The sequence below is a fragment of the Pseudomonas sp. NPDC087346 genome (assembly GCF_044744235.1).
GTDB lineage: Bacteria > Pseudomonadota > Gammaproteobacteria > Pseudomonadales > Pseudomonadaceae > Aquipseudomonas.
Window position 1 is genome coordinate 1 of the sequence record NZ_JBIUXX010000011.1, and the last position, 57671, is coordinate 57671.

The following is a 57671-nucleotide window of genomic DNA, read 5'->3' on the forward strand; positions in this document are numbered from 1 at the left end:
CTGAGGCGACCTGTGGCACTGAGGCTTTCTGTGACACTGAGATTCCCTGTGGTGAGGGGATTTATCCCCGTTGGGTTGCGAAGCAGCCCCAGAACCTGCGACCCGAATATTCCTGATACACCGCGTGCGCTGGGGTTACGACTGCTGCGCAGCCGAACGGGGATAAATCCCCTCGCCACAAGGAGACTGTTTGTCAGAGAGTCCATGAAGTCGCCCTCGCCAATTGAGTGCAATTTCCTGTGGCCCCGAGGTTTTCTGTGGCCCTGAGGCTACCTGTGGCACTGTAGTTTTCTGTGACACTGAGATTTCCTGTGGCACAGAGGCTTTCTGCGACACTGAGATTTCCTGTGGTGAGGGGATTTATCCCCGTTGGGTTGCGAAGCAGCCCCAAAACCTGCGACCCGAATATTCCTGATACACCGCGTGCGCTGGGGTTACGACTGCTGCGCAGCCGAACGGGGATAAATCCCCTCGCCACAGGGAAACTTTCGACCACAGGGGTGTATTTCATAGCGGCGAGCCTGGCTGGATCGGTACGGCTTTGATGGTGGCTCGCGGCCCTGATGCTGGCACGCCCTGCGCCGCATTGGGCAACTGCGGTGCCTGCATGTCCGGCATCGCCCAGCTGCGCTCCGGTTGCAAACCACCCTGGGCGCGGCGCATGAAGTCGTAGCGGTTGAGGGTGATGCTGCGCCCCGCTTCGCTGTCGCGAATGATGTATGGGCGCAGGAACACCATCAGATTGGTCTTGGTGATCGCCCGACGCTCATTACGAAACATTGCGCCGATCCCCGGAAGACTTCCCAGCCACGGCACCGCGTCATTGCTCTGGCTATAGCCATCCTGCAGCAACCCGCCAAGTACCATGATCTGCCCGTCGTCCAACAAAATACTGGTGTCGATTGCACGTTTGTTGGTGACGATGCCTGCAGCCGTCGCACTGTTCGATGCGCGCTCGTCGATGCTGCTGACTTCCTGATAGATGTCGAGCTTGACCGTACCGCCCTCGGAAATCTGCGGGCGGACATTGAGCTTCAAACCCACCTCTTCACGGGTCACAGTCTGGAACGGGTTATTGCTGGTGCCTCCACCGCCAGTGACGTAACTGCCGCTGACAAACGGAATGGTCTGGCCGACAAAAATACTCGCCGCCTCGTTATCAAGGGTCAGCAGATTTGGCGTCGACAACACGTTGGTGCCGCCCTTGCTTTTCAAGGCCCGCGCCAGCACTTTCAAGTCGAGAATCTTGCCGATGCCAGGGATATCGACGGTGCCGTTGACGTAACCGAGGTTCAACCCCTGCGGCAGCACATCGAGGCTGGTTTTGCCGTTGAGATTAAGCCCCGAACCACCCAGATTCGCGCCGCCGATCACGCCTTTGCCGCCAAGATTACCGGTCTGCCACTGCACACCAAACTCGCTGGCATCGTCCTCGCCGACTTCGACGATCAAACTCTCAATCACCACTTGAGCACGGCGCTGATCAAGCAGATCAATCACTTCACGCAGGTTGCGATACAACGGGTCCGGTGCGGAAATCAGCAAGGTGTTGGTGGTCGCATCAGCCTGAATCGTCACCCCGCCCGCGCTGAACGCCACGTTCTGCTCGCTGGCCTGACTGCCGGCGCTGCTGGTCGAAGTGCTGCCCTGCGCGTAGCTTCCGCCCGTGCTGCCATTGCTCGAAGTGGTCGATGTGTTGCCGCTGGTTTGCGTGCCGCTCTGGTTACTCGAACCGCCATTATTGCCGCTGCTGCCCATCGCACTAAGCACCGAGCGCGCACTGTCGCTGGTGCCGCTGTCGCTTTCACCAGTCAGTAATCCACGCAGCGCCTGGGCCAGTTTTGCCGCTTGCGCGTTGCGCAGATACACCACGTGCAGGTTGCTTGGATTGCTCTGCGCGTTGTCGAGCTTGTAGATCAGATTGCGCGCCAGCTCTGTACGTTCGGGGCTGCCGGCACGGATGATGATGCTGTTGGAGCGCGGATCACCGATCACTGCGATTTTCTGCGTCGGATCATTGCCCGGTGCATCAAGCAACTCCGCAACCATCGGCGCGATGTCGGCGGCAATGCCGTTCTGGATCTGCACCACGTCAGTATCGATAGCGCTCGGTGTGTCGATGCCCTGAATCAGTTGCGCAATGCGGGTCAGGTTTTCCGCGTAATCGGTGATGACGATGGTGTTGTTGCCGGGGTAGGCATTGATCGGGTTGTTCGGCGAAACAATCGGGCGCAACACCGGGATCAGGTTGACCGCGTTCTCGTATTGCAGGCGAAAGGTGCGGGTGAGCATGCCGTTACCGGCCGGTTTGTCGGCGCTGTAAATCGGCCCGCCGAGCAGTTTTGCATCAGCCTCCGGCACCACCTGCGCAACACCGCCGACATCAACCACGCTGAAACCCTGCATGCGCAACGCCGCCAACAACATGTCGTAAGCCTGACGCGCCGGCACCTGACCTTCGGAAACCAGCGTCAGATTGCCTTTGACCCGTGGATCGACCAGAAACTGTTGCCCGGTGGAACGCGACAGCGCGCGCACCACCGCTTGAATGTCAGCCTCGACGAAATTCAGCGTCACCGGTTGCTCGCCCAGCGGATTACTCGGCAACGTCGTCCCGCGTGCGGTGCCGCCGCTGCGTCCACGCTCGCTGATGTTGTGCAGTTGCTTTGGCGCAGGTCGCGCCTGGGCCTGCGCCCGCTCGCGGTCGAGCACCGCGTCGCCGCTGCGCTGGGTGCTGGCCAACGGTCGGCCGAGTTCGCTGTCGACCAGCAACGGCGGCTGGTTCTGCGGTGTGCTGTTGTTGCTACACGCGCTCAACGCCATCAGCAGCATCGGCAGTGCCATGCGTGCCGGTTTGGATCGTGACCCCTTCATGAAGCTTCCTTAGCGCCCAGCGCCTGATCCATGCGAACGGTGCCCGACAGAGTGCCGGCGGTGACATCGGTGTTGCCCTCGTCTACGCGTTGCAAACGGGCTTCAATCACTTGCAGTGAAAATTGCCCCGGACTGCTGAGCAGCCAGTCGAGCACCGCGTCGGCAGGCGCCGCGTCGACACTCAACTGCCATGCACCAGCGTCTGCGGCCTGTAACTGGTAATGCCCGGCCAGACCGCTGGCCTGCAAGGTTTGCTCAAGCGACTGCTGAACACTTTGGCCATTCGGGCGCACGCTGACCTCGCGCAACAGCACTTCGAGGGCTTCGGCCTGAGCCCGCAGCTTTGGCGTCTCGACCTGCCACAAGGCGATTTTTTTCAGCGGTGGTTGGATCAACGCCACCCAAACCAGCACGCCACCCAGCAGCAACGCCATGCCGCCGACCATGCGTTTTTCCCGTAGCGCCAGTGCCTGCCAACGTGCCTGCAACTGGCCGCTGGTGCGTTGCCAGCGGGCACGGTAAATCGCCAGCGATGCCTTATTCATCCTCTGCCTCGCTGTTGTCTTCGCTTTCGTTGGCGCTGACTTCGCCGGCCGGACGCAACGTCCAGCCTTCGTCATCGGCGGTGACACTGATGCCGGCCTGATTCAGGCTGTTTTGCCAATCCTTGTCCTTGTCATTACTGCCGCGTCGAGCCTCGGCCAGCAGACTCAACTGCAACGTGCCGTCGGCAAACACCAGACGCTGCACGCTGCCGGCCATGAACGGCATGCCGCTGCCGGCCTGCAACACCATGCGGTTGAAGCGTTGACCGGGATCATCCGCCGCACCTTGCTGGCGCGCCGCCAACTGCTGGCGAGCCTGTTGCAACGGATTGAGCACCACCGGCAATTCAGGAAACGCCTGTTTTACGCGCTGATTCATTTGCGCCTTGAGTTGCTGGCCCTGACTCGCTTCGCGGGCGGCGTACAGGTTCAGACCAAGCACCCACACCGCCAGCGCCAATGCGCAGCAACCCAGCGCCCTGCCCCAACCGCGATGCTCGCTGCCCGGCTGCTGAACCGCACCGTGCAACCCCCACCCCGGCAGCGGACCGGTCCAACGTTGCTCGGCGCTCATCGGCAATTCCGCATCCGGCGGAGGCGTAGCGCCGATCCAGTGCAGCACCGTCCCGGGCTCCATTTGCCAATCACCCACGCCATCGTCATACAGCGGCTGCACCCGCGCCGCTTGCAGACTTTCACGCAGCAACAGGTGACCGTCATGCAAACAGGCAACCGTCCCGGGCAGCACCGGCAAGCTATACGGCGCCGGGTACAGACCACGCAGCGTCAGGCCACTCTGGCGCAACGACTGACCGAGATCCTGCAAGCGCTCGCGAGACACCCAGGCAATCTGCACCCGCCCCGCCTCGTCACGCGGGCTATGAGCGATGTGCATGTCAGCGCTGTCGCCGAGCATCAACGCCTGCGCCGCGCATTGCACTGCCGCTGCGATTTTGTTCGCCGGCAATGGCGGCAAATCGATGCTCGCCAACAGACTGTCGAGCGGATGCAAAAAGCAGATCAGCGCTGGCGGCTTTGGCATCTGCCCCAACTGCACCAACGTCAGATTCTGCTCACGGCTGACCGGTCCCTGACGATCCAGCCAGGCACAGCTCACTTCGCTGTCGAGGCTCAATTGCGCCAGCGGCGGCAGACTCACGCGCAACTGGCTCATACGCCCACCCGCGACCAGATCACTTGCGGCAAACGGTCCTCGCTGCGATGCAACAACGCATCGAGATTGACCCGCCGCTGCTCGCGCCGAGCCTCGCCACGCAGACGAAACCAGTCACTGGTGATGCCGACTTTGATGCTGGCCATCTCCAGTTGCGGCAGCCGCAAGCGGTTGACGAAGTCACCACGATTGATAAACCAGCGCCCGGCATCGCGTTCGGCGATCAGCGCCGTGGCGCGCTCCAGCGACAAGCCCGGCACATAAGCCGCCAGCACCGGAGCGCTGGCGGTGTTGCCGTTGAGCCAGGTGGTTGCCGGAATCACCGTCAGGTACGGCGCCATTTTTGCGATCAGCGCATCACTGACGCCATCGACGCTGCGCAAATCATCGAGGCTGCGCAGCATCGGCAAGCTCGGCTTCTGCGGCTTTCGCTCAGCATCTGGCGAGGTGGAACGGCCACTGTCGAACGAGTTTTTGTGCGACGTCTTGTCCGCAATTTGCGGATTCAACAGGTACGGATACGAAGCAATGACCCGCTGACTGATGCGCTGACTCAACCCGCCGCTGACCCCGATCAACTCGCACAAACGCCGAAACGCCTGCACCTGCGCCTCATCAATACGCTCGTTGGCCACCAGATTGCGCAGGTTGAACTTGCCCTGTTCATCCTCCAGCCGCCCATCAAAACCCTGCGCATTCAAGCGCTGCGCCCAAGGCTGATCGAGCCGGGTCAACGGATCACGCTGACGCCCGTCCCACAGCAACTGACGACTGAGTTCCAGACCGCCGTGCAACACCCAGCGGCCCTGCACCCGCAACTGCTCGGCCTCAAGACTTCGAGTCGAAATGCTCTGGCGAGTCAGCATGCCGGCAGCGATCACCGCCACCACCGCAGCAATCAGCAAGGCACTGATGATCGCCATCCCCTGTTGGTTCGCCGGCATGGGCGAATGGCTGTTCATGGCGACCTTACAGTTGCCACGAACCGATATCGGCATTCACACCGTCGCCATCAGGCTGACCGTCGGCACCGAGGGAAAAGATGTCCACTTCGCCGTTGGCGCCGGGGTTCAGGTATTGATAAGGACGACCCCACGGATCATTCGGCAGACGCTCCAGATACGAACGCCAGTTGCTGTTCTTCGCATCCGCCGGGCGCTCGACCAGCACTTTCAAACCCTGCGTCATGCTCGGATATGTGCCGTGATCGAGGCGATACAGCTTCAAGGCCTGCATCAAACCACCGATGTCCTGTTTGGCCGCCGTGGCCCGCGCCTGATCCGGCCGGTCGAGCACTTTCGGCACCACCATCGCCGCAAGAATCCCCAGAATCACCACCACCACCATGATCTCGATCAGGGTAAAACCCTGCTGCCCACGGGGCACACGCGGCGGGTGATTGAGCTGTTTGCACGGTGCGATATCCATCTAGACATTCCCTTGGCTTGATTCGATTCGACGCGCAGTGTTGCAAGAAGATATGTCAGGGATGTTGAAAATCCTCGGGTGTTTCAGTCGTCAAGCGGTCAAGCGCGGGCGTTAGCGTCGAAGGCTTTCCGATCCCCCGAGAACCTGATGCGAACGCCCGCCCGTGAAGCCGGATTCACCCTGATTGAAGTGCTGGTGGCGTTGACGATCATCGCCGTAGCGATGTCGGCGGCCGTGCGCGCGTCGGGGCTGATGACGCAGAGCAGCGGAGTTTTGCGGGATCGCTCGATTGCGTTGTTGGCGGCGCAAAGTCGTATGGCCGAGTTGCGGCTGGAGGGGAAATTGCCGATGGGCATGAAAGCGCAGGAATGTGATCAGGGGCGGTTGTTGTTGCGCTGCGAGCAAGTCATTGCCAACGGCCCAAGTGGACTGCTCAAGATTGGCATCCAAGTATTCGACCGCAACCAGGACGCCCCGCCACTGGCCAGACTAGAAACCCTACTAAGCCGCCAACTGTAGGAGCTGTTGAAGGCTGCGATCTTTTGACCTTGACCTTTAGCATCGCTGCCAACCCACCCCCCACAAGTTTCAGCGCCCGACACAATATCTGTGAACAACCTGAAACCTGTGGGAGCGGGCTTGCCCGCGAATACGTCAGAACGGACACCCAATCAATCACCAGGTGATCCCGACACGGCCATCAACCCGGCAATTGCAAATTATCCAGCGCCCGATTCACCGCCAACTCCCCGAGCATGATCAACTGCGCAATCCCCAACAACGCCCGACGCTGCGCCGGGGGTAACAGGCTGGCAACGTCCTGAGCGATGGTTTTGGCCGAAGCGAGTGTTTCGCTGGCATCGGCCAGCAATTCTTCGTTTTTGGTGTCTGCGGTGACGGCATACATCCCGCGGGTTTTACGTGGCGGCGGCGTGGAACCGGGCGGACAGAGGTAATGGTCGAGCGCGCGCTCGGCGGCATCGTGGAGTTTTCTGGAATCGATGGATTCGTAGGGGGAGAACGAGTCGATTTCGGGTGGGTTGGGTGTTGGTTTGATCATATTGAGACTCCTTGATTAATGGCGCCGCCACGGTTCGCTGCGAAACGAAGTAGGTGGCAGCTGTACGCGGGTTCGCAGACCGGGAATCAAGGAACCCGGCATACCCGAAGGTATCCCGCGCACAGCCGCCATAAAGCACCATTGCCAAAAGTGACAACGATTTGGAGCGCTGTGCGCCTTGATTGATCCGGGCTGCGAAACCCGATCGCTGATTTGTCAGCGACCAGACCACGATAGAACCTACCCCAAGGGCGCACAAGCCAGCGGATTCTGGCGTAGCTGTAGGCAAAGGCGCAAGGATATGTAGCCTGAGAGAGTGTCTGGAGATGTATTTTTAAACGTTGGTGTTTATCGAGACCTCGTACCGTCGTCTCTGCCTTAAATAGATCCCCCCCCTGTCCTCAGACGCAAGCGAATTGCTCGCTTGCATTAGCGAGATACCCGCGACTCTGTAGCACGCCTACCTCAAGACCATGCCTGGGATTAAGCAGTGATGAGGTAGGAGAGTTGGCGGTGAATCCGTCGTTGGATCAAGCTCCTAGGCGAGCAACCAACGAATGCAGCCTGCTATGCAATAGACCTAACGATAACTACCTATTGGATGCTCTATCATTTCCAACGACTGGAACTGAAAAAAAACCAGTCTCGAGCAGCAGCTTTCGGCCAAAAGCAGTCATCGCGACGATGCAGTACGATACACGCCTATCGGTAGATCATTAGAGCTTTCCCATGCAATTTCATGGTTTCGAATTCGGGCATATTGAGGTTGAGATTAAAAACCGTGCGTATGATCTTCATAACTTCTACCAAGCCAGCACCATTAATTACGACATTGTGGATAGGTCGGCTGTACTTATCTTTACTCGACGGACTGAAGCCTGGGTGCCGCCCGAAGAAGCACTCAAGATTACTATCAGCTTTCATGAGGTCGCTTACTTTTCATCAAATGGGCGGGATGATTACCCTATCGATAGCGACGATAGTGTTATTAATTCGATCGGAGCCGTGGAGTCCAACGCAGAGACACAGGCCTTTTACCTGACAGATAACATCCAACCAGATCATCACCTTGTCATGCGCTTCGAGTCTGGTCTTACATTACGAATACAGGCCGCTGAAGCACGGTGCAAAATCGATTTTTAAACGGCACAAACTCTGGTGTTCGACGTCAGCATTGGGTCGAAAAAGGCTGTTTGCAACCGTCCACTTTCGGCCGACAGGGATCCGTGGGGGCGGCTTTCGGCCGAAAGCGGTCGCTGGACAGCCTAGGTATCAGTCGTTAGGCTCAGCTTCCACGGTGCCTCAACGGCCTACCCTCTCGCTTCACGGAGCACTTGCGTAGGAGGTGAAACATGATCTTATGCCTAGATCGCCAGTTCCCCGAACAACAACTTTCTGAAGGAGATAAACTTGATCTTCGGAATGTTTCAGCACAAATATGGCCGACGGTGCTATCTAGATGTACAGCAATCGAACTACGCCTCTACAACCTCAAACTACCGTCACTTGAGGGGATCGATAAGTTAACTAATACGCGGCGATTGAAGTTGGAATGGTCGACAAAAATTGAAGCGCTGGAACCTGTTTTCAAGCTGAGAGACCTGACGCATCTGGCAGTTGAAGACTTCCCAAAGCTGCGTCGACTCGAAGGAATTGAGGAGCTAAGCGAACTGGCCGAACTGCGTCTGTCCGGCAACTTGGGTGGAGGCTCATCACCTATACGCCTTAACTCAATCGAACCTGTGTCACGTATTTCCAAGCTCACCAAGTTTTCGCTGGCGAATGCGACGTTCGAGGTCGACGATATCACTAGTCTCGCTCGCTGTACGCACCTTCGTCATTTGAGCCTGACAAATCAGTTTGATCGAACTCAGGTCGCTTTTCTCGCAAGTCGGTTAAACGAGCAGCTTGTAGAACCTTTGGCGGCATACGTAAAAACACATCTGCGTTGTGTGAAGTGCAGTAGCCTGAAGTCCATGTTTACGGGAAGGAAGATGCCTATTCTTTGCCCTACCTGTGATGCACCACGGTTTGAAAAACTCACCCATCAGTTCGAACAAATGATGATCGACGCATAGCAACTTGATTTTTTAGACGCTTTTGGTGCCCATTTCTGACTTTTCTTTATTTAGACAGCACCGTCTGCTTTGGGTCGGGTTGCGCCCCTCACTCACTGTGACTGATCCACTCTTATCCTCCCTCAACCTGGAGGATCAGCCATGAGCACTAATGCCGCACACAGCCATCAGCCTTGGAACAAGGGAAAGATCGTCGGGCAGAAAGCGCCACTTCGAATCAGAGATATCTGGGCCATTCGGGTCAGACTCTAGCTCGCGGAGAAGACACGGGATTTGGCACTCTTTACTTGGCTATCGACAGCAAACTGCGTGCCTGTGACTTAACCAAGCTGCAAGTGCGAGATATAGCCCATGGAGAACATGTGTCGTCACGGGCCATCGTGATGCAGCAGAAAACCCAGCATCCAGTGCAATTTGAAATCACTGAGCAAACCCGAACGGTTCTAGAGGCTTGGATGCGTCGGGCCCACCTTAGAAGTGAGGACTTCTTGTTTCCAACCCGGCTACACGACTCAGAACACCTATCGACCAGACAATACGCTCGAATAGTGAAAGCTTGGGTGACCGCCATTGGACTTGACCCAACCATGCACGGTACTCACATGCTACGGAGAACCAAGGCATCGCTGATCTATCGCAGAACGAAAAGCCTGAGAGCTGTCCAACTCTTGCTTGGTCATACGAAGCTTGAAAGCACCGTCAGATACTTGGGCATCGAGGTCGATGATGCCCTGGAAATGGCGGAACAGACTGAAGTCTGATCATCCATAGTGACGGTCGATGCTAGACCGTCGCTATTCGACCCAAAGCTGCCCTTCGTGAAGGACAGCTAATGGCCGGTTGAGTCCACAATCCGAAGCGGACATCGGCGGGACATTCCGATTAGCTGAATTGACGCTCATACAGGGTGACGTGCTGAGGAAACAGCTCGCCATAGAGCGGATGTGGAATGCCGAAAATGTTCACTTCGATGCACGGTGGCGCGAGCTCTTCGGAGTAATGCAAGATAGCCAGACCCGCACATGGAATGACCAGACCCGCTTCGGTTTGAACAGAAAGATCCAGAACGGTCTGGTCGTGACGGTTCGTGGAGCACTGGTTCTGGATAGCTGCGTACCCATCGGCAGGTTCGAATTGGCCGAAAGCAACGCCCATCGGGGGATCTCCGTAATCGAGCGCCGAGTAGCCCACCAAAACCAATCCGCTATAAATTGAGAATCGCATCTTGAGATTGCCTGTTTGTGTCATGCATTAGACCCAAGCGCGGTATATCACTTGGCTGGTCCTTAAGCGAGGGTGAAGCAGTTGGGCGACCGCTTTTGGCCGAATCCTGCCTTTCGCGAGAGGCAGGAATCCATAACCCGAAGCGGACTTTCAAGCTTAGTCATCGTGAATTGGTTTTACGAGCAACAGTTCGTAGGTCAAATCGGCTTCATAAAATGTGGTGCACCATTCTTGAAAGGCCGACCGGGGCTCGCACAGTAGACGGATGATGAGTCCGGACTCCGTACTAAAAGTTTCTTTGACGACTGCGATATCCCCAGGCGCCGCATCACGAGCATTTATCCAATCAACATACACAGCCTTCGTAGAATCGACGTGGGTTAGTTTTATGAAGTCGCCTTTGGAAAGTGTCATAGCTGTCTTTAATGCCTCCTAACGGTCAGGTAAAAACCTCGTTCGAGTGACTGCTTCCGGCCGTTTTCTGCCCGTGGTGAGGGGTGGAAAATGACCAGGAGCAGACATCGTTGACACAGCAGAAGCGAGATCAAAGCGAATGTTGTTAGAGTATGAAGGCTGGCATAGTCGGGCGAGTCGGTAGCCAGATGTGCACGGCCACTCCACATCGTTCAGATAACGCACTTCACCCCCAAGTTTCTTTCAGCACAGAGCGAAACAGCTCGGAAAGTAATGGCTCAACTTCCTTACGTTCGCTGCGGATCGGCGTGATGGTTTCAAGTCGATTAAGCTCACGATCAATAAATTGTTGGATGGGGATGATCTGAGGCGACAATCCCATCTCCGGAGACGAGCGCTTGATCGCCAGCAAATCATCAATGGCCCGCTGAAACCCGGACTCTTTTTCGATGACAGAGCGAAGCTTGTCAAACTCGATGGGGGCGGGTGTACCAAACTGCTCCAACCACCGCACGGATAGTAATGGGCGCAGGACGTAAAAGTATTTTTTTAGTGGTACCTGGGATGCCTGCAAATATCCCCTGTAGTTGGTTTTGGCCATGCTGCGATAATGGTAGATGCCACTTTCTACCGAATACACCTGTGGCAATAACTCCTTTGCCCTCTCATGAAATGATCCAGAATGCTCGTAAATGATAGTCGACTGCACCCACTCCACAAATCCAGGATTGGACTTCCAGAATAGCCTGAGTGCTTTTCGTAGATCCCATCCATTGATATCCATGTCGTCAATGATCGGATACTCAATGACGTCACGTTGCTCCTCAAGGCCAACAGAAAGATACCACTCAGGTTTATTTGCGTAGATGAAGCGTGCGTCGTAGTCGCTGTTGGGAGAGGCAAATCCCCATGCGCGGCTGCCTGACTCCACAGCTAAAAGCACTTTCACTTCATGCTCGTCCTCAGCACGACGTAGACGACCTCTAACCTCTTCCTGGATAGCTATAGAAACCATGAGCCAACTCTAATTAGATGATATTTCGATTAGACGCTACCCATTTGGAGGTGACCTGTCCAGTGATCGCTTTTGGCCGTTAGCGGTCGATTGCGAACATCCGCTTCGGGCCAAGAGTAACCACGAATACCGTTTTCTGCCCGCTCTCTTCTTTTGCAGAAGCACTTGAACCGGTATCTGACTAAACCGCAAAAACAACCGACTTCAACCCTTCAAATCAAGGCCTCATTAGCCTAGGCAACACCGGCCCCTCCGGCAACTTATCCAGCACCAACCGCCGCTGTTCCCCACCCTGCTCAATCACCACCCCATCCCCCTCCACCGACAACAACTTCACCCCCGGACTAACCCGCTCCCCCTGCAAAAAGCTCCTCGGCGGCCCATCGTTAAAACTCAGTATCGCCACCGCCCCCCGACTCCCCGCCATCACCCCGCTCACCTTGATATCCACCGGCGCCGTCTGATTGGAAAACCACTGCAACGCCGGGCTGTCACTGCGTGCCGCGAGCAATTGCGGGGCGGCTGCCGGGGTATGCGATTCGGCGGACGTCAGCAGCAGCGATGACCACGTCGCCACGCCGGCCAGCGCCGCGAGCATTGCTGCGGCTTGAATCATTTGCGGTGGGGAAAAGCGTGCGGTGAATCTCATGGGTTGAATCTCCTTTTTATCCCTGTTTGCAGCCTACACGGCAATTCTCACGGTTTTATTTCACACGCCTTACATGTTCGCCGTGCAGCATGAGCAGGACGCAAAGGAGCGCGCATCCGATGAACGTGGACAAGCAACACGGCTTCACCCTGATTGAGCTGATGGTGGTGTTGGTGATTATCGGCATCGCCAGTGCGGCGATCAGCCTGAGTATCAAGCCCGATCCGTTGCAGTTGCTGCGCAAGGACGCCGACCGCGTGGCGCAACTGCTGCAAGTGGCGCAGGCCGAAGCGCGGGCGGATGGTCGGCCGATTGTCTGGCTGAGTGATGCCAAGGGTTTTCGGTTCAGCCGTCGCAGTGACAGCGGCAAGGGTTTCGAGCATTTCAGCGATGACGGGCAATTGCGTCCGCGCACTTGGCAGAGTCCGAAAATCGATGTGCGGGTGGAACCGAAACAGAAAGTCGTGTTGAACGCCGAGTGGATCAACCCGCCGTTGCAACTGACCTTGTCCGATGGGCTCAATCGTCTAAGCGTGCTGCGTGATGCCACTGGCCGGATCAGTGTGCAATGAAGAACCAACAAGGGTTTACGCTGATTGAGGTGATGGTCGCGATTTTGTTGATGGCGGTGGTGAGTCTGATTGCCTGGCGCGGGCTGGACAGCGTGACTCGGGCTGACAGTCATTTGCAGGCTAGCGGCGAGCAGAGTGACAGCTTGTTGCGGACGCTGAATCAGTTGCAGCGCGATGTTGATATGCGGGCGGGGGTTGAGTTGAGTGAGCCGAAGAAGGTTGGGGTTGATGATGAGGCTCCTAGTGCCCCGCCTGCGCTTACTGTGCGTAGTAGTGACAGCAAGGGGTTTCGTTTGGACATTATTCGTAGTGCTGCGGATCAGCCTGGGGCTTTGCAGCGGGTGCGGTGGTGGGTCAAGGGCGACACTTTGTATCGTGCGGTTGCTGCGGCGCGTAGTCGTTATCCGTTGCCAGCGCCGACTGGTGGGGTTGCGGTGCTGAATGATGTGAGTGATGTGCAGGTGCGGGTTTGGGAAGTGGATAAGGGCTGGCGGCAGTTGAGTGGTAATCGGCGGGAAGACCCGTTGGGGCTGGAGATTCGCCTGACGCGGCAGACGGCGCAGGTGGTGGAGAAATATCGGCAGGTGGTTGGGCCGTTGAACTGATTTTACTGTTCTGCGTGGGAGTTGCCGGAGGGTGCGATGTTTTGGTCTTTTAAATGCAAGATCAAAAGATCGCAGCGTGCCGCAGCTCCTACATTTGGATTGGGGGCAGGCTGTTAGAGATTGGTTGGCTGGTGGGCGCTATCGCCAGCAGGCTGGCTCCCACAGTTGGATTGTGTAGATTCAGGTAGGGATTGGTCGGCTGTCAGGCCGCCACGTTCCGCTTCGCTCCACCACCACTCAACAGGATGAGCGTTAGCTCGGCTGCAGCTTTTGATCTGAAGGTCCGTCGGCAGGCTGAGTGGAGGGATTTATCCGGGGGTTGGCGCGTAGCGCCGTTTGGCGGAGCCAAATGCATCGAGAGGAGGTGCAGCGCAGCAAACCGTAGGCGATGCCCCCGGATGAAACCCGGAGCGAAGGAACCCCGAGCCCCAGCGAGCGGGCCGAACGTCAGGACAAAGCCTTTTGGGTTACCTTTTTCGGCGTTTGGAAAAGGTGACCCGCCGTCAGGGCGGAACCCTAAGCAGTCGTTACAGCAGCAACGGATAAGCCCCCCAAAATCAGCCAAAACGCCAGGATCAAAAGATCGCAGCGTGCCGCAGCTCCTACAGTTGGATTGGGGATAGGCAGTTGTGGATTGGTCGGCTATCAGGCCGCCACGTTCCGCTTTGCTCCACCACCACTCAACAGGATGAGCGTTAGCTCGGCTGCAGCTTTTGATCTGAAGGTCCGTCGGCAGGCTGAGTGGAGGGATTTATCCGGGGGTGGGCGCGCAGCGCCGTTTGGCGTAGCCAAATGCATCGAGAGGAGGTGCAGCGAAGCAAACCGTAGGCGATGCCCCCGGATGAATCCCGGAGCGAAGGAACCCCGAGCCCCAGCGAGCGGGCCGAACGTCAGGACAAAGCCTTTTGGGTTACCTTTTCGGCGTTTGGAAAAGGTGACCCGCCGTCAGGGCGGAACCCTAAGCCGCCATTACCGCAGCAACGGATAAGCCCCCCAAAATCCGCCAAAACGCCAAAATGCCCAAGATCAAAAGATCAAAAGATCAAAAGATCGCAGCGTGCCGCAGCTCCAACGGGGGATTAGCTGAGAACGACTACCCCGCCAGGCAACTCGGTGCATTTGACACCGTAGGCATCGCGGATCAACAGTGCGACGCCAGCAAGTTGGTCGAGACTAAACCGAGCCTGTACCCGCCGCTGACCCAACTCACGATTGAGCAACAACAACATCCCCGGCCGATACCGATTAATCTCATCAATCATCTGACTCAACGTCGCGCCGTTAAACACCAACACCTGCTGCCGCCAATTCATCACCGCCGCCGTATCAACACTCTGCACACTGCCAATCTGCCGCGCGTCATAAGTCAATTGCTGCCCCGCCTCCAGACGCAGACTACGGCCATCAACACTCACATCAACCGAACCATCCAGACACGTCACACAAACCTGCTGATCGGTATTGCGCAGATTGAACCGCGCCTGACTCGCCCGCAGCCAACCACTGCCAGCCTGCATCGCCAGCGGAATCCGCGCGGTCTGCACCTCAACTTCACCACTGAGCAATTCAAAACCCTGCACACCGTCATCTGCCGAATGCTGATTGATCCGGGTCTGCGTGTTCAGCTCCAGGCTCACACCCTCCGCCGGCTCGACGCGCCGCTGCTGCCCGACCTCGGTGATGTAATCGGCGCCAAGCCCTTCAAAGCCACCCGGAATCGTCCCGCGCACCAGCAAAAACGCTGCCGACGCCGCAATCGCCCCACCGAGAAACGCCCGACGCCCAAACCTGCGCGGCGCCTGCAAACCCTCAGCGGCCGGTTGCAGCAGATGCCACAAGGCTTTGCATTCCTCAAACGCGTGCGCGTGCTCGGGGCTTTGCGCGCACCATTGGCGTAGCGCCCGGGCGTCGGCGACCGTGGCACGTCCAGAGGTCAGCAAAATCAACCAATCACGGGCTTCGCTTTGCAGACGCTCGGCAGCCGTTGGCTCGGCAGGTGTCAGTCGAAAGATGTTCAAACGCGCAGATTCTCAGCGAATTAATCGGGCTTCTTTTCTCAAGACGGTTTTCCGGCGCCGCGACCGAACCGCTGAAACACTTTTCTTTCCAGCCGGGCGGCGCAATGCCCCAGCGCGGCTTTGATTTCTTTCTCGACCATGCGCGTGGAAATGCCGAAGCGTTGCGAGATTTCCAGATGCGGCGCCTCCTCCAGCCGCGCCGCGATAAAGATCCTGCGACGGCGCGCCGGCAACTCGTAAAGGGCACTGAGCAATGACTGAATTTCCTTCTGCCCGCCAACTACCCGCGCCGGGTCGAGGGCCTCGTCGCCGATCTGCAACAGCTCTTCGACTTCAGTGCCGGTGAGCAGACGTGCATCGGCCTGACGCCGGTCGGCAGCGATGTTCAGCGCCATGCGATAGAGGTAGGCATTCGGCCGCGCGATGTTCGGCGGCGTCTCCATGCGGTCGACCCGCAGGTAGGTTTCGTGCAGCACGTCGTTGGCCAGATCCTCCGAGCCGAGACGGCGACGCAGGCGCACCCGAAAGTCCTCGTAGGACGTCAGGAACAGATTGACCATCGAACCCGGTCCGGTGTCTTTCATCCCCCGGAAACTCCTTCCCACTGATTGCATTCCATGCGTTTCCCTGACGATTCCGGTAACAACAGCAACGTGACCGGCTGACGCAAGGCACTGGGCGTCGGCCGGTCGATTCGAAGATTGCGAAAACTGTCCACCAGCGCCGCGTCACGCCGCACGTCGCCGGTCGAGGTGACCAAACGGTTGTGCTGCACCACGCCATCGCGCCCGACCCAAACCTGCAACACCGCCCGATAACTGCCCGGACGGGTCAGCGGCGAACGGCACAGATTGCGTTCAATCGCCGTCTGCACCGCCGTCGCGTAATTTCGACTGACCGCGATGCTGGCAGCGGTCGGTTTTTCCATCGGCGTGGGCACGTCCTCGACCTGCGCCACCTGCAAGGTGAACGCATCGTCGCGGGCATACTTGGCCATCAGGCCGCTGCCGCCGAGCAAATGACGCAAGGCCTGTCCGGCGGTGTATTCGCCGTCCACCGCCAACGAGCGACGGCCGCGACTCAACTGACTGTCGACCAACACCGCCATGCCGGTGGCGCGGCTGAACTGATCCAGCGCTGCCGACAGTTCCTGCGCCGGGATGTGCAACGTCATGCGCAACTGCGACGGCACGGCATCAGCCATGGCATTGCGCGCGACCAAAACAAGCAGAAGCCCCAGGCACCCCTGGCGCACAAGACTCGCTGAACGCTGAATACCGTCCTTGGCTCTGCCTCGATGCACGACTGACGTACCCCTGAAAACCGTCATCCTGATGGCTGTTTATGAATCTGGTGTGACGGGCGGTGCAAAAAAACCATCACGGGAATTGCGCAAGGCTTGCACTAGACTCAATCAATAGAGCGGCCCACTCGGGCCGGCCAGGAGGCCTGTATGAAATCACTGTGGAAAATCGCCCTTGGCGGGCTGCTGCTGAGCACGCTCACGGCCGCTTACGCTGAAGAACCGCTGGGTTGCGTGGAAGTGACTGTCGGCGGTTACAAGGCGCCGAATTACGACTGCCTGAGCCAGCAGATGGGCAACAACCCGCAAGGCGCAGCCGCCGAGCAGAAGAATCAGGAAGCGCTGAATGTGCCGGTGAACAAACGTCCGCCCAATCAGGTAGGCCTGGCGACACCCGCCGCGACCAGCACGCGAATGGGCAATACCTTCGGCACCTCGGTAAAACCACAGCGCCCACCAGCCAACACGGGAACCGCTCCACTCATCAATAAATGACTCACCCAGCTGTAGGGATGGAACTCACACACCCGTGGCGAGGGAATTTATCCCCGTTCGGCTGCGCAGCAGTCGTAAGCCCGGTGCACAGGGTATGGCTGATGTACCGAGTTGTTGGGTTTGGGGCTGCTTCGCAACCCAACGGGGATAAATCCCCTCACCACAGGGATGGTGTGAACTTCAGTCGCTTGGGGTTTGGCGGAAGCTCACTGCCAGGCGATTCCAGCTGTTGATGGTGGTCACGGCCATGGTCAGGTCGACCAGTTCGCCTTCGTTGAATTGCTCGCGGGCCTGCTGATAAACATCGTCCGGGACATGGCTTTCGGACAACAACGTCACCGCCTCCGCCCACGCCAGCGCCGCGCGTTCGCGTGGGTTGAAGAAGCCGCTGTCGCGCCAGACTACAATCGCATAAAGCCGCCGATCACTCTCCCCGGCCCGCCGCGCATCCACCGAATGCATGTCGGTGCAGAACGCGCAGCCGTTGAGTTGCGAGGCGCGGATTTTGATCAGTTGCAGCAACGGCGCCTCGATGCTCAGGTTGCTGGTCAACGCCTCCATGGCGATCATCGCTTTCATGGCTTTGGGCGATGCGCTGTAGTAATCCAGGCGCGGGGACATGGGCGGTTCTCGGGAGGCGGAATAATGAGTTCACCGTAAACGCCGACAGCGGCGCATTACAGCCCCAATTCCACGAAAAACCTGCACACCATTCCCCCCTGTAGGAGCTGCCGAAGGCCGCGATCTTTTGACCTTGTCTTTTAAAAAGCAAAATCAAAAGATCGCAGCCTTCGGCAGCTCCTACAGGGGATTGCGCCAATTTTTGGTTTTTGTACTGCGCAACTACTGCCCCACAACCAAACGGGAGTAATCTGGCTGACACTTCAACTGCCCCCGGAGCGCCGCGTCGGTATGGAACTTCATGTCGTGATCAACGGCCGCAAGGATCTCGCCGGTCAGTTGTACCAACAACTGCGTGGCGCCATCGAATCCGGGCGCCTGAGCGCCGGCACCCAGTTGCCGCCGAGCCGTTTGCTCGCCGAACAACTGGGCATCTCGCGCAAGACCATCTCCGATACCTACGCGCAACTGACCTACGAAAACTTCCTCACCGGAGTGATCGGCAAAGGCACCTACGTCAATGCGCGTCCGGCGCAGACCCAGCGCAAACAATCGCATTCGGAACTGGCCAGTGCCGAGGTGATCGAGAGCTGGCGCAGCCTGCCGGTGTTCCTGCGGCACCCGACGCTGCAAGGCTCGTTGCGTTATGACTTCATCGGCGGCGCCACCAGCAAGGGACAGTTTCCGCACGATGACTGGCGGCGCTGTGTTTCGCACGCGATGCGGCAGATGGCGGCATCCAAGGGTTTCTACAGCGTGCCCGAAGGCTTGCCGGCGTTGCGCAATGCGATTGCCCGGCACATCGCGTTTTCCCGTGGAATCAACTGTCAGGACGAAGACATCGTGGTATGCAACGGCGCGCAACAGGCGCTGGACCTGATCACTCGCGTGCTGATCCGTCCCGGCAGTCTGGTGGCCATGGAAGACCCGGGCTATCCGCCGGCGCGGCTGTTGTTCGGCACCCATGGCGCAACGGTGGTCGGGATTCCGGTGGATGCCGAGGGGATTCAGGTCGAGCACATTCCCGAGGGCACGCGGCTGATTTACGTGACGCCGTCGCACCAGTTTCCGCTGGGCATGCCGATGAGTCAGGCGCGCCGCGAAGCCTTGCTGGCCCGCGCTCACGAGTTGGGCGCGATCATCATTGAGGATGACTACGACAGCGAATTCCGCTACGAGGGCCGTCCGACCGATTCGCTGCACAGTCTCGACCAGCGCGGCATCGTCGCCTACGTCGGCACCTTCTCGAAAACCCTGTTGCCCGAGCTGCGTCTGGGCTACGCGATCCTGCCGCCAGCGATTCTCGAAGCGGTGATCCGTGCCAAGCAACTCACCGACCTGCACGCCTCGACTCTGCCGCAATGGGCGCTGGCCAAGTTCATTGCCGAAGGTTGTCTGCTCAAACACATCCGCCGCTGCCACGCGATCTACGCCCAGCGCCGCGAGCGGATTCTGGCGCGCATGGCCACTGACCTGTCGCCGTGGCTTGACGCTGTGCCGTCCGCCGCCGGTTTCCACATGGCGGTGCTGTGCAAGGTACCGATTGACCTGCCGCTGGTGATCGAACTGGCGAAAAAGGTCGAGGTCGGGCTGTATGAGATCGGTGGCTTCTATTACCAGCAACCGGCGAAAAGCGGTTTGTACTTCGGTTTCGGCGCAATCGAGACGCTGGACATCGACATCGCGCTGGACCGTTTGCGCGACATTCTGCAGCAGGTCACCTGAGCATTGGTCTAACCAACTAACCGCTGATTGGTTATTGGTGATCGCGGGGTGCAGGCCTATTCTGCACAGGCGTTATCCCTCAGTGAGCAGGATTCGTCCGGCCTGATTCAGGAGTGTGAGCAATGTCCAACGAAGTGATCAACACCGTACAGGTGCAGGCTGCCGCCGGCCGTTCGGATGAACTCGGCAAGCAGTTGCAGAAGATCGTCGAAACCCTGCGCGAGATGCCAGGCTGCGACTCCTATATGGTCGACCGCTGCCCCGAGGACAGCCACCGCTGGACGGTGAGCGCGCACTGGCAGTCGGAAGCGGCAATGCAGGCGCACTTCTCCCGGCCCGAGGCGCAGGGTTTTATCGACCTGATTGATAGCCGACTGGCCAATAGCGTGGATTTCAACAGCTTCCCGATTGTTTGAACGCAAGATCAAAAGATCGCAGCCTTCGGCAGCTCCTACAGGGATCGATGTAGGAGCTGCCGAAGGCTGCGATCTTTTGCTTTGTGTTCCCCTTGATTGGTCACCTGATCTTCCAGAATATTGGCCGTTTGAATGCCCCGCCTCGCGGACTACTGTGGTCACCGACATCCCCCATTCCTCAGGTGACCACCATGAAAGTCCTGCACGCCCTCACCGCTGCCCTCGCCCTGACCGTATGCGCCTCGGCCTTCGCCCACGATCCTTCGGAGAAGGTCACAGTCCTGCAGGATCAGGCGCTGAAAAACGTGCCGGGCAAAAAAGCCATGATGATCGAAGTTGATTACAAACCGGGCCAGTCCTCCATCGCGCATAAACACGACGGCACCGCCATGGCCTATGTGCTCGAAGGCGAAGTCATCTCTCAGGTCAAAGGCGAACAGGCGATCACCTACAAGAAAGGCCAGTTCTGGTACGAGCCAGCGGGCTCCGAGCACTTGGTGTCGAAAAATGCCAGTCAGACCAAACCTGCCAAGTTGCTGGTGTTCATGGTGCTGTCACCGGACGAGCAAGTGTTGATCCCCCTGAAAAACTGATGACTGTTTAACCAGCCATAAATAAAAAGGCGTAAATCGATGATTTGCGCCTTTTTATTTCCCGGCGCAATTAACAAACTTCGGTTACAGCAAATAAAACTATGGCGCGGGTTATAACTCGACAAATTGTCAGCTTGCTAACTGCTTCGCGGGTTTAGTCTGAATTTACTGCCGACCATAAGCGGCAACTCCGACTTTCCGATTGAAGTTAATTCGCAGGAGAGACACCATGAAACTTGCGTTAGCCAGTACGTTGGCGTTATCGGTTTTAGCCTTGTCGGCCTGTTCAGTACCCACCGCGCCAAAAGCGGTGTCGTCACTCGACAGCCTCTTCACCCAACCGGTCGGACGCAGCAGCGCCGCTCAGGTTAAAAGCGGTCCGGGCGTATCGTTGGGCATCGTCTACAGCCCGAGCACCGAGACCAATCGTGAATACCTGCGCGACTATCAAGCCAACGCCGGCACCGGTTTCGGCCAGAGCTTGCTGGTGCAGCCGATCCACGACGCCTATGTCGCCACCTCCAAACCGGACATGGCGGTGGATTGGGTCAAGGCCTCGCTACAACGTCAGTTCGGCTCGGTCACGGTGTATCCGGACATGCAGAGCATGAGTGCGGCACACCCGGATGTGGTGGCGATTGTCGATACCCACAGTCAGTTGATGACCTCGCGCAGTTCCGACATCAAGGCGGATGTGAGCGCGGATTTTTATGATGCGAAGTTTAACTATATCGGGACAGCCAAAGGTTCGGATGCGAAAGAATTGACGCCAGTCTGGGCGGATTTCAAGCGTTCGGAAGAGATTGTTTCGGATATCAATCAGCAGGAAGATGTGCAAGTTAGGGCACTGCAAAAGTTTGACCAGTCGCTCAGTAATTTATTGACCAGATCGTCAACTAAAGTGTCGATGCTTGATGCTAATCAACAGTCTAAGGTGTATTGATAGCCAGGGCCTCATCGCTGGCAAGCCAGCTCCCACAGGTATTGCGAACACCACAAAAACTGTGGGAGCTGGCTTGCCAGCGATAGGGCCAGATCAGACGACAAAAAAACCTCAGGCACAAAAAAAACCCCGGCATCTCTCGATACCGGGGCTTTTTCATTCAACGCTCAATCAGACAGTGGCTGGCACTACCGCTTGACCGCTCAACGCCAGGTCCAGCAGTTCGCGGTTGGCGACTGCGTACATGGCGTAATCGGTGCCGCTCGCTGCACGGATCTCGACCAGCATCGCGCGCCAGCGTTCGATCATGCCTTCGTGCTGTTCCATCCACAGCGCCAGACGTGCTTCCACGTCCTGAGTGCCGTCGCCCTGTTGCAGGACGGAGATGGTGATCGCACGTTGCTGCCAGTCGACGTCATCACGGAACGCTTCACGGGCCAGAGCCTGCCAGTTGTTTTCAACCGGCAGAGCGCTGATCTGTTGCAGGTACCAGGTGATGTCCAGCGCACTGCCCACGGCGAAGTAGGCCTTGGCCACTTCTGCCGGGTCCTGGCCGGTGACGTCGGAGGCTTCGATGATCGGCAGCAGGGTGTACAGGTGCGAGGTGCCCGCAACCATACGCGCCAGCAGTTCCGGAACACCGGCTTCAACGTAGGCCTGATAACGGGCCTGCCAGGTTTCGCGGATCGGACCGATCAGCAGTTCGTCGAGCTTGAGGCCCAACTCCTTCAGATGCGGACCGAAGTGCGCGACGTCACGGGCAGCATTCTGCTCGTTGCGGCGAGCACGCAGGAACCAGCGCGTAGCGCGACGGCCCAGACGCATCAGTTCGTCCATCAGCTCCAGTTGTACGTCGGCGGAAACCTGGTAATCCAGGGCTTCGATCTGACGGAACCAGTGCGGGAGGTGGAAGATGTCACGCACGATCACGTAAGCGCCCGCCACGTTCGCCGGGCTCATGCCGGTCGACTCTTTGAGTCGTTGAACGAAGGTGATGCCCATGTGGTTGACCAGATCGTTGGCGATCTGGGTGCTGACGATCTCGCGCTTCAGACGGTGACGACGCATGGCTTCGGAGAACTTGCTCACCAGACTCGGCGGGAAAGCGGTCTCCATGTCGCGAGTCAGGTAATCGTCGTCCGGCACCTGCGAGCCCAGCAACTGCTCCTTGAGGTCGATCTTGCTGTACGAAATCAGCACCGACAGCTCTGGACGCGTCAGGCCGTGGCCTTCTGCGAGGCGTTCGTTGATCTGCTCTTCGGTCGGCAGGAACTCGATGGCACGGTCCAGCTTGCCACGGCCTTCCAGATCGCTCATCAGACGCTTGTACTCAGCGATCCGCTCGTAGGCACGACGGGCCGCCAGGGACAGGGCCTGAGTCTGCTTGTAGTTGTTGCCCAGCACCAGATTGCCGACTTCGTCGGTCATGCTCGCCAGCAGTTGATTACGCTGCTTGTCGGTCATGTCACCGGCCTGAACCACTTCGTTCAGCAGGATCTTGATGTTCACTTCGTGGTCGGAGCAGTCAACGCCACCGGCGTTGTCGATGAAGTCGGTGTTGGAACCGCCGCCATTGATACCGAATTCCACACGACCCAGTTGGGTCATGCCGAGGTTACCGCCCTCGCCCACTACTTTGCAGCGCAGTTCGTTGCCGTTCACGCGCAGAGCATCGTTGGCCTTGTCGCCGACATCGGCGTGGCTTTCGCTGCTGGCTTTGACGTAAGTACCGATGCCGCCGTTCCACAACAGGTCTACCGGCGCCTTGAGCAAGGCGTTCAGTAGTTCGGTCGGGGTCAGCTTGTCAGCCTGGATGTCGAAGCGCTCTTTCATCTGTGGCGAGATGGCAATGCTCTTCGCGCTGCGCGAGAAGATACCGCCGCCTTCGGACATGATGCTGGTGTCGTAATCCGACCACGACGAACGCGGCAGATCGAACATGCGCTGACGTTCAGCGAAGCTCGAAGCGGTTTCCGGGTTCGGGTCGATGAAGATGTGCAGGTGGTTGAAAGCCGCGACCAGTTTCAGCTTGTCGGACATCAACAAACCGTTACCGAACACGTCACCGGCCATGTCGCCGACGCCGACCACAGTGATGCTGTCTTCCTGAACATTGATGCCGCGTTCGCGGAAGTGACGTTGTACGCCAACCCACGCGCCCTTGGCGGTGATGCCCATCTTCTTGTGGTCGTAACCGGCAGAACCACCGGAAGCGAACGCGTCACCCAGCCAGAAACCGTAGTCGATGGCGATACCGTTGGCGATGTCGGAGAAGGTTGCAGTGCCCTTGTCCGCTGCGACTACCAGGTACGGGTCGTCATTGTCGTGGCGAACCACGTTCAATGGCGGTACCAGTGCGCCGTCTTTCAGGTTGTCGGTGATGTCCAGCAGACCGGAAATGAAGATGCGGTAGCAGGCGATGCCCTCGGCCGCGATCTCGTCACGGCTGCCGCCCAGTGGCAGACGACGCGGCAGGAAGCCGCCCTTCGCACCCACTGGCACGATGACCGAGTTCTTCACTTGCTGGGCTTTCACCAGACCGAGGACTTCGGTACGGAAGTCTTCTTCACGGTCGGACCAGCGCAGACCACCACGGGCAACGTTGCCGAAGCGCAGGTGCACGCCTTCGACGCGTGGCGAGTAGACGAAGATTTCGAACTTCGGCACTGGCTTCGGCAGCTCAGGGATCGCGTGCGGGTTGAACTTGAAGCTGAAGTACGACTTGTTCTGGCCGTTGGCATCAGTCTGATAGAAGTTGGTACGCAGCGTGGCTTTGATCAGGTCGAGGTAACGACGCAGGATGCGGTCTTCGTTGAGCACCTGGACATCGTCCAGAGCCGTCAGAATCGCTTGTTCCAGACGTTGTTGCTTGTCTTCCAGATCGTCTTCGGTGAGCTTGCGCGCCAGATAGAAACGGGTCTTGAACAACCGGGTCAACTCGCGAGCGATGTCGGTGTGGTTGTTCAGGGTGCTGGCGATGTAACCGAGGTCGAAGCCCAGACGAATCTGCTTCAGGTAACGGGCGTAGGCACGCAGCAGCGCAACATCGCGCCATGGCAGGCCGGCGGTCAGTACCAGACGGTTGAACGCATCGTTCTCGGCATCGCCACGGACGATGTGGACGAACGCGTCTTGCAGGGTGTCGTTGAGTTGCTGGATGTCGAGATCCAGGCCTTCAGCGGCGGTGAACGCGAAGTCGTGAATCCAGAACTCGCGGCCATTGGTGTGACGCAGACGGTACGGGAATTCACCCAGCACGCGCAGACCGAGGTTTTCCAGAATCGGCAGCACGTCGGACAGCGCCAGCGGCGTATCGGCGTGATACAGCTTGCAGTGCAGTTCGCGCTGACCGGAAACCTGACCCAGTGGCTGATAGAAGCTCATCACCAGCGGATTTTTTTCGTTCAGGCTCAGCAGGTGCTGCATGTCGACCACGGCCGAATGCGCAGCGAAACGCTCGCGGTAGCCGGCCGGGAAGCCTTTCGGGAAGTCAGCCAGCACGTTGGTGCCGTGGGCTTCGCCGAAGCTTTCGACGGTCAGTGCGGCGTAGTCGTCCTGCCAGCTGCGGCAGGCCTGAACCACTTCTTTTTCCAGCAGCAGCGTGTCGATGTCCAGACGGTTCTTCGGATCAACACGCAGAATCAGCTGTACGCGTGCCAGCACGGACTCGGAGAAGAAGGTCCAGAACTCGCAGTCGGAAGCCTTCAGGCGCTCCATCAATACTTGCTGGATTTTCTGGCGTACTTCGGTGGAATAGATGTCGCGCGGCACGTAGGCCAGGCAGTAGCAGAAACGACCGTACGGGTCTTTGCGCAGGAACACGCGGATCTTGTTGCGTTCCTGGATCTGCACGATCGACATCACGGTGCTGAACAGTTCGTCGACCGGAGTCTGGAACAGGTCATCACGCGGCAGCACTTCGAGAACCTGCGCCAGTTCCTTGCCCAGGTGAGCCTTGGACTGGAAGCCGGAACGGGTTTCGATTTCTTCGACCTTGCGGCGGATGAACGGGATGACCCGTACGCTCTCGCCATACACCGAGGAGGTGTAGAGGCCCATGAAACGGTGTTCCTTGATGACTTTGCCGTCGGCGTCGATCTCGCGGATCGACACATAGTCCGGGTAAGCCGGACGGTGTACACGGCTCGGATGCGCAGCCTTGGCGAACGACAGCAGGGTCGGTTCGCGCAGGTAGTTCACCGCATAGTCTTCGATGCGCAGGTCTTCGTAGGTCAGGCCGGTGCGCAGCAGTTTGGTCAGGCCGAGGAACGAGTTCTGGTCGTACTCGATGTGGCCGCCATCGGCCTGATCGGTCACCACGAACTCTTCATAGCCGAGGAAGGTGAAATGGTTGCCCACCAGCCATTCCAGGAAGCTTTTGACTTCGGTCTTCTCGTCGGCATCGACGGCGAACTTGCTGTTGTCGAGCTTGGTGAGGATTTCCTGCACCTTGGCTTTCATCGGCTCGAAATCGGCGACCGCAACGCGGACTTCACCGAGAACCTGTTCCAGCTCTTTGCTCAGTACATTCAATTCGGCCGCGTTGGCGCAGCGGTCGATTTCCAGGTACATCAGCGATTCGTGCAATACGCCTTCGCCGGAGGTGCCTTTCGGCAGGATTTCCAGCAACTCGCCCTTGCTGCCACGACGTACGCTGAGCACGGTGGTTTGCAGGGTATGGATGCTGTAGCCGCGACGGTTCAGTTCGGTACGCACCGAATCGACCAGAAATGGCAGGTCGTGGTGCAGGACTTCGACCGCAGTGTGGGTCGACTGCCAGCCGTGGCGTTCGTAATCAGGGTTGTAGACGCGCACTTGCGGTTGCGCGTGATCGAAGCGCTCAAGCAGGCGCCACGCAGAAAGAGTACAGCCAGCGAGGTCTGATAGGCGACGTTGAGTCAGCTCTTCCAGCGAAATGATGCCGAAGAATTGTTCAGCGAACAGCGCCACTTGTGGCAGTGCCTGTTCACTGATGTGCTGCGCCAGTGCCGCTTGCAGTTGGTGCTGGAAGTCGGCTTTGCTGGCTGCGGTGAAGAACGCCATCTGTGGTACTCCGCTTGGGGCTTGTTATTGATGGAAAGCGTCGCTTGCAAAACCCCTTTTCGGGGCCTCCGTCGCCCTGTTCCTGATTCTCGGGCAGAGGAAACAGGGTGACAGGTGGGTGAAGCTGGACGAGACACTCAGGTCACATTCACCTTCCATTGAATGGGCATCTGCAAAAACGACTGCCGGGGCTGCCGACAATGTCTTTACGGGTGCTCATCCGTTGCGCAGCTTAATGGGTGCGACAATGTGTCTGCTTGCGGTGCTGCGACATATTCGGTCATCGGCACGTAAACAGCGACCTGTACTGGGCAACAACACTAGCAGCCACGGGGCGGAACGGGTGTTTTCAGAGCGGTTTTGCAACATTCTGGTACTAGAAATGACCAGCAACACTCTGAGCGTTCACGCCCCTTGTCTGACAGTCGTTCATGCAGAAATTCCCCCGGACTGGCAGAATTGCGCTTTCGGCGTTCACCACGCCTGTCGAATCAGGAATTTCCCATGCAAATGACCACCGCCCTATTGATCGTCAACCCGTGCGACGACGAAGAAGACAACATGGCCATGCTCTGCTGTCACAGCGACAAGGGCGACATGTTCCTGATGAGCCGCTATCCGGACGAAGACGAACTGGAAATTACGCTGGATGGCGAGCCTTCGACCCTTGATGGCGTGAAGGTCACTTTGACCGCGACCCTGCTGAAGATCGAAATTGCTGCCGGCGATGCTGATGCGCTGAATGGCGATGATGTGCTGGAGATCATCCACAGCACGGATAAAGCGGATCTGGCGGAAGTTGAAGAAACCCTGAAGAACATCCTCGACGGGACCGGCACCTTTATCAGCGAGATTTGATGCTGCCTGGACTGGCCTCATCGCTGGCAAGCCAGCTCCCACAGTTACCGAGGTGTTGCAAATGTGGGAGCTGGCTTGCCAGCGATGGGGCCATAACAGTCACCGCACCTCTTGGTATCTACAAAAATCCAACAATTCTTGCAGTCATTTCCCGCACTTTGCGCAAAATGCCGTTAGTCGCCACCCCCCTCGATGGATTAAAGTAACGCCCCCAGCCCCGGCATTATTCGAACGCCCGTGGCCACCCTTTCCAGGAACAGTCACCGATGGAACATCGTGAAGCGCTACTGGCGCTGCGAACCTTTCTTTCAACGCAGATTCTCGGCCAGGAAAAGCTCATCGAGCGTTTGCTCATCGCCCTGCTCGCCGACGGCCATATGTTGGTCGAGGGTGCTCCGGGTCTGGCCAAGACCAAAGCGATCAAAGAACTCGCCGAGGGTATCGAAGCCCAGTTCCATCGCATCCAGTTCACCCCCGACCTGCTGCCGGCGGACATCACCGGCACCGAGATCTATCGCCCGGAAACCGGCAGCTTCGTGTTCCAGCAAGGGCCGATCTTCCACAATCTGGTACTGGCGGACGAAATCAACCGCGCCCCGGCCAAGGTCCAGTCGGCATTGCTCGAAGCGATGGCCGAACGTCAGGTCAGCGTCGGGCGCAGCACTTATGAGCTATCGCCGCTGTTTCTGGTGATGGCCACGCAGAACCCGATTGAACAGGAAGGCACCTATCCGCTGCCGGAAGCTCAACTCGACCGTTTCCTGATGCACGTCAAAATCGGTTTCCCGGACGCCGCCGTCGAGCGCCGTATCCTGCAACAGGCCCGTGGCGAAGCCTTGAACGGTGAAACCAAACCCGAACGCAGGGTCAGCCAGCAGGCAATCTTCGCCGCACGCAAGGAAATCCTCGGTCTGTACATGGCTGACGCCGTGGAGGAATATCTGGTGCAACTGGTCATGGCCACGCGCACCCCGGCCAAGTTCGATCCGGAGATGGCCGAGTGGATCGCCTATGGCGCCAGCCCGCGAGGCTCGATTGCCCTCGACCGTTGCGCCCGGGCTCACGCCTGGCTGGCCGGTCGCGACTTCGTCAGCCCGGAAGATATTCAGGCAGTGCTGTTCGATGTGTTGCGTCACCGCATCATCCTGTCGTTTGAAGCTGAAGCAGCGGGCATCGACCAGGATCGGGTGGTGCAGCGGATTCTCGACGTCGTAGCCGTCGCTTGACCCTGATGAACGCCCCTCTGCCGTCCGAACCGGGTATTCGCGTCAGCCTCGCCGAGCTGATCGAGATGCGTCACCGCGTGCGTGAAGTGCAGTTGTTTTCGACGCCGAGCCAGCGCAGCCCGCTGATCGGTCTGCATCACTCGAAATTCCGTGGGCGCGGCGTCGACTTCGATCAGGTTCGGGTTTATCAGGCCGGCGACGACGTACGCACCATCGACTGGCGCGTTACGGCACGCACGCAAGAACCGCACACCAAAATGTTCCATGAAGAACGCGAACGACCGATTTTCATCATGGTCGAGCAGAGCCAGCGGCTGTTTTTCGGTTCCGGACTGATGTTCAAATCGGTACTCGCCGCACAAGTCGCGGCGCTGATCGGCTGGGCCGCACTGGGCCACAACGACCGTGTCGGCGGACTGGTGTTTGGCGACAACGAGCATTACGAAATCAAGCCACGGCGCAGCAAACAAAGCCTGCTGCAACTGCTTAACCGTCTGGTGAAGGTCAACCAGTCGCTGCACACCGAGCGCGAGCCGGATCGTGATGCCTTTGGTGTGGCCCTGCGCCGTGCCCGCGAGGTATTGCGCCCGGGCAGTCTGGCGATTGTGATCTGTGACGAACGCGCCCTGTCCGACAGCGCCGAGCAACAGTTGGGCCTGCTGTCGCGGCATTGCGACCTGTTGCTGCTGCCACTGTCCGACCCACTGGACCATGCCCTGCCCGCCGCCGGACTGCTGCGGTTTGCCGAGCGCGGCGCGCAACTGGAACTCGACACGCTGAATTTTGAACTGCGCCAGACTTACCGCGCCCAGGCTGAAGCACGCATCGCCCGCTGGGAATTGCTCGCGCAAAAACTGCGTGTGCTGTTGATGCCACTGAGCACGCAAAGTGAAATGGTCGAGCAGATGCGCGAATTCCTCAATCCGCAACGCCCGGGGAAAGGTCGATGAACGGCCTCGAGCAACTGCAACCATTGATTTCCCCGCCACCGATAGCCTTCTGGCCACCGGCGCCGGGCTGGTGGCTGTTGGCTTTGTTGTTGCCGCTGCTCGGTTTTGCGGTATGGCGTTTGCGCCGCTTTATTCCCGTCAAGAAACGCTCAATCGTGCGCGCCGAACAGCCGCTCGATCCGGTGCGCATCGCCGCCCTCCTCGAACTGGCGCAGATGCCCAAACCGTACGATGGCGCGCCTGCCGGTGCGTGGTTGCAACAACTCAACGGCCTGCTCAAGCGCCTCTGTCGCAATCACTATCCCTACAGCCAGAGCCACACACTTAATGGCCGCAAATGGCTGGCGTTCCTCGACAATCGTTGCCCGGCAGCGGGCCTGACGCGCTGGATGGTGCTGGTGGAAGGTGCGTACAAACCCGAGTGCAAACTCGATGACAAGGCCATTGCTGGTCTGACTCAAGCCGTCGACACCTGGATTCGCAAACATGTTTGAGTTCGCCTGGCCGTGGATCTTCGTGCTGCTGCCGCTGCCGTGGCTGATGCGCATCGTGCTGCCGGTGGCCGACAGCGGCGAGCCGGCGTTGAAGGTGAGTTTCCTCTCTGACCTCGAAGGTCTGGCCCGCCGTCGTGCGCGGGCCAATCTGCCAGCCTGGCGCCAGCAAACGCCGTTCATCCTGTTGTGGCTGTTGTTGCTGATCGCCTCGGCACGCCCGGAGTGGCTTGGCGAACCATTACCGATTGCCGCCAGCGGTCGCGACTTGCTGGTGGCGGTGGACGTGTCTGGCTCGATGGATTTCCCCGACATGCAGTGGCAAGACGAAGACGTCAGCCGCTTGTCGCTGGTTCAGCATTTGCTCGGCGACTTTCTCGAAAGCCGCGAGGGTGATCGGGTCGGGCTGATCCTGTTCGGCAGTCAGGCCTACCTGCAAGCACCGCTGACCTTCGACCGCCACACGGTACGGGTCTGGCTCGACGAGGCGCGCATCGGCATTGCTGGTAAGAACACCGCCATCGGCGACGCAATCGGCCTCGCCCTGAAACGCCTGCGCCTGCGGCCCGCGCAAAGCCGCGTGCTGATTCTGGTGACTGACGGCGCCAATAACGGTGGTGAAATCGACCCGCTGACTGCGGCAAAACTGGCAGCCAGTGAAGGCGTGAAAATCTACCCGATCGGCATCGGCGCCGATCCTGAAGCAAGCGGCAGCACCGGCCTGCTCGGGACCAATCCGAGTTTGGATCTCGACGAGCCGGCGCTCAAGGCGATTGCCGACGCCACTGGTGGCCGGTATTTCCGCGCTCGTGACGGTAAAGAGCTGCAAGCGATCAAGGACACCCTTGACCTGCTGGAACCCGTGGCTCAGCAACCGACGCAGGCCCGCCCGGCGCAAGCGTTGTATCAGTGGCCGCTGGCACTGGCGTTGCTGCTGAGCCTGTTGCTGGTCGTGCGCGAATTGTGGCCGGACAACCCGCTGCAACGCCTGTTTACCAAGGAGCTGTATCTGCAAAGTCCGTTGCCTGACTGGCGTGAGCGTCTCAAGCGCCTGCGTCTGCGGAGGCGCCGATGATTGCGCTCTGGCCGCACTGGTTCCGCCCTTGGTGGCTATTGCTGTTGCCGCTGCTGGGCTGGCTGCTGTGGAAACTCTGGCACCGGCAAAAACGCGCCGGACGCTGGCAGATGATTCTGCCGCCAGCCTTCCACGCCACCCTGCTCAGCGGCGGCAACGGACGCGACAGTAAACTGCCGTGGATCGTCCTCGGCGGTGCGTGGCTGTTGGCGATGCTGGCGTTGCTCGGGCCGAGCTGGGAACGCGTCGAACAAACCAGCCAGAAACCCGCCGACCCGTTGGTGGTGGTGCTGGAGCTGACTCCGGAAATGCTCGCCACCGACTCGCCGCCAACCCGGCTGGAACAGGCGCGGCGCAAGCTGTTCGACCTGTTGCAGGCGCGCAGTGATTCGCAGACTGGCATCGTCGTTTACGCAGGCAGCGCGCATACCTTGGTGCCGTTGTCGGATGACCTGGCGACCAGTCGTAATCTGCTCGATGCGCTCAAGCCATCGCTGATGCCCGAAAGCGGCCATCGCGCCGACCTTGCCGTGAGCAAAGCGCTGGCACTGCTGAAACAGGGCGCACTCGGGCAGGGACGGATTCTGTTGATCGGTTCATCGCTATCGGAAGAAGAACGCCAAGGCATACGCCGTGCGCTGAGCGGACAATCCGCGCAGTTGCTGATGCTCGGTGTCGGCACGGCTGAAGGCGCGCCGATTGCGCAGGAGGACGGCAGTTTCCTCAAGGATGACCAAGGCGCGATCCGCGTGCCGCAACTCGACAGCCCGGGCCTCGGCGCCTTCCTCAATAGTGTGGGCGGCGAATACCACAACGCGCGGCTCGACGAAGCTGATTTGCGCGCCCTCGGTTTGCTCGACGGCCCGCGCAGCTTGCGCAACGACGGGCAGATCCTGCGTCTCGATACTTGGGCGGATCAGGGCTATTGGCTGCTGTTGCCGCTGTTGCTGCTGGCGGCTTGCGCGGGACGTCGGGGCTGGTTGTTCTGCCTGCCATTGCTGCTGTGCCTGCCGCAACCGAGCTACGCTTTTGACTTTCAGGATCTGTGGCTGCGTCCCGATCAACAAGGGCTGCACCTGCTCAAGCAGAAACGTCCGGCCGAAGCGGCGGAACATTTCGAAGACCATCAATGGCAAGGGGTGGCGTTGTACGAGGCCGGCGACTACAGTGGCGCCGCCCAGCGCTTTGCCGAAGGCAGCGATGCCCGCGCCCACTACAATCGTGGCAACGCCCTGGCGAAAAGCGGCGAGCTGGAAGCGGCCATCGATGCCTACGAACAGGCGCTGGAGCTGCAACCGGATTTGCGCCCGGCACTGACCAACAAGGCGCTGGTGGAAAGTCTGCTCAAGCAGAAAAACACCCCGCCACCCGCTGAGCCGGAGCGACAACCGGAGCAACAAAGCATACCGGGCGATGAACCACCGCCAGCGACCGCGCCACCAACGGCGGTCAAAAGTGAAAACCACAGCGAAGCGCAAACTGCCGAGCCGGCCAGCGAACCGCCGACCGCCACCCCGCCGCCGCTGCCAGGCCCGAACGAAGTGCCGAACAACGAGCCGGACGAAGAACAAAGCACTACGCCGACGCTGCATCCCGACGAAGATAATCTTCAGGGCGAACAACGTCAGGCACTGGAACAATGGCTGGGCAAGATCCCGGACAACCCGGGCGAACTGCTGCGACGCAAATTCTGGTACGAACAGCAACAACATCAGGATCAGGAAAAAACTCGATGACCCGTTTCACCGCTCTCTTGCTGCCCCTGCTGATCTGCACGGCCACCGCCAACGCGGCCGAGTTGACTGCCAGCGTGGATCGCAGTCGCCTGAACTCCGGCGAGACGGTCGAACTCACCCTCGAATCCAATGACGTCACGCAGTTCGGCAAACCTGACCTGACACCGCTGGAGCCGCTGTTCGAAGTGCGCGGCACGCGGCAGGTCAACCAGTTGAATACGCTCAATGCCGATAGCCACGCGACCACGCGCTGGATCATTACCCTGCTGCCCCGGCAGAACGGCAGCGTGGTTATTCCGCCGCTGCAAATGGGCGACGTACAGAGCCAGCCGATCACCGTGCAAGTGGTCGAAAGCGATACCCGCGAAGACAAAAACAGCCTCGATCCGGTGTTTATCCAGGCCAGCCTCGACCAGCCCAGCGTCTACGTGCAGGCGCAGGCGATTCTGACCCTGCGCATTTACCATTCGGTCTCGCTGTATGACGACAGCAGTCTGACCCCGCTGGAAGTCACCGATGCCCGCGTCGAACAACTGGGCGACACCCGTACCTACGAAAAAGACATCAACGGCATGCGCCACGGCGTGATCGAGATGCGCTATGCGATCTATCCGCAACACAGCGGTTCGCTGACTATCGCGCCGCAGACCTTCAGCGCCACACTGGTCGACACTCAATCGACACAGGATGCCAACGCGCAGGGACCGAAAACCGGCAAGCTGCTGCGCATCAACTCCACGCCGATGGAGCTGACGGTCAAACCGAAACCGCTGACTTACCCCGCCGATGCGCCTTGGCTGCCGGCACGCAGCCTGACGCTGAGCGAGAGCTGGAATCCGGAGCCGAATCACACTCAGGTCGGTGATTCACTGACTCGTATTCTGACGCTGAAAGTCGAAGGCCTCGCCAGCTCGCAACTGCCGGCACTGCCCGGCACCGAGGCCAACGGCCTGCGCCGCTACCCGGATCAACCAGTGCTGAGCAACCAGAGCAGCGACCGTGGCCTGATCGGCACCCGCGAAGAACGCGAAGCACTGGTGCCAAGCCGCAGCGGCTCAATCGAGTTGCCGACGGTGGACGTGATCTGGTGGAACACCTTCGAGGATCACCTGGAACACAGCAGCCTGCCCGCGCGCACCCTGCAAGTGGTGAACAACCCGAGCCTGCAAGTCGATACCCCGGCCGGCAACTCGCCAGTCATGAGCACGGCAGACAGCGAAGCACTATGGTGGTGGAAACTCAGCACACTGATTCTGGCCTGCACCACCCTGCTCGGCTTCGGCTTGTGGTGGCGTGCGCGCTGGCAACCGGCGATCCTGCGCGCCGCACAAACCGGCCCGAGCCCGCGCACGCTGCTGGATGACATCAAACGCGCAAGCCAGGCCAACGACCCGCAAGCCACCCGCCAGGCACTCGATGCCTGGGCACGCCAGCAGCCGGAAACCCTGGCCGACATGGCCGCGCGTTTTGTACCGCTGTCCGACGCCCTCGACGGCTTGAACGGCGCGCTCTATAGCGAAACCGGCCAGCATTGGCAGGGTGAGGATTTGTGGCGCGCAATCCGCACAATTCCGATGGCCGAACGGGTCCAGGACCCGACAACCGACAGCAGCCTGCCCCCCCTCTACCCCAAATAAACCCCCTTCCTGTAGGAGCTCACGAGTGAAACGAGGCAGCGATCTTTTGATCTTGGGTCTTTAAAACCAAAGTCAAAAGATCGCTGCCTCGTTTCACTCGTGAGCTCCTACCTGATTCAACGCAGTTAAGTAATGTCTGTAGGACTTATAGCCTGACAGCGCGCTTTTCTGCCTAATCAGAAAAGCCCTACATCAAACTTCGATTTGTCTGACTTCACTGATTGGGTCGCTCCACACAAAGTCCTGTGCCTTAAACAGACACAGGGAAAAGTGGATGCTTACTGCTGGCAAACCCGTCGTTTTCAGACTCGATATCGAAGGTTTTACCCATGACTTTCAGGTACATGAGTTCCGAGCCAAGGAAGCGCTCAACCAAACCTACAAGGTCGAACTCGAACTGGTCAGCGAGCGTCGCGACCTTGATCTCGAATCGCTGCTGCACCGTCCGGCCTTTCTCTCTTTCAGCGCCAATGGCGCCGGTCTGCATGGGCAGATTTATCGAATCGGACAAGGTGACTCCGGCACGCGTCTGACGCGTTACCAGATCGTGCTGGTGCCGTATCTGGCCTATCTCGCCCACCGCCATAACCAGCGAATCTTTCAGCAGCAGAGCGTGCCGCAGATCATCGCCAAGGTGTTGCTCGACCACGGCATGCAGGCGGATGTCTGGCGTTTCCAGCTGAGCGCGGAATATCCGCCACGTCCGTACTGCGTGCAATTCAACGAGACGGATCTGCACTTCATCCAGCGCTTGTGCGAGGAAGAAGGTCTGCACTTTCACTTCCAGCACAGCAGCGCTGGACATCTGTTGGTGTTTGGCGACGACCAGACCGTTTTCCCCAGACCCGGTGCCCCGACCGCCTATGTACAAGACAGCGGCATGGTGGCCGACACCTCGGTAATCGATCGCTTCAACGTACGCCTGGAAACCCGTACCAGCCACGTCAGTCGCCGCGACTATCACTTCGAACGGCCCACCGTGCAACTGGATGCCGAGGCCCGGGACACGCGGCTTCCCGCACTTGAGGATTACGCCTTTCCGGGGCAGTTCATCCATCGTGAACGCGGCACTCATCTGAGCCAGCGCGCCCTTGAGCGCCATCGCGCCGATTACCGCCAGGGACAAGGTCGCAGCAATCAAAGCCTGCTGCGCAGTGGCAGTTTCCTCGACCTGTGCGAGCACCCGCGCGCTGACTTTAACGGTTTATGGCTGCTGACCAGCGTCGATCACACGGGCAAACAACCACAAGTGCTGGAGGAATCGGCGACCGACGCTGGCAGCGAAGATGGATTCAAACAGGGCTACCGCAACGACTTTGTTGCCACGCCTTGGGAGGTGATTTACCGACCCGCGCTGGAGCACCCGAAACCACGGGTGAACGGCAACCAGCACGCGGTGGTGACCGGGCCGTCCGGCGAGGAGATCTACTGCGACGCCTACGGCCGCGTGAAAGTGCAGTTGCTGTGGGATCGCGAAGGTCAGCTCAATGAGCAATCCAGTTGCTGGCTGCGTGTCGCCACAGGCTGGGCCCATGACCAATACGGCAGCGTGCAGATTCCCCGCGTCGGCATGGAAGTGCTGGTCGGATTCACTGAAGGTGATCCCGACAAACCGTTTATCCAGAGTTGCCTGCCCAATGCCGTGACGCCGGTGCCACTCGACTTGCCCGCCGAACAGACGCGCAGCATCTGGCGCAGTCAGAGCAGCCCCGGAGGTGGCGGTTACAACGAGCTACGGATCGAGGACAGAAAAGGCGCCGAAGAAATCGCCATCCGTGCTCAGCGTGACTTTGTTCAACTGGTGCTCAATGACCAACGGGTTCAGGTCGACAATCAGCGCTCGGTGGTGGTCGGCGGCATTTGCAGCCATGACCTGCGCAGCGACGAACACCATCTGACCCACGGCAATCGCCTGACCGAACTCAAGCAGGACGATCACCTGTGGGTGCAAGGCGACCGGCACATTCGCGTCACCAGTCAGCGGCTCAGTGCGAGCCAGCAAATCCACTTCGGCGCTGGCCAACAAGTGGTCATCGATGGCGGTGCCCACGTGACGATCAAGGCCGGTGGCCATTGGTTGACGCTGGGGCCGGAGGGCATTTGCAGCAGCGTGCCGATCGTTCAGGGCGGCGCACCTGCGGTCGTGCTGTCAGCTGCACCATTGATGCCGGGAGCGTTGCCGATATTGAGCGCAGCGGTCGATCCGCCCCAGCAGCGCCGAACAATGGTCGCGGCGCGCAATTCACGTTGCCTGATGTGCGAGGCAGCCCAGGCATGAATCTTTCGACCTCACTGCCCACTGACCTGCCGTGGAATGAGCAACAGGCTTTTGTATTGCTCGACGGCGCAACCCAAATCAATTTGCCGGAGCGCTTGCAACAGCACTGTCCCGGCTTCAGCAGCATCGCATTGTTCGACTGCCCGCCCTTCACCGAGCTGCGGGATATCTCGCCACTGCTGGTGACAATCGAACACCCTGAGTCGGCGGTTTTTCAGTTCTACATGGCGCATGCCCATGAAGAATGGGGTGTGTTGCTGTTCAGCTCGGAGCACGCGCATGGCGTCGCTCAACACTTGCGAAAACTGCTGACAGTGGAAATGCCGGAAGGTCTGCCGGTGATGCTGCGACTGGCCGACGCCGCCGTTGCGCGGGCGCTGTTTGGCAGCGGTGATCAGCGATTGTTTGGCCCGCTTTGCTCAGTAGTCACCCCCGATTGCGTTGGCGCGAGCTGGCATCGTCAGCAGTCTCGGCAATCCGAGTGCCCTGACCTGCCAATCCCCTATCGCCTGACGCCGGAACAGAACTCGGCACTGGATCGAGTTGATCAACGCCGTGCGCTGCTCGATCTCGATGTCCATTTACTCAGCTACTTCCCGCAACAGCAACGCGGCGCAACCCTGGCCTTGCGCTGGCCAGCGCTTGAGCAGCTATTTGCGCAGGCGCAAGCCCTGGGCTTGAGCAGCCAATCCGAGTTGCTCTATTACGCCAATGTTCTGGCCTCGCTGGACGGTTCCCCGCTCGACCAGCACCCGCACATCCATCGATTACTGCATTCGCCATCGCTGCAATCACCCGGCGAGCGCGTTGCGCTGGCCGCTACCCTTGCCCACGACTGGGCCAGCCAACGGGGCCGCCCATGAACTCGCCTGCCAACCTTGCCGCCGCTGCGGCCCCGAAAACCGCCATCGGCTCACCCGGCGCCTGCCCCTTGCGTCAACCCCATGTGCAACTGCTGCCCTTGCGTTACGGGCTGGTGGAAAACCCCCTCGACCCAAGCGCCTCGCTGCAACTGCCCTACTCCCTGAAAACGCGACCGCTCGGCATTCGCATGCTGCGCGATGGCTGGCTGTATGTGATCGACAGCGTCACCGGTCATTTGCATGAATACCGGATTCGCAATGGTTTGGTCAGCGCCTTGTTGCACAAGGGCGCCAAGGTAGCCAGCGATCAGCGCACGCCCATCGAAGAGTCTCCGGCGCTGGTGTTTTCCCGGCGCAGTCAGTTGCACGTGTGCTTCGCCGAGGTTCAATGGACCGCCGCCAAATGCGCGCAAGTGACCGACAGCCGCGAAGAGCGCGAACACTTCATGCAGGCCGTCGACCTTGGCCCGGTGAATTGCGAAACCGGTGGCGAACACCTGCTGACGGTGGAACAGGCCGGGCAGTGGCTGGCGGAGATCGCGACGGTGCCGGCCCAGCAGACACAACTGGAGAAAGACCGCGCCAACTTCGCGCAGGACTCGCCACCAGACGCCGTTCTGATGCCCACGGTGCACGTCAGCAACGCCCCCGAGCACGAACGCGAACCGTATCTGTGGGAGCAGCCCCGGCGCTTTCGCGATGCGCATATTGGCGAGTTTCTCGGTTCAGTACGCCCGGCCTATCAGAACGACACGTTGTTCCTCGTGGTGCAGGACGACCTCGGCGTACTGCGTGATCTGGCTGACTATCAAGACACGGTGGTCGGCTGGATTGATCACTGGAGCAATACCGGGCACAACGAACGGGATTATTTGCTGGCCTGCTATATCGAATCCTTGAGTCAGCTCAGTCCGGCTGACGTCGGCAACCTCGACAAGGTCAGCGACGACCCGGCAGTCAAAGCCCTGCTTGGCGATCTGCAACAGTTGCCTGAACCGACCCGGGAACACACGCGCAAAGCCTTGCTCGACTACCTGAACAAGGGCGGCAAGGTCGAGCTGGACGAGGTGCCCGTCCCGCCTGCGCTGGTGCAATTACGCAACGAAGCCCAAGCCGAAGCACGGAAGATGCTCAGGTATCAGGGTGGCGCTCCAGACATCATGGCCCATAGCCGCGCCATAGAAGACGCGGATCGCAGTTACTACACCCGCGAGCACTTTTCGATGGCTCCCGATGACTTCGTCGAGCGCCACTTGAAGACGCTGGTCAAGCTCGGCAAGGAGCAAAACAAGCGCATCGAGGACGTGATCGAGGGCTCCAGTTTCACCGGGAAACGCGGAATCAACGACTTCATTGATCGACCCGCCATGGACGACATGCTGTTCCAGCATCGCGCCGATATCGGACGCTGGAATCGCTTGCTCGATCGCATCACTGAAGACCGTACAGATTTGGTCTGCGCCGGGCGTTTCCATCGCTCGGCCTGGTACTACGATGCGCACAAACCGCAGCAATTGGCCGAGGTTTTCGCCGCCGAATACGCCTGCATCAAAGACATCTGCCGCAGCGATCACGCCAGTGAAAAGATGCTGGCTTTTCTAGAAGAACACCCGGAGCTGACACGCCCTGCGTTTTACACTTTGCCGCTGCGGGTCAGGCCTGAGCTGCTGGCGCAATACAGCCTGTTGTCCAATGCGGGAACCAGCCTGTACAGCAAACTGCCGCACTGGCTGGAAACCCTGCGAAAAGCCGAACAACCGCACCTGCCAGCCCTCGACTCATTTCCCGAACACACCAGCGCCCTCGCCGACGCGGTGCAGCACAGCTACAGCCCGGCGCTGAATCTGGGCCTGAGCCGCGCACTGGCAGGTTTCGATCTGGAGGGAGGAAAAGTCCCCGACCTCGACGAACTGTTTCGCCATCTGCCCAAAGCACTGCCGGCACGGATTCTCGATGCGGCGCGAAGCACGGGCGTGACCTTCACCGTCGCCACCCCGGCGGAACACGCGGCGCTGCAAACCGACATCAAGGACGTGCTCAGGGAACGGGCGGAGCTCAAAAGCCTGACCAAGGAACGCAATCGGCTGACCCACAACAAAAACCTCGCGGGACACAAGACACCACAAGCGATGGAGTTGCAGACCGAGATCGTGCGGGTTCGGGCGCAATTGACACAGCTCGAAGGTCGACTGGCGGGAGCGATGAGCCCGATTGCAGAACTGCCGGATGCCTCGGTGCGCACCTACGGTGCAACGCCGTCCCGCGCGGGAGTGACGGTGGTGTTTGCCCCGGCGCAGCAGCAGGAAGTGCGGAGTTTGCTGAAGAATATTCGGTTGGGGGTACAGAGTGTGCCGAGGGCGGATTTGATTAAGAGTGAGGGGATTGGGTTGTTGGTGTTTTTGGCGCAGGCGGTGAATTTGGTGGTGGTTTATCGGGAGATGTTGAAGCAAACCGGGAACGAACGAGTTTGGAAGCCATTTGCTAACGCAGTAGCAACCACAGGTGCCGCAGGATTTTCCGCTGCACAGAATCTGGCAGACACTGCGCTGAAGGCACGTAGCAATAGGTTGATCGCAGCAGGGCAATATCACGCTTTGGAGAGCGTACGTGTGCAGATGGGGAAGATTCATATGGGGTTGGGTTTCGCTACGTACTTGTTCGGTTTTGTATCTTCATTGGCCAGCCTAAATGCGCAGCAGCAGAACTGGCAGAACGCGACGCGCAGCGGTAACCGAGCAGCTCAGAACAGTGCAGCTCTTGCCACAGTCGGAGCCGGCGGCATGGCTGCTGTTAACGTTTACGGCCTTAGTCATACCGTACTCGCCTCCTATCAAGTAGCGACTGCCGGAAGTTCTGCTGCCCGAACAGCTGCTTGGGCCGCAGCTGGCACACGCCTCTCGACAGTCTTCTTTCGGGTCAACCTTGCCGGTGCATTGTTCACCGTCCTGGAACTGGGTGGCACCTGGCTGCACAACCGTTACAACATCAGCGCTCACGACAAATGGCTAAAAACCACACCTTGGAGTCTGGACAGCGATGAGCGCGGTAACTACACCCTGGACGAATACCAGCGTTACCTCGGCGAATTAATCCATGCGCCTTTCGCAATACTGGGTTTGAACGAGCATGACACTTTGCTCAAGAAGCTGTTTTTGCGGGCGAAACCCAGTGATATTCATCTAGAGTTGCCGGGGGTGAATCTGAGCGACTTCCAGCCGCCCCTCAGCGGCAAACCATCTCTGCGTCTGGGCATCGGTGCCCATCGGCTGTTCCGCCCACTCGAAAGCCGTGGCACCGCGCGTGAACGCAAGGATGTAATCAGCAATGAGGTGTCTGACAGCTTGCAGATCGTGCAAGCAAACCCATTGATTCTATGCCTGCAATACCCGCTGAATCGTGAGGCTCCGACGTCGCCCGTGGTCGAGACACTGGAGCTGGGAGTCTGCGTGCAACGGTTGAACGCCAAAGGTGAGTGGATCTCTCGCACCCACATCATTCACTTGAATCCCCGAGGTGAGGGCCGTTTCCCTTCGCTGCCGCCCAAGTCAGTCACCGAGCATCCGCCCCTGTTGCTGGTTGAAACCCATTTACTGGAGCTGGTCGACCATGTCCAAAAACCTTGATGACACCGTCCAAACACCACGCTTTGAACAATCCCGTAAAGCCGGAGATATCGAGCATTTTCCGGGCGGGAAGATCACCTATCTAGCGCCATTGCCACTTCCGACACCGATGCCGCCTCACGGCCCTCATATTGGTGAATTGAATGACGTGTACATGGACTTCGGGCTGGGATCGCCTCAGGTGTTCTCATGGCAACTCACTTTAGGCGGACCATTCACCGGTGCCTTCATGATCGCCTTTATATTCCCGCTCGTTGGCGGTTTTCTTGGACTCGTACTGGGATATGGCTGGGAGGAAGCCTGGAGTTCTGTAGAAGGGATCTTCCTGGTTTCATATGACATGGCGTTAACAACCGGTTTTTGCACTCTATTCATCTGCCTCTGCGTCTGGCTCCATGTCTACAACAAACGCGCCGAAATCATCCCCACCCGCTTCAACCGCCAGCGCCGCGAAGTCAGTTTCATGCCCGAAGACGCCACCGAACCGGTCTTCGTCCCTTGGGAATCGCTTTCAGCCTGGGTCATCGAAGCCCAAAGCGCGACCCAGCATGGCATCCGTCGCCAATACGGCATGGGCATCGGTTTCCAGCACGGCGAAACCCTCACCAGCGTCGAATTCCCATGCGCCGGCCTGCCCATCGCGATCAGCCATTGGGAAGCCATTCGCGGTTACATGGAATATGAAGTCAACGACCTCAAATCCATCCAGTACCAGCAAGACCTGCAAGGCCCCGACGACCCGCCCCACGAAGGCCTGCACACCTTCCACAACGCCCGCGCGCGCATGCATCAGCAAATTCGCGATGGCGAGCGAGGCCGGGTGTCGGGATTTTTCTGGTACCTGTACCACGTCATGACTTTCTGGACCGTGCCCAACCACTTGGTCGAATGGGAAATCCGCCGCATCAACGCCAGAGGCCAACACATACTGCCCGAGGTGATGCGCCGATGGTCAGAGCCGCTGCCAAAGGATCAATGGGCTAAACCGAGCGAAGAACTGCTGCGCATGAGCGGAAAGGTCAGAGCACTGCATAAGCGTCAACCTCGCCGCCCGATTACCGATATTTTTGCCGAAGTTCAACGATAAGCCGGCCCCGGCTCAGGCAAAGAAAAACTCAATATCGTCTCCAGGATTTGTTGCCCTGCATTTGGGACATATCTCATATAAGTAAACCGCTCTGAATTCCAAGATTGCCGCATCTGATGCCAAGAGCTGTGAGTTTTCAGAAAAACTCACAAGTGATCGCTGATACGTATCGATGCTGCCAGCCAGACATCCGCGCCGTTCCTGCCGACTCGATGTTCCGGACATCTTTCAACTGATAAGCCGAAGGAGACTCCGCTCTCATCACAACAACAAAAGACCTGAACTGACTGAAATGCGAAGTGGCAAGTACATACCGCAGGTACGCGGTAAGGAGTGGTGTATGTCCCGAAATTTTTTCAATGAAATGTACGATGCGAACAATGACTGCCGCCCGCATTACCAACAATTCGAGCAATGGTTGGCGAACACTCCTCTGGAGCTTCTGGATCAGCGCCGTCGCGAAGCGGATTTGTTGTTTCATCGCGCCGGGATCACCTTCACGTTATACGGTGACGAACAAGGCACCGAACGGCTGATCCCGTTCGACATCATTCCGCGCAGTATCAAGGCCAGTGAATGGCAAATGGTCGAGCGTGGCTGCATTCAGCGGGTTCAGGCCCTTAACATGTTCCTGGCCGACATTTACCACGAACAGCGAATTCTCAAGGAAGGCATCATTCCGGCGGAGCAGGTTCTGGCGAATGAGGGTTATCAGATAGCCATGCAGGGCCTGAACCTGCACCGAGGCATCTATGCGCATGTCGCCGGGGTTGATCTGGTTCGTGATGGAGATGGCAGTTACTACGTCCTGGAGGACAATCTGCGCACCCCCAGCGGCGTCAGCTATATGCTGGAAAACCGCAAGATGATGATGCGGCTGTTTCCCGAACTCTTCGCCGCGCAACGCGTGGCTGCCGTCGATCATTACCCGAACCTGTTGCTCGACACCCTTAAAAGTTCCTGCGCGCTGGATAACCCGACAACGGTGGTTCTCACGCCCGGTCGCTTTAACAGCGCGTACTTCGAGCATGCGTTCCTGGCCCGTGAAATGGGTGTGGAACTGGTGGAAGGTGCGGATCTGTTTGTGCGTAATGATCATGTTTACATGCGTACCACCTTTGGCTCGAAACAAGTGGATGTCATCTATCGTCGACTCGACGATGCCTATCTTGATCCGCTGTCGTTCAGTCCGGACTCAATGCTCGGTGTACCCGGCCTGATTGCCGCGTACCGCGCAGGCAACGTGGTTCTGGCGAATGCGGTAGGGGCCGGCGTGGCCGACGACAAATCTATCTATCCCTATGTCGGCGACATGATTCGCTTCTACCTTGACGAACAACCGATCCTCAAGAATGTGCCGACCTGGCAATGCCGAAAGCCACAAGATTTGTCCCACGTACTGGCTCATCTGCCTGAATTGGTGGTCAAGGAAACCCAAGGCTCGGGAGGCTACGGCATGCTCGTCGGTCCTGCGGCAACAGCAGCGGAAATCGAAGACTTCCGTGCCCGTATCAAGGCCCGTCCACATGCTTACATCGCCCAGCCAACCTTGTGCCTGTCGACATGCCCGACCTTTGTCGAAAGCGGTATTGCACCCCGTCACATCGACCTGCGCCCGTATGTTCTGTCGGGCAGCGAGACACGTCTGGTGCCTGGTGGCCTGACACGCGTGGCATTGCGCGAAGGCTCACTGGTAGTGAACTCGTCTCAGGGCGGTGGAACCAAGGACACTTGGGTAGTTGAGGACTAAAACATGCTTTCAAGAACCGCTGCGGATCTGTACTGGATGTCCCGTTACCTTGAGCGCGCCGAAAACCTCGCTCGCATGCTTGAAGTCAGTTACCTGCTATCGCTTATGCCGCAGGCCGGGCGTACCGATGGCCGCACCGAACTGGCCATGTCGCTGTTGGCGGCGGGCACGCTGGAGGATTACCAGGAACGCCATGGCAAGCTGGATTCCCAGCGCATGCTGCATTTTTTCGCCCTGGATGAAACCAACCCGGACAGCATTTATTGCTGTTTGCAAGCAGCCCGTGCCAACGCACATGCCGTGCGCGGACGCATCACCGCCGACATGTGGGAGAACATCAACGCCACCTGGCTGGAAATGCGCAATATCGCCAACAATGGACTGGGGCGTTACGGCATCAGCCGCTTCTGCGAATGGGTCAAAGAGCGCTCGCACCTGTTTCGCGGGGCGACCTCGGGCACCATCATGCGCAATGACGCCTATAGCTTCATACGTTTGGGGACTTTTCTGGAGCGCGCCGACAACACTCTGCGTCTGCTGGATTCACGCTACGAGATGTTCGGTGAAGAGTCGGAAGAGGTCAGCGACAAATCGGCGCGCGGCTACTTCCAGTGGAGCGCCCTGCTCCGTGCCTTGTCATCCTTTGAGGCATTCAACGAAATCTATCGCAATGCACCGGGCGCGGAACAGATCTCCGAGATGTTGCTGCTGCGTGCGGATGTACCGCGTTCGTTGCGGGCCTGTATAGAAGAACTGGATCAGATCCTTTCCAGTTTGCCGAATGGCAATGGTCGGCCGGCGCAGCGTTTGGCCGCTGAGTTGAATGCACGTCTGCGCTACACCGGCATCGGCGAGATATTTGATTCGGGCCTGCACCTTTGGCTGACCGATTACATTGCCCACATCAATCACCTCGGACAGACCGTGCATGACTCCTATCTGGAGGTCATATGAAACTTTCCATACAACATCAGACCACTTACAACTATGCCAACCAGGTCAGTTCCAGTATTCAACTCCTGCGTTTGACGCCCGGTAACAACGAACGCCAGCGCGTTGTGCAATGGCAACTGGATATGCCGCGTCAGGTAATCAGTCAACTTGATCCCTACGGCAATATCCTGCATGTCTTGACGCTGGACGAACCTTACGACGCTCTGGTGCTCAGCGCCCACGGGATGGTGGAAATCGATCCGGCAATTGAAGTCGAGCGCGACGACGCGTCTGCGTTACCGTTTTTGCGCGCCAGTCACCTGACCTCAGCCGATGAAAACCTGATCGATTTCGCCATGCAGCATTGCGCTGACCGGCGCGATCGGGCGGCATTGATCGATCTGATGAACGCGTTGGCCGACTATATGCCCTACAGCCCCGGAACGACCGTCGTCGACAGCACGGCCGCACAGGCATTCGCCGGACGGTCTGGTGTCTGCCAGGACCACACTCATGCGTTTCTCGCCTGCGCGCGCAGCCTGGGCATCCCGGCCCGTTATGTGTCTGGTTATTTATGCACCGAAGATGAAAGTCATTTGGCCAGTCACGCATGGGCCGAAGCCTGGATCGACAATGGTTGGTATACCTACGACGTAACCAATCGCCTGGCTCGCCCGGAGCGTCATCTGAAACTTGCAGTGGGTCTGGACTATCTCGACGCTTGTCCGGTACGCGGCATGCGTCGAGGCGGCGGAGCTGAATCAATGCTGGCCCATGTTCAAGTGAGCGCGATGCCCTAGTTTCGGCAAACACGGTCCCCTACGGTCACACATACCGGCACTACGGTTATCAATATCTCACGACCACTTATTCCAACTTTATGAGTTAACAGAAACATGACTTATTGCGTCGCTATGCACTTGGCCGACGGGCTGGTGTTCATCTCGGACTCACGAACCAATGCCGGCATTGATCAGATTTCAACTTTCCGCAAGTTGTTTATCTTCAGCACTCCCGGCGAACGGCTCATAGCCTTGCAAACTTCCGGCAACCTGGCCACCTCGCAATCGGTGGTCAATCTGCTCAAACAACGTTGTGCGGGAAATGGCGTCAACCTGCTGAATGTCGGCAGTCTGTACGATGCCACGGCGTTGGTTGCTGAAACCGTTCGCGAAGTGGTTTGCCGGGATCGTACACCGTTATCCGACACAACTGACTTGACCTGTTCTTTCCTGGTTGGCGGGCAAATAGCTGGCGGAAAGATGGATCTTTACAGCATTTATCCGCAAGGCAACTTCATTCAAGCGACGCCGGATACGCCATTTTTACAATTAGGCGAAAGCAAGTACGGAAGACCTGTTCTTGATCGCAATCTGACGTATCAAACGTCAATCGGCACCGCAGTTCGCTGCGGGCTTATCTCGTTCGACTCGACAATGCACAGTAATTTATCGGTGGGAATGCCATTGGATTTACTGGTGTACCAGAAAGACAGCTTCAGCGATGCGAAGATCCATCGCATCACCCACGACGACTTCTATTTCAACCGCATACGCCTGCAATGGGCCGCTGGACAACACGAGATGCTCGCTCAACTTCCCGAACCGCCGGATAACTACTTCATGCCAATCAACAAAGTCGTAAGCGCCTGAGTCGACTTTTTGTGGTGAAAGGGCTTGCCCGCGTTGGGCTGCGGCGCAGCCCCTTTCACTGTAATTACGTTGTTTCTGACGTACCGCACATGCTGATTTCACGACTGCTGCGCAGCCGAGCGGGCGCAAGCTCCCTCGCCACAAAAGCTCACTTCGACCACAGTCAGCGTTTTTGCCAGTAAACTCTCCGCACTTTCGCCGCCATCCATTTCCTGCGGCCATCACCTCTTTTTGTTGCGGAGTCCACCTTGCGTCTGTTTCACACCTCCGACTGGCACCTTGGGCAAAACCTGCATGGCCAGGAGCGCGATTTCGAGCACGCCTGTTTTCTCGAATGGCTGCTGCGTCAACTGCAATTGGCGCAGCCGGATGTGCTGCTGATCGCCGGGGATATCTTCGACACGGTCAATCCGCCGGTCAAAGCCCAGGAACGCCTCTACGATTTCATCGTCAGCGCCCACGAGCAGCAACCGTTGCTGACCATTGTGATGATCGCCGGCAACCATGATTCCGGCTCGCGCATTGAACTGCCCGCGCCGTTGATGCGCCGTTTGCGCACCCATGCGCTGGGTCGGGTGTTGTGGCTGGACGATGGCCAGCTCGACGCCGAGCGTCTGTTGCTGCCGCTGCCGGACGCCTCCGGTGAAATCGCCGCGTGGTGCCTGGCGCTGCCGTTCTTGCGACCTGCCGAAGTGACTGGCGCGCATCTAGGCGATAACTATCTGCGCGGTATCGGTCAGGTTCATGAATGGCTGATCGAAGCGGCCAATGCCAAACGCAAACCAGGTCAGGCGCTGGTCGCCATCAGCCACGCGCACATGGCCGGTGGTTCGGTTTCGGAAGACTCCGAGCGCAGTCTGATCATCGGCAATGCCGAGGCGCTGCCGGCCAGTCTGTTCGGGCCGAGCATCAGTTACGTTGCCCTCGGCCACCTGCACAAGCCGCAGAAGGTCAACGGTGAAGAGCGGATTCGCTACAGCGGTTCGCCGATTCCGTTGTCGTTCTCGGAGATTGGCTATCAGCACCAGATTCTCGACATCACCCTGGACGGCGAAACCCTGGTCAGCGTCGAGCCGAAACTGATTCCGCGTTCGGTCAATCTGCAACGCATCGGCCCGGCACCGCTGGCGGAAATCCTCGTGCAACTGGCGGATCTGCCAAACATCGACCTGCTCGCAGAAACCCAGCGCCAACCGTGGCTGGAAGTCCGTGTGCGCCTCGACGAGCCGCAGCCGGATCTGCGCCATCAAGTCGAAAGCGCCCTGCAAGGCAAAGCCGTGCGTCTGGTACGGATCGCCGCCGAATATGCCGGCAACGGTGGCCGCGACGGCGCCGACGATGGCAGCACGCTGATCGAACTCGATCAACTGACGCCGCAGGAATTGTTCAGCCGCGCCTGGCTCGACAACTACGGCAATGAGGTCGATGAGCAGACGCTCAAGGACTTCGCCGAGTTGCTGCAAGACGTGCAAATGGAGGCGGAGCAGCCATGAAGATTCTTGCGATTCGCCTGAAAAACCTCGCCTCGCTGGCGGGCCCGTTCGAAATCGATTTCACCGCTGAACCGCTGGCCAGCGCCGGTCTGTTCGCGATTACCGGGCCGACCGGCGCCGGCAAAAGTACCCTGCTCGATGCTTTGTGCCTGGCATTGTTCGGCGCCGTGCCGCGTCTGAACAACACCGGTCGCGATGCAAAAGTACCTGACGCCGACGGTGAAATCGCCACTGGCGACCCGCGTACCTTGCTGCGTCGCGGCACTGGCGAAGGTTATGCCGAAGTGGATTTTGTCGGCGTCGACGGCCGTCGTTATCGTGCGCGCTGGGAGGCCAATCGCGCCCGTGAGAAGGCTGGCGGCAAGTTGCAGGCCAGCCGTCAGAGCTTGCGCGATATCGATCAGGATCAACTGCTCGCCAGCCAGAAAGGCGAGTACAAAACCCAGCTCGAAGCCGCGCTGGGCCTGAACTTCGAACAGTTCACCCGCGCCGTGTTGCTGGCCCAGAGTGAGTTCAGTGCCTTCCTCAAAGCGGACGACAACGACCGCAGCGAGTTGCTGGAAAAGCTCACCGACACCGCGCTCTACACCCGCCTCGGTCGTCGCGCTTTCGACAAGACCAAAGAAGCCCGCGAAGCGCACAAGCTGTTGCAGGATCAAGCGACCGGCGTCACGCCGCTGACGCCCGAAGCCCGCGCTGAGCTGGATGAACGCTTCAACACCGCGCAACAGCAACTGAAGCTGCAACAGGCGCAGCTCAAACAGCTTGAGCAGCAGCACACTTGGCTCAAGGATTTGCGTCAGTTACAGGACGCGCAACATGCCGCCGCCGAACAACTGCAAAGCGCGCAACAACACTGGGAAACGCTGAGCGCTGATCGGCTGAAACTGACGCGCCTGGAACAACTGGCCCCGCAACGCCACCAGTTCGCCCGCAAAACCGAACTCGACGCCCTGTTGAGCCCGTTGGCCGCGCAGATTGCCGCGCACACCCAACAGCATGTCGAACTGGGCGAACGTCAGACATTGCTGGAACAGAATCTCGGCGCAGCGCAACTGGCCCTGAGCGAAGCGCAGCAGCGCCAGAGCGACAGTGCCCCGCTACTGCGTCAGGCCTTCGAAGAACAAAGCACCCTCGCCCGTCTGGCCAAGGATGTCGCGCTCAGTGTCGAAGCCAAGCAGGCGGCGCAACAGGCCTGCACTCAGGGCCAGAGCTCGATACAGACTTTGCTCGACAAACAAAGTCAGGTTGCAGAACGCTTGCAACAGATTGCTGCCGGGCTTGAGCAAAGCGCCCATCTGGCGCCGTTGAGCGATGCGTGGAATGCCTACCGCGATCGCCTGCAACAGCTGATGCTGATCGGCAATCGCCTGAACAAGGGTCAGGCAGAACTGGCGACACTCGAACAGAATGCCAGCCGCAGCGCCGAAGAACTGGCCACGCAGAAACAGCAACTGGAAGTGTTGTTCAAAGAGGCCGGTGCCGAGCCGGATGCCGTCGCCGAGCAGATCGGCATTCTCGGCAATCTGTTGCAGGACAACCGCAAACAACTGCGCGCCATCGAGGAGCTGACGCGCCTGTGGGCCAGTCAGGAGGAAATGGACAAACTCGGCGCCGAGTTGCAACAACGTCAGCTCAGCGCGCAACAGGAACGGGATCGCCTGACTCAGGAAGGGGTCAAGACCAAGGCCGAGCTGACCATCGCCGAACAAACCCTGAGCGTCACTCGCGACTTGCTGGAGCGTCAGCGACTGGCGCGCAGTGCCAGCGTCGAAGAGCTGCGTGCGCAGTTGCAGGACGATCAGCCGTGCCCGGTCTGCGGCAGCAACGAGCATCCGTATCACCAGCCCGAAGCGCTGCTGCAAAGTCTCGGTCGCCACGATGAGAGCGAACAGGCTAACGCGCAGCAAGTGGTCGATCAGCTCAAGGAAAAGCTCACAGAGTTGCGCGCTGAAGTGGTTGGCGTCATCTCGCAACAGAAAGAATTGCTGCAACAGCAGGAGCAGTCTGCCGCCCGGCAACAGGCATTGACCTCCAGCCTCGAAACCCATCCGCAGGCGGCTCAGTTGCTCAATCAGGACGCCGACAAACGCAGCGTCTGGCTGACGCGGCAGAACGATCAACTGAATCAGAGCATCGCGCAGGATGAACAACGCCAGAGCGCCCTGCTCACTCTGCAACAGGATGCGGCGCGCCTGACTCAACAATTGCGTCAGGCCGAAACCGCCCATCAGCAAGCGGCGCAACACCTGAGCAATCAGCAACGTGAACTGGGTAGCGATCGTCAGCGGCTCGACGAAGAGCTGACCGCGTTCGGTAATCTGCTGCCCGCCGAGACCCTTGAAGCGTTGCGGGTCGAGCCAGCGGCAACCTTTATGCAACTCGACCGGCAGATCGCCGAGCGCCTGACGCAAGTCGATCAGCAGAAAGAAGAACTCAGCGAGCAGCAAAAACGCCAGCAGACGCTGGAGATGGAACAGGATCGTCAGCAGAGCCGCGTGCAGCAAGCGCAAAACGCTGAACAGCAGTTCGACGCATTGGCCGCGCAACAACAGGCCTGCCAGGAAAAACTCGCGCAATTGCTCGGCGAGCACAGCAGTGCCGAGCACTGGCAAACCCGACTTGAGCAAGCGGTGGAACAGGCGCGCAACGCCCAGACATCGACGGCTCAGGAACTGCAAAGCGTGCGCACGCAACTGGTGCAGATCACCGCCGAACTGAAGGCGCAGCAAGAGCGCTTACAGACCATCGAAGCCGAAGACCGTGAGCTGGCCGGCAAAATCGCCGACTGGCGTGCGCGTCATCCTGAGCTGGATGACGGTGGTCTCGAAGACTTGCTGCGAATCGACGACGCGCAAGTCAGCGAACTGCGCCAGCGTTTGCAGCACAACGAAAAGGCCATCGAACAGGCCAAGGTGTTGTTGCAGGAACGTGATCAGCGTCTGCTCGATCATCAGGCGCAGCACAACGGCAACCTCGATGCCGAACAACTGGCAAGCGCCCTCGCCGATCTGCAAAACCAGTTCACCGTCAGCGAGCAGCAATGCGCCGAATTGCGCGCCGAGCAAGCCGAGGATCAACGTCGGCAGAACGCTAATCAGGCGCTGGCGCAGCAGATTGCCGACGCCTATACCGAGTATCAGCGCTGGGCTCGTCTCAACGCGCTGATCGGCTCGGCCACCGGCGATACCTTCCGCAAGATCGCCCAGGCGTACAACCTCGATTTGCTGGTGCATCACGCCAACGTGCAGTTGCGCCAACTGGTCAAACGCTATCGCCTGAAACGTGGCGGCAGCATGCTTGGCCTGCTGGTGATGGACACCGAAATGGGCGACGAACTGCGCTCGGTGCATTCGCTGTCCGGTGGCGAGACGTTCCTCGTGTCGCTGGCATTGGCGCTGGGTCTGGCGTCGATGGCGTCGAGCACGTTGAAGATCGAATCGCTGTTTATCGACGAAGGTTTCGGCAGCCTTGATCCGGAATCACTGCAACTGGCGATGGACGCCCTCGACGGCTTGCAGGCGCAGGGCCGCAAGGTCGCGGTGATCTCCCACGTACAGGAAATGCACGAGCGGATTCCGGTGCAGATTCAGGTGCAGCGCCAGGGCAATGGTCTGAGCACACTGGAGGTGAAATGAACACGCTGTACTCCTTCCGCCGCTGCCCTTACGCGATGCGCGCACGGATGGCGCTGCGCTATTCGGGCGTGGCGGTGAACATTGTCGAGGTCAGCCTCAAGGCGAAACCGGCCGAGATGCTGGCGCTGTCGCCGAAAGGTACGGTGCCGGTGCTTGATGCAGATGGTCGGGTGCTGGAGGAGAGCCTGGAGATCATGCGCTGGGCGCTGGCGCAGAATGATCCGGATAATTGGTTGCTCGACGGTGATTCGCGGATTGCCGAATTGAACGAGGCCAATGATCAGGTGTTCAAGGTGCACTTGAATCGCTACAAGTACGCCGAGCGTTATCCGGAGCAGCCGATGGAGGTTTATCGAGCAGAGGGTTCATTGTTTCTGCACAAGCTGGATGAGTTGCTAAAGGATCGCGATTACTTGCTGACCGAGCATCCGAGCCTTGCCGATATCGCGCTGCTGCCATTCGTTCGACAGTTCGCCCATGTTGATCGTGAGTGGTTTGCGCAGACGCCTTATGTGCGGTTGCAGGCGTGGCTACAGCGCTTCCTCGATTCCGACCTGTTCACCGCGATCATGAAAAAATAGAGCCCCCGTGGCGAGGGGATTTATCCCCGTTGGGCAGCGAAGCGGCCCCAAACCCTGCAAGCCAGATATTCCTGATGCACCTTAGTGGCTGATTTTACGACTGCTTCGCAGCCGGACGGGGATAAATCCCCTCACCACAGAAGTGTTAACACCTCAGAAAAATCTGCGGTTGCTCAAGTAAGGGCTTCGCACATGCCCAGCGCCGAGCAATGTGCGCTTTGCTGAATAAACTCTATCGAGTTGCCAAACGCATACGTGTAGGAGCTGCCGAAGGCTGCGTTCTTTTGACGTTCAAGATCAAAAGATCGCAGCCTTCGGCAGCCCCGACAGGGAGTTGTGCGGAGCGGGAATTTCAGTGTTGGGTCTTGTGATCCAGTGCGGCGTAGAAGTTGGCGCTTTGTTGCAGGTATTTCTGGGTGTAGCTCTGGGTGTGGGATTTTTTGCTGCTGACTTCAGCGCTGGCGCTGGCTGGCAGAGCAACGGTAGCGGAGATGGCGGAAGCAGCGATGATCGAGAAGAGATTGAAGTTCATGGCGGTAACCCTCGTGTTCGGTTGGCTTGCTTGCCCGGTTGGGCTGTGAAGCAAACTTAACGCTCGAGGGTCGCCTGCTTGAAATGCTTTGTAGCATTAGCTGTTATCAGCGCGATTAATACATAGAGACAGGCCCCGTGAACCGGGGCCTGTGGCTTATTGTCGCACCAGAAATTTGAGGTCGCTCGGGGCGTCCATCGGCAGTTTCTGCACGGTTTTGCCTAGCAGACCAGTCTTGGCATCGCGCTCGACGACGATAATCGCGTTGCTCTTCTGGTTGGCGATCAGCAGGAATTTGCCGCTCGGGTCGAGGCTGAACTCACGCGGGTGATCGCCCTCCACCGAGCGTTTTTGCAGTTCTTTGAGCTGGCCGGTCGCCGGATCAATCGCAAAGACCACCAGTTGATTGGCGGTGCCACGGTTGCTGACGTAGAGGAATTTGCCATCAGCCGAAGCGTGCAACGCCGCGCCAGCCTTGTCAGAGGTCGGTTGACCGGCAGCCAGATCAACCATTTGCGTCTGGGTCAGCACGCCGTCGTTGTAGTCGAACACCGCGACCTGCGCGCTCATCTCCATAGTCAGCCAGGCGTGCTTGCCATCGGCGCTGAACAGCAGATGCCGTGGACCGCTGCCCGGTGGCAAGGCCACGGAAGCGGTTTTCGCCGGGGTCAGTGGCAGATCAGGGTTGGCTTTCGGGTCGAATTTGTAGATGAAAACCTTGTCCGCGCCCAAGTCGTTGGAGAATACGTAACGACCGTCCGGCGAGGAAATTGTCGAATGCACATGGTTCGACGCCTGACGTTCGGCGTTCACGCGGCTCGCCGGGTGAGCGCTCATCTGCACCACGGGCTTGAGTTTGCCGTCGGCACCGACCGGCAATACCGCGAGGGTTCCACCCGGGTCTTCAACCACCGAGTAGTTGCTGACGAACAGATGGCTGGCGTCGCCGCTGAGGCTCGAATGGGTCGGCTCGTTGCCCAGGCTCTGCACTTGGCTGATCAGGCTCAGCGCATGAGTCTTGGGATCGATGGCGTAACTGCTGACGCGACCGATCGGATCTTTCTGGCCCGGGCCGTTTTCGTTGACCACGAACAGTCGGTGCTGATCTTTCGACAGGGTCAGCCACGACGGATTTTCGCTCTTGACCACTTGCAGCGGTTTGGCGTCGATCTGCCCGGTGGCGCTATCGAAGTTCATTCGATAGATGCCCTGGCTGGTATTGGCGGTGTAGGAACCGACCAGTAACTGGAAGTTCTCGGCGGATGCACTGGAAATGCCCATCGCGCCCACGCTGCCGGCCATCAGCAACGGCCAGAATTTACGCATCTTCATTCGGTTCTTCCTCGTCGTTGCTGCCGCCGAAGGCTTGCATGACCACCAGACGATGCTCGCCGGAGTCGCCAACGATCAGCCAGCTCTGCAGCTCATTGTCGAAAGTTGCCGCCCTGACTTGTTCCGGGCTGAACTCCCAGTGTTTCGACGCGCGACCGTCCATGAGTTCGATGTGCAGACCGTCGTCTTCGTAGAGGGAGAATTCGAAAGCATGCAAGCCGTCGATTTCGACCATGTCGCAGTGTTCGAGGGCGTTGAGAAGGGATTCGGTTTCGGCAGTCATGGCAAACAGTCTTTAAAAGGGGGAAAGGGCCAATGATAGCTCAATGTCGCCACATAACCCCCTGTGGGAGCTAGCCTGCTAGCGATGCGGTTGTGTCAGGCGGCGGTGATGCCGACTGATTGGCCGCTATCGCTAGCAGGCTAGCTCCCACAGGTAATGTGTTGTCAGTTACAACGCGTCGCGGGAGGGTTTACCGTCGACCAGCCGTTGAATGCGCAGCGGATTGGCGTTTTTCAGTGGTTCCGGCAGCAAGCTGTCCGGGTAGTTCTGGAAGCACACCGGCCGCAGGAAACGGTCGATGGCCAGAGTGCCCACCGAGGTGCCGCGCGCATCCGAAGTCGCCGGGTATGGCCCGCCGTGCACCATCGAATCACAAACCTCGACACCGGTCGGATAACCGTTGAGCAGAATCCGCCCGACCTTCTGTTCCAGCAGTGGCGTCAGTTCGGCGAACTGTTCGAAGTCCGCCAGTTCACCAATGATCGTCGCGGTGAGTTGCCCGTGCAGGCCGTTCAACGCGGCGCTGAGTTGTGCCTGATCGGCCACTTCAACGATCACCGTGGTCGGGCCGAAAACTTCTTCCTGAAGCACTTCATCGCCGTTGATCAGCAGGCTAGCGTTTGCCTTGAACAACTGCGGCTGCGCCTGATTGCCTTGCTGCGGATTACCCGCCAGATGCTCGATGCCAGCGTGCGCGAGCAATTTCTCCAGACCTTTGCCATAACTGCCCAGCGTGCCGGCATTGAGCATGGTTTGCGCCGGTTGATCGCCGATCAGCCCTGCAACTTGCTGGATAAAAGCGCTGAATTGCGCCGAGCGGATACCGATCACCAAACCCGGGTTAGTACAGAACTGTCCGCAGCCTTGCACCACCGATGCGGTGAGATCGCGGGCGACGGTTTCAGCACGGGTCGCTAGTGCTTGAGGCAGGACGATAACCGGGTTGATGCTAGACATCTCGGCGAACACCGGAATCGGTTGTGGCCGAGCGGCAGCCATGTCGCACAGCGCCCGTCCGCCCTTGAGCGAACCGGTGAAGCCGACCGCCTGAATCACCGGATGCTTGACCAGCCATTCGCCGACACCACCGCCGTAGATCATGTTGAACACCCCGGCCGGCATGCCGGTTTTTTCCGCGGCGCGAATCAATGCATCGGCGACCAGTTCGGCGGTAGCCATGTGGCCGCTGTGCGCCTTGAATACCACCGGGCAACCGGCGGCCAGCGCCGAAGCGGTGTCGCCCCCTGCAGTGGAAAATGCCAGAGGGAAATTGCTCGCGCCGAACACGGCTACCGGGCCGAGACCGATGCGGTATTGGCGCAGATCCGGACGCGGCAACGGCTGACGATCCGGCAATGCCGAATCAATGCGCGCACCGTAGAAATCGCCCCGGCGCAGCACTTTCGCGAACAGACGCATCTGCCCGCTGGTGCGCCCGCGCTCGCCCTGAATGCGTCCGGCCGGCAACGCGGTTTCACGGCAGACCACGGCCACAAAATCATCGCCGAGCGCATCCAGTTCATCGGCAATCGCATCGAGAAACTGGGCGCGGCGCTCAGCGCTGAGGCTGCGATACACCGGGTACGCGGTGGCGGCAGCTTTGGCGGCGGCATCGACTTCTTCGGCAGTCGCCTGAATGAAATCGTGCGGTAATTGCTCGCCCGTGCTGGCGTCAACGCTGTGCAGTTTGACGTTGCCGGCAGCGCTGCGCTGACCGCCGATGTAGTTGTGACCGAGAATCTGAGTCATGGGATCTCCTTAAAGGGTGCCGATGCTGCCCGGTTGAAAAACGGCGTCTGCCGGGGCAATACCATTGATCAGCGGTGCGCCGAATTCGGCCTGACTGATTTCAAATACATCGCCCGGCTGGGTGCGGATGCCATCGGCGAACGACAGAGTCGCAGTGCCGAAGAAATGAATGTGCACGTCGCCCGGGCGCAGGAATTGGCTGTACTTGAAGTGGTGATACTCAAGGTTCGCCAGGCTGTGGCACATGTTGGCCTCGCCGCTGAGGAACTCGTTCTGCCACAAGACTTCGCCGTCACGCAGGATGCGACTGGAACCCGCCAGATGTTGAGGCAATTCACCGACGCGAAGTTCCGGGCCGTAACTGCAACTGCGCAGTTTCGAGTGCGCCAGGTACAGGTAGTTTTTGCGCTCCATGACGTGATCGGAGAATTCGTTGCCAACCGCGAAACCGAGGCGATAGGGTTTACCGTCATGGCCGATGATGTAGAGGCCGGCCATTTCCGGTTCTTCGCCGGCGTCTTCAGCAAACGGCGGCAGCGGAAATGGCTGGCCCGGACGCACGACGATGCTGCCGTCGCCCTTGTAGAACCATTCCGGTTGCACACCGGCCTGTCCCGCCGCCGGTTTGCCGCCCTCCACGCCCCATTTGAAGATGCGCATGGTGTCGGTCATCGTCGCTTCATCGCCGGCCTGTTGGTGCATCTTGTCGCGGGCCGAGGCGCTGCCGAGGTGGGTCAGGCCGGTGCCGCTGACCAGCATGTGCGCCGGGTCCGGGTGATCGAGTGGCGGCAGGATGCGCAGTTGGGTCAGCAGTTCGGTGTAGTCATGGCTGATGCCCAAGCCGTGGGCCTGCACTTGCTGCACAAGGCTGTTGCCGGACTCGATGGCCGCCAGCGCCAGATCACGCACGCTGCGCGCATCCTGCACTTCGCGCACCAGACCTTGCTCGACCACGCCAACGCGGCGCTCGCCGTTGCTTAATTCGAATTGAACCAGATGCATGATTTTCTCCCTTGAGCATAATTTCTAAACAGCGAAGAACCCTGTGGGAGCTGGCTTGCCAGCGATGGCGGCGGCACATTCAGCATTGATGTGTCTGAAAGATTGCT

The 57671-nt window shown here is 58.9% G+C and carries 47 protein-coding genes and 1 pseudogene; 29 read left to right on the forward strand and 19 right to left on the reverse strand.

The window, feature by feature from the left end:
• Positions 1 to 507: 507 nt before the first annotated feature.
• Genes gspD through gspG form a run of 5 tightly spaced genes read right to left on the reverse strand, consistent with a single transcriptional unit; the run spans position 508 to position 6021 of the window.
• The gene (gspD, locus tag ACIOZM_RS09335; protein WP_401212423.1) at positions 508 to 2874 is read right to left on the reverse strand and encodes a type II secretion system secretin GspD; all 2367 of its coding nucleotides are present in this window, start codon (positions 2872 to 2874) and stop codon (positions 508 to 510) included.
• Entirely contained in the window at positions 2871 to 3419 is a 549-nt protein-coding gene (gene gspM / locus ACIOZM_RS09340) for a type II secretion system protein GspM (protein ID WP_401212426.1), read from the reverse strand. The genes gspD and gspM overlap by 4 nt, the downstream gene beginning before the upstream one ends.
• On the reverse strand, positions 3412 to 4593 hold the full coding sequence (gene gspL, locus ACIOZM_RS09345) for a type II secretion system protein GspL (RefSeq protein WP_401212429.1): 1182 nt from the start codon (positions 4591 to 4593) through the stop codon (positions 3412 to 3414). The genes gspM and gspL overlap by 8 nt, the downstream gene beginning before the upstream one ends.
• The gene (gspK, locus tag ACIOZM_RS09350) at positions 4590 to 5555 is read right to left on the reverse strand and encodes a type II secretion system minor pseudopilin GspK (protein ID WP_401212432.1); all 966 of its coding nucleotides are present in this window, start codon (positions 5553 to 5555) and stop codon (positions 4590 to 4592) included. The genes gspL and gspK overlap by 4 nt, the downstream gene beginning before the upstream one ends.
• A 7-nt stretch (positions 5556 to 5562) precedes the next feature.
• Positions 5563 to 6021: a type II secretion system major pseudopilin GspG gene (gene gspG, locus ACIOZM_RS09355; RefSeq protein WP_401212435.1), complete on the reverse strand. Its 459-nt coding sequence runs from the start codon at positions 6019 to 6021 to the stop codon at positions 5563 to 5565.
• 147 nt (positions 6022 to 6168) lie between these two features.
• Between gspG and gspI the strand changes: the two genes are divergently transcribed.
• Positions 6169 to 6540, forward strand: a complete 372-nt coding sequence (gspI, locus tag ACIOZM_RS09360; RefSeq protein WP_401212438.1) for a type II secretion system minor pseudopilin GspI — start codon at positions 6169 to 6171, stop codon at positions 6538 to 6540.
• 181 nt (positions 6541 to 6721) lie between these two features.
• Here the strand turns inward: gspI and ACIOZM_RS09365 are convergent, their stop codons facing one another.
• Positions 6722 to 7081, reverse strand: coding sequence for a DUF6124 family protein (locus ACIOZM_RS09365; protein ID WP_401212441.1), 360 nt, complete (start codon positions 7079 to 7081; stop codon positions 6722 to 6724).
• Positions 7082 to 7810: 729 nt separating this feature from the next.
• Here ACIOZM_RS09365 and ACIOZM_RS09370 point away from each other — a divergent pair.
• The 3 genes and pseudogenes from ACIOZM_RS09370 to ACIOZM_RS09380 all read left to right on the forward strand — a co-directional run bounded on the left by ACIOZM_RS09370 (position 7811) and on the right by ACIOZM_RS09380 (position 9920).
• The gene (locus tag ACIOZM_RS09370) at positions 7811 to 8224 is read left to right on the forward strand and encodes a hypothetical protein (RefSeq protein ID WP_401212444.1); all 414 of its coding nucleotides are present in this window, start codon (positions 7811 to 7813) and stop codon (positions 8222 to 8224) included.
• A gap of 209 nt (positions 8225 to 8433) precedes the next feature.
• Positions 8434 to 9159 carry a leucine-rich repeat domain-containing protein gene (locus ACIOZM_RS09375; RefSeq protein WP_401212447.1) on the forward strand — a complete coding sequence of 242 codons (726 nt, stop codon included), beginning with the start codon at positions 8434 to 8436 and terminating at the stop codon, positions 9157 to 9159.
• A 141-nt stretch (positions 9160 to 9300) separates the two neighbouring features.
• Positions 9301 to 9920, forward strand: a pseudogene (locus ACIOZM_RS09380) (tyrosine-type recombinase/integrase).
• A gap of 121 nt (positions 9921 to 10041) precedes the next feature.
• Here ACIOZM_RS09380 and ACIOZM_RS09385 read toward each other — a convergent pair.
• The 3 genes from ACIOZM_RS09385 to ACIOZM_RS09395 form a co-directional block, all read right to left on the reverse strand.
• Complete coding sequence (locus ACIOZM_RS09385; protein WP_401212450.1) at positions 10042 to 10314, reverse strand: hypothetical protein; 273 nt, start codon at positions 10312 to 10314, stop codon at positions 10042 to 10044.
• Positions 10315 to 11023: 709 nt separating this feature from the next.
• Entirely contained in the window at positions 11024 to 11812 is a 789-nt protein-coding gene (locus tag ACIOZM_RS09390) for a DNA polymerase beta superfamily protein (RefSeq protein WP_401212453.1), read from the reverse strand.
• 217 nt (positions 11813 to 12029) lie between these two features.
• On the reverse strand, positions 12030 to 12461 hold the full coding sequence (locus ACIOZM_RS09395) for a type II secretion system protein N (RefSeq protein WP_401212456.1): 432 nt from the start codon (positions 12459 to 12461) through the stop codon (positions 12030 to 12032).
• A 119-nt stretch (positions 12462 to 12580) separates the two neighbouring features.
• Between ACIOZM_RS09395 and ACIOZM_RS09400 the strand changes: the two genes are divergently transcribed.
• Both ACIOZM_RS09400 and ACIOZM_RS09405 read left to right on the forward strand, forming a co-directional pair.
• The gene (locus ACIOZM_RS09400; protein ID WP_401212459.1) at positions 12581 to 13033 is read left to right on the forward strand and encodes a GspH/FimT family pseudopilin; all 453 of its coding nucleotides are present in this window, start codon (positions 12581 to 12583) and stop codon (positions 13031 to 13033) included.
• Positions 13030 to 13638, forward strand: coding sequence for a prepilin-type N-terminal cleavage/methylation domain-containing protein (locus tag ACIOZM_RS09405; protein ID WP_401212462.1), 609 nt, complete (start codon positions 13030 to 13032; stop codon positions 13636 to 13638). Before ACIOZM_RS09400 ends, ACIOZM_RS09405 begins: the two co-directional genes overlap by 4 nt.
• Before the next feature lie 1079 nt (positions 13639 to 14717).
• On the opposite strand, the gene ACIOZM_RS09410 is transcribed toward ACIOZM_RS09405, so the two are convergent.
• Genes ACIOZM_RS09410 through ACIOZM_RS09420 form a run of 3 tightly spaced genes read right to left on the reverse strand, consistent with a single transcriptional unit; the run spans position 14718 to position 16860 of the window.
• The gene (locus ACIOZM_RS09410) at positions 14718 to 15656 is read right to left on the reverse strand and encodes a FecR family protein (RefSeq protein ID WP_401212465.1); all 939 of its coding nucleotides are present in this window, start codon (positions 15654 to 15656) and stop codon (positions 14718 to 14720) included.
• Positions 15657 to 15694: 38 nt separating this feature from the next.
• Positions 15695 to 16240, reverse strand: a complete 546-nt coding sequence (locus ACIOZM_RS09415; protein WP_401212468.1) for a sigma-70 family RNA polymerase sigma factor — start codon at positions 16238 to 16240, stop codon at positions 15695 to 15697.
• A complete protein-coding gene (locus tag ACIOZM_RS09420) occupies positions 16237 to 16860 on the reverse strand; it encodes an STN domain-containing protein (protein ID WP_401212471.1) in 624 nt (207 codons plus the stop codon). Before ACIOZM_RS09420 ends, ACIOZM_RS09415 begins: the two co-directional genes overlap by 4 nt.
• Before the next feature lie 249 nt (positions 16861 to 17109).
• On the opposite strand from ACIOZM_RS09420, the gene ACIOZM_RS09425 reads away from it, so the two are divergent.
• Complete coding sequence (locus ACIOZM_RS09425) at positions 17110 to 17454, forward strand: hypothetical protein (protein ID WP_401212474.1); 345 nt, start codon at positions 17110 to 17112, stop codon at positions 17452 to 17454.
• Between the two features lie 180 nt (positions 17455 to 17634).
• On the opposite strand, the gene ACIOZM_RS09430 is transcribed toward ACIOZM_RS09425, so the two are convergent.
• A complete protein-coding gene (locus ACIOZM_RS09430) occupies positions 17635 to 18075 on the reverse strand; it encodes a carboxymuconolactone decarboxylase family protein (RefSeq protein ID WP_401212477.1) in 441 nt (146 codons plus the stop codon).
• A 291-nt stretch (positions 18076 to 18366) separates the two neighbouring features.
• Here ACIOZM_RS09430 and ACIOZM_RS09435 point away from each other — a divergent pair, with 291 nt between their 5' ends.
• The 4 genes from ACIOZM_RS09435 (at position 18367) to ACIOZM_RS09450 (ending at position 21752) form a co-directional block, all read left to right on the forward strand.
• Positions 18367 to 19800 carry a PLP-dependent aminotransferase family protein gene (locus ACIOZM_RS09435; RefSeq protein WP_401212480.1) on the forward strand — a complete coding sequence of 478 codons (1434 nt, stop codon included), beginning with the start codon at positions 18367 to 18369 and terminating at the stop codon, positions 19798 to 19800.
• 122 nt (positions 19801 to 19922) lie between these two features.
• The gene (locus tag ACIOZM_RS09440) at positions 19923 to 20216 is read left to right on the forward strand and encodes an antibiotic biosynthesis monooxygenase family protein (RefSeq protein WP_401212482.1); all 294 of its coding nucleotides are present in this window, start codon (positions 19923 to 19925) and stop codon (positions 20214 to 20216) included.
• 191 nt (positions 20217 to 20407) lie between these two features.
• Complete coding sequence (locus tag ACIOZM_RS09445) at positions 20408 to 20809, forward strand: cupin domain-containing protein (RefSeq protein ID WP_401212485.1); 402 nt, start codon at positions 20408 to 20410, stop codon at positions 20807 to 20809.
• Between the two features lie 229 nt (positions 20810 to 21038).
• A complete protein-coding gene (locus tag ACIOZM_RS09450) occupies positions 21039 to 21752 on the forward strand; it encodes an ATPase (RefSeq protein ID WP_401212488.1) in 714 nt (237 codons plus the stop codon).
• A gap of 171 nt (positions 21753 to 21923) precedes the next feature.
• Here the strand turns inward: ACIOZM_RS09450 and ACIOZM_RS09455 are convergent, their stop codons facing one another.
• Positions 21924 to 26795 (reverse strand): NAD-glutamate dehydrogenase, encoded by a 4872-nt coding sequence (locus ACIOZM_RS09455; protein ID WP_401212491.1) that lies wholly within the window; start codon positions 26793 to 26795, stop codon positions 21924 to 21926.
• A gap of 504 nt (positions 26796 to 27299) precedes the next feature.
• Between ACIOZM_RS09455 and ACIOZM_RS09460 the strand changes: the two genes are divergently transcribed.
• From ACIOZM_RS09460 to ACIOZM_RS09545, 18 genes are all read left to right on the forward strand, one after another.
• Positions 27300 to 27653, forward strand: coding sequence for a hypothetical protein (locus ACIOZM_RS09460; RefSeq protein WP_401212493.1), 354 nt, complete (start codon positions 27300 to 27302; stop codon positions 27651 to 27653).
• A 266-nt stretch (positions 27654 to 27919) separates the two neighbouring features.
• The gene (locus ACIOZM_RS09465) at positions 27920 to 28879 is read left to right on the forward strand and encodes a MoxR family ATPase (protein WP_003218556.1); all 960 of its coding nucleotides are present in this window, start codon (positions 27920 to 27922) and stop codon (positions 28877 to 28879) included.
• Positions 28880 to 28884: 5 nt separating this feature from the next.
• Positions 28885 to 29829, forward strand: coding sequence for a DUF58 domain-containing protein (locus ACIOZM_RS09470; RefSeq protein ID WP_401212495.1), 945 nt, complete (start codon positions 28885 to 28887; stop codon positions 29827 to 29829).
• Positions 29826 to 30323: a DUF4381 domain-containing protein gene (locus ACIOZM_RS09475; protein WP_401212497.1), complete on the forward strand. Its 498-nt coding sequence runs from the start codon at positions 29826 to 29828 to the stop codon at positions 30321 to 30323. The genes ACIOZM_RS09470 and ACIOZM_RS09475 overlap by 4 nt, the downstream gene beginning before the upstream one ends.
• Positions 30316 to 31395: a vWA domain-containing protein gene (locus ACIOZM_RS09480; protein WP_401212499.1), complete on the forward strand. Its 1080-nt coding sequence runs from the start codon at positions 30316 to 30318 to the stop codon at positions 31393 to 31395. Before ACIOZM_RS09475 ends, ACIOZM_RS09480 begins: the two co-directional genes overlap by 8 nt.
• Complete coding sequence (locus tag ACIOZM_RS09485; RefSeq protein WP_401212502.1) at positions 31392 to 33131, forward strand: tetratricopeptide repeat protein; 1740 nt, start codon at positions 31392 to 31394, stop codon at positions 33129 to 33131. The genes ACIOZM_RS09480 and ACIOZM_RS09485 overlap by 4 nt, the downstream gene beginning before the upstream one ends.
• Positions 33128 to 34768, forward strand: coding sequence for a BatD family protein (locus ACIOZM_RS09490; RefSeq protein WP_401212504.1), 1641 nt, complete (start codon positions 33128 to 33130; stop codon positions 34766 to 34768). The genes ACIOZM_RS09485 and ACIOZM_RS09490 overlap by 4 nt, the downstream gene beginning before the upstream one ends.
• A 274-nt stretch (positions 34769 to 35042) precedes the next feature.
• Positions 35043 to 37046 (forward strand): type VI secretion system tip protein VgrG, encoded by a 2004-nt coding sequence (locus ACIOZM_RS09495; RefSeq protein WP_401212507.1) that lies wholly within the window; start codon positions 35043 to 35045, stop codon positions 37044 to 37046.
• Positions 37043 to 37909, forward strand: a complete 867-nt coding sequence (locus tag ACIOZM_RS09500; RefSeq protein WP_401212510.1) for a DUF4123 domain-containing protein — start codon at positions 37043 to 37045, stop codon at positions 37907 to 37909. The genes ACIOZM_RS09495 and ACIOZM_RS09500 overlap by 4 nt, the downstream gene beginning before the upstream one ends.
• Positions 37906 to 41532, forward strand: coding sequence for a toxin VasX (locus ACIOZM_RS09505; protein ID WP_401212513.1), 3627 nt, complete (start codon positions 37906 to 37908; stop codon positions 41530 to 41532). Before ACIOZM_RS09500 ends, ACIOZM_RS09505 begins: the two co-directional genes overlap by 4 nt.
• Positions 41516 to 42619 (forward strand): hypothetical protein, encoded by a 1104-nt coding sequence (locus ACIOZM_RS09510; RefSeq protein ID WP_401212516.1) that lies wholly within the window; start codon positions 41516 to 41518, stop codon positions 42617 to 42619. Before ACIOZM_RS09505 ends, ACIOZM_RS09510 begins: the two co-directional genes overlap by 17 nt.
• Before the next feature lie 340 nt (positions 42620 to 42959).
• The gene (locus ACIOZM_RS09515; protein ID WP_401212518.1) at positions 42960 to 44369 is read left to right on the forward strand and encodes a circularly permuted type 2 ATP-grasp protein; all 1410 of its coding nucleotides are present in this window, start codon (positions 42960 to 42962) and stop codon (positions 44367 to 44369) included.
• Positions 44370 to 44372: 3 nt separating this feature from the next.
• Positions 44373 to 45323 (forward strand): alpha-E domain-containing protein, encoded by a 951-nt coding sequence (locus ACIOZM_RS09520; protein ID WP_401212520.1) that lies wholly within the window; start codon positions 44373 to 44375, stop codon positions 45321 to 45323.
• A complete protein-coding gene (locus ACIOZM_RS09525) occupies positions 45320 to 46102 on the forward strand; it encodes a transglutaminase domain-containing protein (RefSeq protein ID WP_401212523.1) in 783 nt (260 codons plus the stop codon). Before ACIOZM_RS09520 ends, ACIOZM_RS09525 begins: the two co-directional genes overlap by 4 nt.
• A 96-nt stretch (positions 46103 to 46198) precedes the next feature.
• Positions 46199 to 46954 (forward strand): peptidase, encoded by a 756-nt coding sequence (locus tag ACIOZM_RS09530; RefSeq protein WP_401212525.1) that lies wholly within the window; start codon positions 46199 to 46201, stop codon positions 46952 to 46954.
• Positions 46955 to 47202: 248 nt separating this feature from the next.
• Positions 47203 to 48447, forward strand: a complete 1245-nt coding sequence (locus tag ACIOZM_RS09535) for an exonuclease SbcCD subunit D C-terminal domain-containing protein (protein ID WP_401212528.1) — start codon at positions 47203 to 47205, stop codon at positions 48445 to 48447.
• Entirely contained in the window at positions 48444 to 52085 is a 3642-nt protein-coding gene (locus ACIOZM_RS09540; RefSeq protein WP_401212530.1) for an AAA family ATPase, read from the forward strand. Before ACIOZM_RS09535 ends, ACIOZM_RS09540 begins: the two co-directional genes overlap by 4 nt.
• Positions 52082 to 52666, forward strand: a complete 585-nt coding sequence (locus ACIOZM_RS09545) for a glutathione S-transferase (protein WP_401212533.1) — start codon at positions 52082 to 52084, stop codon at positions 52664 to 52666. The genes ACIOZM_RS09540 and ACIOZM_RS09545 overlap by 4 nt, the downstream gene beginning before the upstream one ends.
• A 352-nt stretch (positions 52667 to 53018) precedes the next feature.
• On the opposite strand, the gene ACIOZM_RS09550 is transcribed toward ACIOZM_RS09545, so the two are convergent.
• The 5 genes from ACIOZM_RS09550 to araD1 form a co-directional block, all read right to left on the reverse strand.
• Entirely contained in the window at positions 53019 to 53198 is a 180-nt protein-coding gene (locus ACIOZM_RS09550) for a hypothetical protein (protein ID WP_401212536.1), read from the reverse strand.
• 156 nt (positions 53199 to 53354) lie between these two features.
• Positions 53355 to 54530, reverse strand: coding sequence for a lactonase family protein (locus tag ACIOZM_RS09555; RefSeq protein WP_401212539.1), 1176 nt, complete (start codon positions 54528 to 54530; stop codon positions 53355 to 53357).
• On the reverse strand, positions 54517 to 54813 hold the full coding sequence (locus ACIOZM_RS09560) for a DUF5629 family protein (RefSeq protein ID WP_401212541.1): 297 nt from the start codon (positions 54811 to 54813) through the stop codon (positions 54517 to 54519). Before ACIOZM_RS09560 ends, ACIOZM_RS09555 begins: the two co-directional genes overlap by 14 nt.
• 168 nt (positions 54814 to 54981) lie before the next feature.
• Positions 54982 to 56562, reverse strand: a complete 1581-nt coding sequence (locus ACIOZM_RS09565) for an aldehyde dehydrogenase (NADP(+)) (protein WP_401212544.1) — start codon at positions 56560 to 56562, stop codon at positions 54982 to 54984.
• Positions 56563 to 56571: 9 nt separating this feature from the next.
• Positions 56572 to 57564 (reverse strand): AraD1 family protein, encoded by a 993-nt coding sequence (araD1, locus tag ACIOZM_RS09570; RefSeq protein WP_401212547.1) that lies wholly within the window; start codon positions 57562 to 57564, stop codon positions 56572 to 56574.
• Positions 57565 to 57671 lie beyond the last annotated feature (107 nt).

Excerpts from the sequence above, each read along its gene's own strand:
- ACIOZM_RS09365 (WP_401212441.1), bottom strand. The coding sequence starts at position 7,081 with ATGATCAAACCAACACCCAACCCACCCGAAATCGACTCGTTCTCCCCC.
- gspG (WP_401212435.1), bottom strand. The coding sequence starts at position 6,021 with ATGGATATCGCACCGTGCAAACAGCTCAATCACCCGCCGCGTGTGCCC.
- gspK (WP_401212432.1), bottom strand. The coding sequence starts at position 5,555 with ATGAACAGCCATTCGCCCATGCCGGCGAACCAACAGGGGATGGCGATC.
- ACIOZM_RS09555 (WP_401212539.1), bottom strand. The coding sequence starts at position 54,530 with ATGAAGATGCGTAAATTCTGGCCGTTGCTGATGGCCGGCAGCGTGGGC.
- ACIOZM_RS09450 (WP_401212488.1), top strand. The coding sequence starts at position 21,039 with ATGAAACTTGCGTTAGCCAGTACGTTGGCGTTATCGGTTTTAGCCTTG.
- ACIOZM_RS09415 (WP_401212468.1), bottom strand. The coding sequence starts at position 16,240 with ATGAAAGACACCGGACCGGGTTCGATGGTCAATCTGTTCCTGACGTCC.
- ACIOZM_RS09405 (WP_401212462.1), top strand. The coding sequence starts at position 13,030 with ATGAAGAACCAACAAGGGTTTACGCTGATTGAGGTGATGGTCGCGATT.
- ACIOZM_RS09505 (WP_401212513.1), top strand. The coding sequence starts at position 37,906 with ATGAACTCGCCTGCCAACCTTGCCGCCGCTGCGGCCCCGAAAACCGCC.
- ACIOZM_RS09385 (WP_401212450.1), bottom strand. The coding sequence starts at position 10,314 with ATGGGCGTTGCTTTCGGCCAATTCGAACCTGCCGATGGGTACGCAGCT.
- gspD (WP_401212423.1), bottom strand. The coding sequence starts at position 2,874 with ATGAAGGGGTCACGATCCAAACCGGCACGCATGGCACTGCCGATGCTG.
- ACIOZM_RS09475 (WP_401212497.1), top strand. The coding sequence starts at position 29,826 with ATGAACGGCCTCGAGCAACTGCAACCATTGATTTCCCCGCCACCGATA.
- ACIOZM_RS09375 (WP_401212447.1), top strand. The coding sequence starts at position 8,434 with ATGATCTTATGCCTAGATCGCCAGTTCCCCGAACAACAACTTTCTGAA.
- ACIOZM_RS09510 (WP_401212516.1), top strand. The coding sequence starts at position 41,516 with ATGTCCAAAAACCTTGATGACACCGTCCAAACACCACGCTTTGAACAA.
- ACIOZM_RS09430 (WP_401212477.1), bottom strand. The coding sequence starts at position 18,075 with ATGTCCCCGCGCCTGGATTACTACAGCGCATCGCCCAAAGCCATGAAA.
- ACIOZM_RS09455 (WP_401212491.1), bottom strand. The coding sequence starts at position 26,795 with ATGGCGTTCTTCACCGCAGCCAGCAAAGCCGACTTCCAGCACCAACTG.
- ACIOZM_RS09460 (WP_401212493.1), top strand. The coding sequence starts at position 27,300 with ATGCAAATGACCACCGCCCTATTGATCGTCAACCCGTGCGACGACGAA.
- ACIOZM_RS09495 (WP_401212507.1), top strand. The coding sequence starts at position 35,043 with ATGCTTACTGCTGGCAAACCCGTCGTTTTCAGACTCGATATCGAAGGT.
- ACIOZM_RS09470 (WP_401212495.1), top strand. The coding sequence starts at position 28,885 with ATGAACGCCCCTCTGCCGTCCGAACCGGGTATTCGCGTCAGCCTCGCC.
- ACIOZM_RS09485 (WP_401212502.1), top strand. The coding sequence starts at position 31,392 with ATGATTGCGCTCTGGCCGCACTGGTTCCGCCCTTGGTGGCTATTGCTG.
- ACIOZM_RS09565 (WP_401212544.1), bottom strand. The coding sequence starts at position 56,562 with ATGACTCAGATTCTCGGTCACAACTACATCGGCGGTCAGCGCAGCGCT.
- ACIOZM_RS09540 (WP_401212530.1), top strand. The coding sequence starts at position 48,444 with ATGAAGATTCTTGCGATTCGCCTGAAAAACCTCGCCTCGCTGGCGGGC.
- ACIOZM_RS09515 (WP_401212518.1), top strand. The coding sequence starts at position 42,960 with ATGTCCCGAAATTTTTTCAATGAAATGTACGATGCGAACAATGACTGC.
- ACIOZM_RS09520 (WP_401212520.1), top strand. The coding sequence starts at position 44,373 with ATGCTTTCAAGAACCGCTGCGGATCTGTACTGGATGTCCCGTTACCTT.
- ACIOZM_RS09465 (WP_003218556.1), top strand. The coding sequence starts at position 27,920 with ATGGAACATCGTGAAGCGCTACTGGCGCTGCGAACCTTTCTTTCAACG.
- ACIOZM_RS09425 (WP_401212474.1), top strand. The coding sequence starts at position 17,110 with ATGAAATCACTGTGGAAAATCGCCCTTGGCGGGCTGCTGCTGAGCACG.
- ACIOZM_RS09395 (WP_401212456.1), bottom strand. The coding sequence starts at position 12,461 with ATGAGATTCACCGCACGCTTTTCCCCACCGCAAATGATTCAAGCCGCA.
- ACIOZM_RS09445 (WP_401212485.1), top strand. The coding sequence starts at position 20,408 with ATGAAAGTCCTGCACGCCCTCACCGCTGCCCTCGCCCTGACCGTATGC.
- ACIOZM_RS09400 (WP_401212459.1), top strand. The coding sequence starts at position 12,581 with ATGAACGTGGACAAGCAACACGGCTTCACCCTGATTGAGCTGATGGTG.
- ACIOZM_RS09480 (WP_401212499.1), top strand. The coding sequence starts at position 30,316 with ATGTTTGAGTTCGCCTGGCCGTGGATCTTCGTGCTGCTGCCGCTGCCG.
- ACIOZM_RS09500 (WP_401212510.1), top strand. The coding sequence starts at position 37,043 with ATGAATCTTTCGACCTCACTGCCCACTGACCTGCCGTGGAATGAGCAA.
- ACIOZM_RS09420 (WP_401212471.1), bottom strand. The coding sequence starts at position 16,860 with ATGGCTGATGCCGTGCCGTCGCAGTTGCGCATGACGTTGCACATCCCG.
- ACIOZM_RS09435 (WP_401212480.1), top strand. The coding sequence starts at position 18,367 with ATGGAACTTCATGTCGTGATCAACGGCCGCAAGGATCTCGCCGGTCAG.
- gspI (WP_401212438.1), top strand. The coding sequence starts at position 6,169 with ATGCGAACGCCCGCCCGTGAAGCCGGATTCACCCTGATTGAAGTGCTG.
- ACIOZM_RS09530 (WP_401212525.1), top strand. The coding sequence starts at position 46,199 with ATGACTTATTGCGTCGCTATGCACTTGGCCGACGGGCTGGTGTTCATC.
- ACIOZM_RS09525 (WP_401212523.1), top strand. The coding sequence starts at position 45,320 with ATGAAACTTTCCATACAACATCAGACCACTTACAACTATGCCAACCAG.
- ACIOZM_RS09490 (WP_401212504.1), top strand. The coding sequence starts at position 33,128 with ATGACCCGTTTCACCGCTCTCTTGCTGCCCCTGCTGATCTGCACGGCC.
- ACIOZM_RS09440 (WP_401212482.1), top strand. The coding sequence starts at position 19,923 with ATGTCCAACGAAGTGATCAACACCGTACAGGTGCAGGCTGCCGCCGGC.
- ACIOZM_RS09370 (WP_401212444.1), top strand. The coding sequence starts at position 7,811 with ATGCAATTTCATGGTTTCGAATTCGGGCATATTGAGGTTGAGATTAAA.
- araD1 (WP_401212547.1), bottom strand. The coding sequence starts at position 57,564 with ATGCATCTGGTTCAATTCGAATTAAGCAACGGCGAGCGCCGCGTTGGC.
- gspM (WP_401212426.1), bottom strand. The coding sequence starts at position 3,419 with ATGAATAAGGCATCGCTGGCGATTTACCGTGCCCGCTGGCAACGCACC.
- ACIOZM_RS09560 (WP_401212541.1), bottom strand. The coding sequence starts at position 54,813 with ATGACTGCCGAAACCGAATCCCTTCTCAACGCCCTCGAACACTGCGAC.
- gspL (WP_401212429.1), bottom strand. The coding sequence starts at position 4,593 with ATGAGCCAGTTGCGCGTGAGTCTGCCGCCGCTGGCGCAATTGAGCCTC.
- ACIOZM_RS09545 (WP_401212533.1), top strand. The coding sequence starts at position 52,082 with ATGAACACGCTGTACTCCTTCCGCCGCTGCCCTTACGCGATGCGCGCA.
- ACIOZM_RS09390 (WP_401212453.1), bottom strand. The coding sequence starts at position 11,812 with ATGGTTTCTATAGCTATCCAGGAAGAGGTTAGAGGTCGTCTACGTCGT.
- ACIOZM_RS09550 (WP_401212536.1), bottom strand. The coding sequence starts at position 53,198 with ATGAACTTCAATCTCTTCTCGATCATCGCTGCTTCCGCCATCTCCGCT.